The 55,379-nt window shown below is 70.3% G+C and carries 55 protein-coding genes, 1 tRNA gene and 1 pseudogene (2 of these 57 cut by a window edge); 20 read left to right on the top strand and 37 right to left on the bottom strand.

The window, feature by feature from the left end; translation table 11 throughout:
* Positions 1 to 445 carry the 5' portion of an ABATE domain-containing protein gene (locus CQ044_RS03755; protein WP_105686925.1) on the bottom strand. It extends 140 nt beyond the left edge of the window, so 445 of the gene's 585 nt are visible here — the first part of the coding sequence; it begins with the start codon at positions 443 to 445; its stop codon lies off the left edge, out of view.
* Between the two features lie 125 nt (positions 446 to 570).
* Here CQ044_RS03755 and CQ044_RS03750 point away from each other — a divergent pair, with 125 nt between their 5' ends.
* From CQ044_RS03750 to CQ044_RS03740, 3 genes are read left to right on the top strand one after another with little or no spacing between them, the layout of a single operon-like run.
* On the top strand, positions 571 to 1,017 hold the full coding sequence (locus tag CQ044_RS03750; protein WP_105686923.1) for a VOC family protein: 447 nt from the start codon (positions 571 to 573) through the stop codon (positions 1,015 to 1,017).
* 47 nt (positions 1,018 to 1,064) lie between these two features.
* On the top strand, positions 1,065 to 1,280 hold the full coding sequence (locus CQ044_RS03745) for a hypothetical protein (RefSeq protein WP_105686921.1): 216 nt from the start codon (positions 1,065 to 1,067) through the stop codon (positions 1,278 to 1,280).
* The gene (locus CQ044_RS03740; RefSeq protein ID WP_146116731.1) at positions 1,270 to 1,683 is read left to right on the top strand and encodes a hypothetical protein; all 414 of its coding nucleotides are present in this window, start codon (positions 1,270 to 1,272) and stop codon (positions 1,681 to 1,683) included. Before CQ044_RS03745 ends, CQ044_RS03740 begins: the two co-directional genes overlap by 11 nt.
* A gap of 143 nt (positions 1,684 to 1,826) precedes the next feature.
* On the opposite strand, the gene gltX is transcribed toward CQ044_RS03740, so the two are convergent.
* The 8 genes from gltX to CQ044_RS03700 all read right to left on the bottom strand — a co-directional run bounded on the left by gltX (position 1,827) and on the right by CQ044_RS03700 (position 11,524).
* The gene (gene gltX, locus CQ044_RS03735) at positions 1,827 to 3,332 is read right to left on the bottom strand and encodes a glutamate--tRNA ligase (protein WP_105686917.1); all 1,506 of its coding nucleotides are present in this window, start codon (positions 3,330 to 3,332) and stop codon (positions 1,827 to 1,829) included.
* A 122-nt stretch (positions 3,333 to 3,454) separates the two neighbouring features.
* Positions 3,455 to 4,231: a bifunctional 2-polyprenyl-6-hydroxyphenol methylase/3-demethylubiquinol 3-O-methyltransferase UbiG gene (locus CQ044_RS03730; RefSeq protein ID WP_105686915.1), complete on the bottom strand. Its 777-nt coding sequence runs from the start codon at positions 4,229 to 4,231 to the stop codon at positions 3,455 to 3,457.
* Positions 4,228 to 5,508 (bottom strand): MFS transporter, encoded by a 1,281-nt coding sequence (locus CQ044_RS03725; protein ID WP_181158172.1) that lies wholly within the window; start codon positions 5,506 to 5,508, stop codon positions 4,228 to 4,230. Before CQ044_RS03725 ends, CQ044_RS03730 begins: the two co-directional genes overlap by 4 nt.
* The gene (locus tag CQ044_RS03720; RefSeq protein WP_045273715.1) at positions 5,505 to 6,284 is read right to left on the bottom strand and encodes a fumarylacetoacetate hydrolase family protein; all 780 of its coding nucleotides are present in this window, start codon (positions 6,282 to 6,284) and stop codon (positions 5,505 to 5,507) included. The genes CQ044_RS03725 and CQ044_RS03720 overlap by 4 nt, the downstream gene beginning before the upstream one ends.
* 201 nt (positions 6,285 to 6,485) lie before the next feature.
* Positions 6,486 to 7,541 (bottom strand): phosphogluconate dehydrogenase (NAD(+)-dependent, decarboxylating), encoded by a 1,056-nt coding sequence (gene gnd / locus CQ044_RS03715; RefSeq protein ID WP_105686913.1) that lies wholly within the window; start codon positions 7,539 to 7,541, stop codon positions 6,486 to 6,488.
* A gap of 76 nt (positions 7,542 to 7,617) precedes the next feature.
* Positions 7,618 to 8,730, bottom strand: coding sequence for a branched-chain amino acid aminotransferase (locus tag CQ044_RS03710; protein ID WP_105686911.1), 1,113 nt, complete (start codon positions 8,728 to 8,730; stop codon positions 7,618 to 7,620).
* 50 nt (positions 8,731 to 8,780) lie between these two features.
* Positions 8,781 to 9,842: a 3-isopropylmalate dehydrogenase gene (locus tag CQ044_RS03705; protein WP_105686909.1), complete on the bottom strand. Its 1,062-nt coding sequence runs from the start codon at positions 9,840 to 9,842 to the stop codon at positions 8,781 to 8,783.
* A 146-nt stretch (positions 9,843 to 9,988) separates the two neighbouring features.
* Positions 9,989 to 11,524, bottom strand: coding sequence for an MFS transporter (locus tag CQ044_RS03700; RefSeq protein WP_105686907.1), 1,536 nt, complete (start codon positions 11,522 to 11,524; stop codon positions 9,989 to 9,991).
* A 68-nt stretch (positions 11,525 to 11,592) separates the two neighbouring features.
* On the opposite strand from CQ044_RS03700, the gene CQ044_RS03695 reads away from it, so the two are divergent.
* On the top strand, positions 11,593 to 12,150 hold the full coding sequence (locus tag CQ044_RS03695) for a TetR/AcrR family transcriptional regulator (RefSeq protein ID WP_105686905.1): 558 nt from the start codon (positions 11,593 to 11,595) through the stop codon (positions 12,148 to 12,150).
* Between the two features lie 154 nt (positions 12,151 to 12,304).
* Here the strand turns inward: CQ044_RS03695 and serA are convergent, their stop codons facing one another.
* From serA to CQ044_RS03680, 3 genes are all read right to left on the bottom strand, one after another.
* Positions 12,305 to 13,936, bottom strand: a complete 1,632-nt coding sequence (gene serA / locus CQ044_RS03690; RefSeq protein WP_235281829.1) for a phosphoglycerate dehydrogenase — start codon at positions 13,934 to 13,936, stop codon at positions 12,305 to 12,307.
* 123 nt (positions 13,937 to 14,059) lie between these two features.
* Positions 14,060 to 14,398 (bottom strand): hypothetical protein, encoded by a 339-nt coding sequence (locus tag CQ044_RS03685; protein WP_052680382.1) that lies wholly within the window; start codon positions 14,396 to 14,398, stop codon positions 14,060 to 14,062.
* Positions 14,395 to 14,928: a hypothetical protein gene (locus tag CQ044_RS03680; protein WP_105686903.1), complete on the bottom strand. Its 534-nt coding sequence runs from the start codon at positions 14,926 to 14,928 to the stop codon at positions 14,395 to 14,397. The genes CQ044_RS03685 and CQ044_RS03680 overlap by 4 nt, the downstream gene beginning before the upstream one ends.
* 84 nt (positions 14,929 to 15,012) lie before the next feature.
* On the opposite strand from CQ044_RS03680, the gene CQ044_RS03675 reads away from it, so the two are divergent.
* Entirely contained in the window at positions 15,013 to 16,017 is a 1,005-nt protein-coding gene (locus CQ044_RS03675; RefSeq protein ID WP_258133147.1) for a hypothetical protein, read from the top strand.
* Positions 16,018 to 16,104: 87 nt separating this feature from the next.
* Here the strand turns inward: CQ044_RS03675 and CQ044_RS03670 are convergent, their stop codons facing one another.
* From CQ044_RS03670 to CQ044_RS03640, 7 genes are all read right to left on the bottom strand, one after another.
* Positions 16,105 to 16,836 carry a copper homeostasis protein CutC gene (locus tag CQ044_RS03670; RefSeq protein WP_105686901.1) on the bottom strand — a complete coding sequence of 244 codons (732 nt, stop codon included), beginning with the start codon at positions 16,834 to 16,836 and terminating at the stop codon, positions 16,105 to 16,107.
* Positions 16,833 to 18,182 carry an alpha-L-fucosidase gene (locus CQ044_RS03665; RefSeq protein WP_105686899.1) on the bottom strand — a complete coding sequence of 450 codons (1,350 nt, stop codon included), beginning with the start codon at positions 18,180 to 18,182 and terminating at the stop codon, positions 16,833 to 16,835. Before CQ044_RS03665 ends, CQ044_RS03670 begins: the two co-directional genes overlap by 4 nt.
* The gene (locus tag CQ044_RS03660) at positions 18,179 to 19,729 is read right to left on the bottom strand and encodes a M81 family metallopeptidase (RefSeq protein WP_308736918.1); all 1,551 of its coding nucleotides are present in this window, start codon (positions 19,727 to 19,729) and stop codon (positions 18,179 to 18,181) included. Before CQ044_RS03660 ends, CQ044_RS03665 begins: the two co-directional genes overlap by 4 nt.
* Positions 19,730 to 19,813: 84 nt before the next feature.
* Entirely contained in the window at positions 19,814 to 20,788 is a 975-nt protein-coding gene (locus tag CQ044_RS03655) for an ROK family protein (RefSeq protein WP_105686895.1), read from the bottom strand.
* Complete coding sequence (locus CQ044_RS03650) at positions 20,785 to 21,708, bottom strand: carbohydrate ABC transporter permease (protein WP_258133146.1); 924 nt, start codon at positions 21,706 to 21,708, stop codon at positions 20,785 to 20,787. The genes CQ044_RS03655 and CQ044_RS03650 overlap by 4 nt, the downstream gene beginning before the upstream one ends.
* Entirely contained in the window at positions 21,698 to 22,642 is a 945-nt protein-coding gene (locus CQ044_RS03645; RefSeq protein ID WP_258133145.1) for a carbohydrate ABC transporter permease, read from the bottom strand. Before CQ044_RS03645 ends, CQ044_RS03650 begins: the two co-directional genes overlap by 11 nt.
* Before the next feature lie 64 nt (positions 22,643 to 22,706).
* Positions 22,707 to 23,966, bottom strand: coding sequence for an ABC transporter substrate-binding protein (locus CQ044_RS03640; protein ID WP_105686891.1), 1,260 nt, complete (start codon positions 23,964 to 23,966; stop codon positions 22,707 to 22,709).
* Between the two features lie 211 nt (positions 23,967 to 24,177).
* Here CQ044_RS03640 and CQ044_RS03635 point away from each other — a divergent pair, with 211 nt between their 5' ends.
* Complete coding sequence (locus CQ044_RS03635; protein ID WP_105686888.1) at positions 24,178 to 25,341, top strand: ROK family transcriptional regulator; 1,164 nt, start codon at positions 24,178 to 24,180, stop codon at positions 25,339 to 25,341.
* 21 nt (positions 25,342 to 25,362) lie between these two features.
* On the opposite strand, the gene CQ044_RS03630 is transcribed toward CQ044_RS03635, so the two are convergent.
* The 4 genes from CQ044_RS03630 to CQ044_RS03615 all read right to left on the bottom strand — a co-directional run bounded on the left by CQ044_RS03630 (position 25,363) and on the right by CQ044_RS03615 (position 29,508).
* A complete protein-coding gene (locus CQ044_RS03630; protein ID WP_258133152.1) occupies positions 25,363 to 26,670 on the bottom strand; it encodes an alpha-L-fucosidase in 1,308 nt (435 codons plus the stop codon).
* Positions 26,667 to 27,086 (bottom strand): RbsD/FucU family protein, encoded by a 420-nt coding sequence (locus tag CQ044_RS03625; protein ID WP_105686884.1) that lies wholly within the window; start codon positions 27,084 to 27,086, stop codon positions 26,667 to 26,669. Before CQ044_RS03625 ends, CQ044_RS03630 begins: the two co-directional genes overlap by 4 nt.
* Before the next feature lie 141 nt (positions 27,087 to 27,227).
* On the bottom strand, positions 27,228 to 28,208 hold the full coding sequence (locus CQ044_RS03620) for an aldo/keto reductase (RefSeq protein WP_105686882.1): 981 nt from the start codon (positions 28,206 to 28,208) through the stop codon (positions 27,228 to 27,230).
* Positions 28,201 to 29,508: an L-fuconate dehydratase gene (locus tag CQ044_RS03615; RefSeq protein ID WP_105686880.1), complete on the bottom strand. Its 1,308-nt coding sequence runs from the start codon at positions 29,506 to 29,508 to the stop codon at positions 28,201 to 28,203. Before CQ044_RS03615 ends, CQ044_RS03620 begins: the two co-directional genes overlap by 8 nt.
* A gap of 167 nt (positions 29,509 to 29,675) precedes the next feature.
* Between CQ044_RS03615 and CQ044_RS03610 the strand changes: the two genes are divergently transcribed.
* From CQ044_RS03610 to CQ044_RS03600, 3 genes are all read left to right on the top strand, one after another.
* Positions 29,676 to 30,536, top strand: coding sequence for a fumarylacetoacetate hydrolase family protein (locus CQ044_RS03610; RefSeq protein ID WP_105686879.1), 861 nt, complete (start codon positions 29,676 to 29,678; stop codon positions 30,534 to 30,536).
* Positions 30,533 to 31,303: an SDR family NAD(P)-dependent oxidoreductase gene (locus tag CQ044_RS03605; protein WP_105686877.1), complete on the top strand. Its 771-nt coding sequence runs from the start codon at positions 30,533 to 30,535 to the stop codon at positions 31,301 to 31,303. The genes CQ044_RS03610 and CQ044_RS03605 overlap by 4 nt, the downstream gene beginning before the upstream one ends.
* A gap of 198 nt (positions 31,304 to 31,501) precedes the next feature.
* A complete protein-coding gene (locus CQ044_RS03600) occupies positions 31,502 to 32,479 on the top strand; it encodes a DUF559 domain-containing protein (protein WP_146116730.1) in 978 nt (325 codons plus the stop codon).
* 186 nt (positions 32,480 to 32,665) lie between these two features.
* Here the strand turns inward: CQ044_RS03600 and CQ044_RS03595 are convergent, their stop codons facing one another.
* Positions 32,666 to 33,343: a FadR/GntR family transcriptional regulator gene (locus CQ044_RS03595; RefSeq protein ID WP_105686875.1), complete on the bottom strand. Its 678-nt coding sequence runs from the start codon at positions 33,341 to 33,343 to the stop codon at positions 32,666 to 32,668.
* Between the two features lie 75 nt (positions 33,344 to 33,418).
* On the opposite strand from CQ044_RS03595, the gene CQ044_RS03590 reads away from it, so the two are divergent.
* The 4 genes from CQ044_RS03590 to CQ044_RS03575 all read left to right on the top strand — a co-directional run bounded on the left by CQ044_RS03590 (position 33,419) and on the right by CQ044_RS03575 (position 38,252).
* Positions 33,419 to 34,288, top strand: coding sequence for an amidohydrolase (locus CQ044_RS03590; protein WP_105686873.1), 870 nt, complete (start codon positions 33,419 to 33,421; stop codon positions 34,286 to 34,288).
* 134 nt (positions 34,289 to 34,422) lie between these two features.
* Positions 34,423 to 35,475, top strand: a complete 1,053-nt coding sequence (locus CQ044_RS03585; protein ID WP_105686872.1) for an iron ABC transporter substrate-binding protein — start codon at positions 34,423 to 34,425, stop codon at positions 35,473 to 35,475.
* 126 nt (positions 35,476 to 35,601) lie between these two features.
* On the top strand, positions 35,602 to 37,131 hold the full coding sequence (locus CQ044_RS03580) for an iron ABC transporter permease (protein ID WP_258133144.1): 1,530 nt from the start codon (positions 35,602 to 35,604) through the stop codon (positions 37,129 to 37,131).
* The gene (locus CQ044_RS03575) at positions 37,128 to 38,252 is read left to right on the top strand and encodes an ABC transporter ATP-binding protein (protein WP_105686869.1); all 1,125 of its coding nucleotides are present in this window, start codon (positions 37,128 to 37,130) and stop codon (positions 38,250 to 38,252) included. The genes CQ044_RS03580 and CQ044_RS03575 overlap by 4 nt, the downstream gene beginning before the upstream one ends.
* A gap of 68 nt (positions 38,253 to 38,320) precedes the next feature.
* On the opposite strand, the pseudogene ilvC reads toward CQ044_RS03575, so the two are convergent.
* The 6 genes and pseudogenes from ilvC to CQ044_RS03545 form a co-directional block, all read right to left on the bottom strand.
* A pseudogene (gene ilvC, locus CQ044_RS03570) lies at positions 38,321 to 39,358 on the bottom strand (ketol-acid reductoisomerase); the annotation flags it as partial.
* Positions 39,359 to 39,427: 69 nt separating this feature from the next.
* Positions 39,428 to 39,937, bottom strand: coding sequence for an acetolactate synthase small subunit (gene ilvN / locus CQ044_RS03565; protein ID WP_045273739.1), 510 nt, complete (start codon positions 39,935 to 39,937; stop codon positions 39,428 to 39,430).
* A 3-nt stretch (positions 39,938 to 39,940) separates the two neighbouring features.
* Positions 39,941 to 41,743 (bottom strand): acetolactate synthase large subunit, encoded by a 1,803-nt coding sequence (locus CQ044_RS03560; RefSeq protein WP_105686867.1) that lies wholly within the window; start codon positions 41,741 to 41,743, stop codon positions 39,941 to 39,943.
* A gap of 421 nt (positions 41,744 to 42,164) precedes the next feature.
* Positions 42,165 to 42,956: a trehalose-phosphatase gene (gene otsB, locus CQ044_RS03555; RefSeq protein ID WP_105686865.1), complete on the bottom strand. Its 792-nt coding sequence runs from the start codon at positions 42,954 to 42,956 to the stop codon at positions 42,165 to 42,167.
* On the bottom strand, positions 42,953 to 44,371 hold the full coding sequence (locus tag CQ044_RS03550; RefSeq protein ID WP_105686863.1) for a trehalose-6-phosphate synthase: 1,419 nt from the start codon (positions 44,369 to 44,371) through the stop codon (positions 42,953 to 42,955). Before CQ044_RS03550 ends, otsB begins: the two co-directional genes overlap by 4 nt.
* Positions 44,372 to 44,444: 73 nt before the next feature.
* A complete protein-coding gene (locus CQ044_RS03545; protein ID WP_105686861.1) occupies positions 44,445 to 45,689 on the bottom strand; it encodes an MFS transporter in 1,245 nt (414 codons plus the stop codon).
* 179 nt (positions 45,690 to 45,868) lie between these two features.
* Here CQ044_RS03545 and CQ044_RS03540 point away from each other — a divergent pair, with 179 nt between their 5' ends.
* On the top strand, positions 45,869 to 46,153 hold the full coding sequence (locus CQ044_RS03540) for a hypothetical protein (protein WP_105686860.1): 285 nt from the start codon (positions 45,869 to 45,871) through the stop codon (positions 46,151 to 46,153).
* 42 nt (positions 46,154 to 46,195) lie between these two features.
* On the opposite strand, the gene CQ044_RS03535 is transcribed toward CQ044_RS03540, so the two are convergent.
* The 4 genes from CQ044_RS03535 to CQ044_RS03520 all read right to left on the bottom strand — a co-directional run bounded on the left by CQ044_RS03535 (position 46,196) and on the right by CQ044_RS03520 (position 49,407).
* Positions 46,196 to 46,642, bottom strand: a complete 447-nt coding sequence (locus CQ044_RS03535; RefSeq protein WP_105686858.1) for a GNAT family N-acetyltransferase — start codon at positions 46,640 to 46,642, stop codon at positions 46,196 to 46,198.
* A gap of 122 nt (positions 46,643 to 46,764) precedes the next feature.
* Positions 46,765 to 47,949, bottom strand: coding sequence for an acetyl-CoA C-acetyltransferase (locus CQ044_RS03530; protein WP_045273746.1), 1,185 nt, complete (start codon positions 47,947 to 47,949; stop codon positions 46,765 to 46,767).
* 2 nt (positions 47,950 to 47,951) lie between these two features.
* Positions 47,952 to 48,596: a 3-oxoacid CoA-transferase subunit B gene (locus tag CQ044_RS03525; RefSeq protein WP_181158171.1), complete on the bottom strand. Its 645-nt coding sequence runs from the start codon at positions 48,594 to 48,596 to the stop codon at positions 47,952 to 47,954.
* Position 48,597: 1 nt separating this feature from the next.
* Positions 48,598 to 49,407: a CoA transferase subunit A gene (locus CQ044_RS03520; protein ID WP_105686857.1), complete on the bottom strand. Its 810-nt coding sequence runs from the start codon at positions 49,405 to 49,407 to the stop codon at positions 48,598 to 48,600.
* 103 nt (positions 49,408 to 49,510) lie between these two features.
* Here CQ044_RS03520 and CQ044_RS03515 point away from each other — a divergent pair, with 103 nt between their 5' ends.
* The 4 genes from CQ044_RS03515 (at position 49,511) to CQ044_RS03500 (ending at position 52,523) form a co-directional block, all read left to right on the top strand.
* Positions 49,511 to 50,308 carry an IclR family transcriptional regulator gene (locus tag CQ044_RS03515; protein WP_105687001.1) on the top strand — a complete coding sequence of 266 codons (798 nt, stop codon included), beginning with the start codon at positions 49,511 to 49,513 and terminating at the stop codon, positions 50,306 to 50,308.
* Between the two features lie 181 nt (positions 50,309 to 50,489).
* Complete coding sequence (locus tag CQ044_RS03510) at positions 50,490 to 50,921, top strand: MarR family winged helix-turn-helix transcriptional regulator (protein ID WP_045273748.1); 432 nt, start codon at positions 50,490 to 50,492, stop codon at positions 50,919 to 50,921.
* Positions 50,918 to 52,147, top strand: a complete 1,230-nt coding sequence (locus CQ044_RS03505; RefSeq protein ID WP_045273749.1) for an MFS transporter — start codon at positions 50,918 to 50,920, stop codon at positions 52,145 to 52,147. Before CQ044_RS03510 ends, CQ044_RS03505 begins: the two co-directional genes overlap by 4 nt.
* 100 nt (positions 52,148 to 52,247) lie before the next feature.
* Positions 52,248 to 52,523, top strand: coding sequence for a hypothetical protein (locus CQ044_RS03500; RefSeq protein WP_105687000.1), 276 nt, complete (start codon positions 52,248 to 52,250; stop codon positions 52,521 to 52,523).
* Here the strand turns inward: CQ044_RS03500 and CQ044_RS03495 are convergent.
* The 3 genes from CQ044_RS03495 to CQ044_RS03485 form a co-directional block, all read right to left on the bottom strand.
* Positions 52,496 to 52,933: a DUF6855 family protein gene (locus CQ044_RS03495; protein ID WP_105686855.1), complete on the bottom strand. Its 438-nt coding sequence runs from the start codon at positions 52,931 to 52,933 to the stop codon at positions 52,496 to 52,498. The two genes, CQ044_RS03500 and CQ044_RS03495, sit on opposite strands and share 28 nt — an antisense overlap.
* A 270-nt stretch (positions 52,934 to 53,203) precedes the next feature.
* Positions 53,204 to 53,860 carry a hypothetical protein gene (locus CQ044_RS03490; protein WP_105686854.1) on the bottom strand — a complete coding sequence of 219 codons (657 nt, stop codon included), beginning with the start codon at positions 53,858 to 53,860 and terminating at the stop codon, positions 53,204 to 53,206.
* Between the two features lie 325 nt (positions 53,861 to 54,185).
* A tRNA-Lys gene (locus CQ044_RS03485) sits at positions 54,186 to 54,258 on the bottom strand.
* Between the two features lie 164 nt (positions 54,259 to 54,422).
* On the opposite strand from CQ044_RS03485, the gene CQ044_RS03480 reads away from it, so the two are divergent.
* Together CQ044_RS03480 and CQ044_RS03475 are read left to right on the top strand one after the other, a co-directional pair.
* Entirely contained in the window at positions 54,423 to 55,268 is an 846-nt protein-coding gene (locus CQ044_RS03480) for an inositol monophosphatase family protein (protein ID WP_105686853.1), read from the top strand.
* Positions 55,268 to 55,379: the start of a hypothetical protein gene (locus tag CQ044_RS03475; protein WP_105686851.1), read on the top strand. The gene runs 473 nt beyond the window's last position; the window shows 112 of its 585 coding nt (coding positions 1–112); its start codon is at positions 55,268 to 55,270; the stop codon falls past the right edge of the window. Before CQ044_RS03480 ends, CQ044_RS03475 begins: the two co-directional genes overlap by 1 nt.

The raw sequence follows: 55,379 nt of genomic DNA, 5'->3' as shown, positions 1-55,379 counted from the left end.
TGCACTCCGGACGCGCGCACTCCCGTAGCAGCGCACCATCGGCGGATCCGACGATCTCGACCGTCTCGCGCGCGAGCGTCGCGAGCCCCTGACGCACGGTGCCGACGCGGTTCACACGAACCCTCGCCTCCGTCGCGCCGTCGAGGCTCAGGCCGATCGGCATCTCGGCGGCGCGAGCGTTGACAAGCTCCCTCGCGGAAGCAGGCAGCTCCTCCCCCCGACGGCGAGCGCTCACGAGGTCGTAGATCGCCTCCCGCAGCGCGACGGCGTCCTCGAGGTCCGCCCCCCGCGAATCGGGCGCCGCGTCGACCAGCCCCGCCTCGATGAACCAGGCCTCGAGGGCGGCGTCGCTGTCCAGCTTCTCGGCGGGCCGATCGTTGCGGCGGGCGCGCAGGGTGCCGACGAAGTCGAGCGCGGGGGTCCCGCAGGGGAAGGCGTGAATCATGTAACCAGTCTGGCAGGTGATTCGGCACGGCGGAAGAGTTTGAATAACTTGCTTGACAGGTTATTCACCTTGTGGCAAGTTCATAACCAGTCAAACAAGTTACTTCTCGAAAGGCAGCAACACTCGTGGAACTCAATCTCGAGATCGTCGTCCTCCCCGTCGCCGACGTCGACCGCAGCAAGGACTTCTACACCGGCCTCGGTTTCCGACTCGACGCCGATTTCGCCACCGAGCGCGGCCTGCGTGTCGTGCAGGTGACGCCTCCAGGATCCGGAGCCGCCTCGATCATCTTCGGCGAGAAGCTGACCGATGCCGTGCCCGGTTCGGTGCGCGGCCTGCACCTGGTCACGCCTGACCTCGCGACCGCTCGCGCCGAGCTCATCGACGGCGGTGCCGCCGTGAGCGAGATCTGGCACGACGCCGACGGCGTCTTCCACTGGGCCGGCACCGCCAACCGGGTCGACGGCCCCAGCACGGCGCACCACAGCTACTCCTCCTACGTGTCCTTCGAGGATCCGGACGGCAACGAGTGGATCATCCAGCAGGTGGTCGACCGTCTGCCGGGACGCTGATCCGCCGCGCGACGAACACAACCCCGGAACGGACAGGAACCAGGAACATGGACACGACAGATACGACACCCGTCATCCTCGAGCTGCTGCGTGCAGCGGCCAAGGCGCACGGTGTGCACGAGGAGCAGGACCTCGGCGGCGTCTACGACGAGCACTGGCCGGAGTGGTACGCCGCGCACATCACCGCGCAGCTCGACGAGCGCGGGCTCCGTCTCGTGCGGGTCGCTGATCTCGCGGACGGCGGTGCGCACGATGCTTCGTGATGCCCTGGGCCGCCGGCACCCCCGCCGCAAGGACGTGGCGGCCGTGACCGCCTATGAGCAAGCGCCCCGGCCTGCGCACGGCAGCGTGGTCACGGTCGCCGAGGTCGAGGCGTTCTCCGCCCTCACCGCATCCCAGGTCGATCTGCTGTTCGAGCGGTTCCAGGAGCGCCGCGGAGGCAGGACCGCGCCGCGTCGGAGCCCCTCCACCCCTCCGCGGAGCGCCGCGCGGCAGACGTTCGCATGGTTCGGCCTGTCGGCGCTGGCCACCGTGGTCGCCTACGGCATCGCACTCGGTGTGGACGGCTTGAGCATGTCCTCCCCCAGCGCGGGCTCTGCGGCCGATCCCGCGGTCATCTCGGCCCCCAATGACGCGTGGGAGTACGGCCTCGGCCTCGACGAATGACGAGGTCCGTGGCCACCACGGTCCCGTTTCGGGGCGGGATCCAACGTTTTGGGGCGCGCTATGCCGGGAAATCCGGGCATAGCGCGCCCCAAAACGAGTGGGTGCGCCCCAAAATCGAGGCGGGCACACCCGGAAAACCAGCGTCAGCCGAGGAACTCCGCCAGCGCGCGCAGGCGGCGCAGGGTCTCGTCCTTGCCGAGCAGCTCCATCGACTCGAACAGCGGCGGGGACACCCGGCGGCCGGTCAGGGCGACGCGCGGCGGGCCGTAGGCGACACGGGGCTTCAGGCCCAGACCGTCGACGAGGGCGGCCGCGAGGGCGTCCTGGATCGCCTCGGTCGTGAACGACTCGAGCGGCTCGAGCGCGGCGGCGGACGCGTTCAGCACGTCGGCGGCGTTCGCCGGGAGGCCCTTGAGCGCGTCCTCGTCGTACGACACGTGGTCGGAGAAGAGGAAGCCGAGCAGGCCCGGCACCTCGCCGAGCAGCTGCACGCGCTCCTGCACGAGCGGCGCGGCGCGGAACGCGAGCACGATCTGCTCGTGCGTCGGCTCACCCTCGAACACGTCGGCGGCGGCGAGGTACGGCAGGATCCGCTCGGCGAAGTCCTTCGCCTCGAGCATGCGGATGTGGTCGCCGTTGATCGACTCGGCCTTCTTCTGATCGAAGCGCGCCGGGTTCGGGTTCACGTTCACGATGTCGAACGCGGCGGTGAACTCCTCGAGCGAGAAGACATCGCGGTCGGGACCGATCGACCAGCCGAGCAGGGCGAGGTAGTTCAGCAGCCCCTCGTGGATGAAGCCGCGGTCGCGGTGCAGGAATAGGTCGGCCTGCGGGTCGCGCTTGGAGAGCTTCTTGTTGCCGGTCTCCCCCAGCACGAGCGGCATGTGCGCGAAGCGCGGGACGAAGGTCGTCACGCCGGCGTCGATGAGCGCGCCGTAGAGCGCGAGCTGACGCGCGGTGGACGGCATGAGGTCCTCGCCGCGCAGCACGTGCGTGATGCCCATGAGCGCGTCGTCGACCGGGTTCACGAGCGTGTACAGCGGGGCGCCGTTCGGGCGCACGACCACGAAGTCGGGGAAGGATCCGCCGGGGAACGTCACCTCGCCGCGGATGAGGTCGACGTACGTGAGATCCTCGTCCGGCACGCGCAGGCGCAGCGCCGGCTGCCGGCCCTCGGCGCGGAACGCGGCGCGCTGCTCGTCGGTGAGGCCGCGGTCGAAGTTGTCGTAGCCGAGCTGCTTCGCGCGGCCGTTCGCCTCGTTGCGGGCGTCGATCTCCTCCGCCGTCGAGTAGCTCTCGTACACGGCGCCGGACTCGACGAGCTTGGCGATCACGCCCTGGTAGATGTCACCGCGCTGCGACTGGCGGTACGGCTCATGCGGGCCGCCGACCTCGACGCCCTCGTCCCAGTCGATCTTGAGCCAGGTCAGCGCGTCGACGAGCTGGCGGAAGCTCTCCTCGCTGTCGCGCGCGGCGTCGGTGTCCTCGATGCGGAAGACGAGCTTGCCGCCGGTGTGCCGGGCGTAAGCCCAGTTGTACAGCGCGGTGCGGACCATGCCGACGTGCGGCAGGCCGGTCGGCGAAGGGCAGAACCGGACGCGGACGTCGGATCCGGTAGCGGTCGTGGTGCGGGGATCGGGAGTAGCCATAGCCCTTCGATTCTAGTTGCGCACGGCGCGTCTCCCGAGCAGGATCCGGGGCCGGAGGCGATGCGAATCGACTCGAGGCATGCGCCTGCCAGACGGTCAGAACGTGACCGCCCGTCGTCGCCTCAGGTCCGGCGCATCACCGCGACCGCGGCGACGTGCTCGAGAGCCAGTACGCCGTCCGGCGCGCGTTCGACGATCAGGGCGTCGAACGCGCTCCGGAAGCGGACACGATCAGGTGCGTCGAGCCCGAGATAGTAGGCGCCCGCACCGGCCACGCCGCCTTCGACCGACGCCCACAGGGCTGTCGCCGGTGCGTTCCAGATCCACTGCTCCTCGACCACGTCGGGAGCCCGCCAACCGGCGTCCTGCAGCATCCGTGCGAAGCCGCCCGCCGTGCGCTCGAAGTCCTTGTCCTCCGGGAGTCGCCCGCCCGCCGCGGCCTGCAGCCTGGCGCGCTCGCACACCTCCGCCCAGAGCCACGACGGCGACCGGATCCAGATCGTCGCCGCGGCCGCGTCCCTCGTGACGCGGCGCAGCTCCGCAGCCGCGGCACGCGGGTCCGGCACGTGATTCAGGACGAAGTTGGCCACGACGGCGTCGAACGCCCCGTCCGCGTCCGGCAGCTCGGGCAGCGCTCCTTCGGTGATCCGGACCTCGGGGTGACGCTTCCGCGCGACCGCCCTCATGCTCTCCTCCGGCTCCCGCGCGTCGACGATCCAGCCGTCCGCGGCGAACGTCGCGGCAAGGTCTCCCGTGCCCGCGCCGACGTCGAGCAGGGTGCGGCCGGCACCCGCCCCCAGGAGCTCGCGGAGAGTCGCGCCCGTGCCGGCGCAGAGCTCCGCGTAGGACGCGGCGTAGGCCTCGCCGACTCCGCTCCAGGAGTTCGGGCGAGGACTCATCGCTTCCCGAGGGGCGAGAGCACGACGATCGCGGCGACCACGATGAGGGCCGCGATGGCGAGGCCCGCGTAGGAGAACGACTGCAGGATCACGCCGGCCAGCACCGCGCCGCCCGCTGCGCTCAGGCTCATCAGCGAGTCGCTGCGGCCCTGGCGGCGCGTGCGCAGCTCGGGCGCGGACGCCTCGGTGAGCAGCGCGGCGCCCGCGACCGTCGCAGCGCTCCAGCCGAGCCCCAGCAGGATGAGCGCGACCATCACGCCCCAGGTGGTCTCCCCCACGATCATCGCGAAGCACAGGGACGCGACGAGCAGCGCCTGTCCGAGCAGCACCGTGCGCAGCCGGCCCCAGCGGTCGGCGAGGATGCCGAACACCGGCGACAGTCCGTACATCCCGGCCACGTGCATCGCGATCGTCACGCCGACGAGCACCGTCACGTCGAGCTCCATCGACATGCCGTCCATGCCGCCCATCGCCCCGCCGGCCATCGTCCCGCCGGCCATGGCCATGTGCGACAGGTGCACCGGGGTCATCGCCATGACCGAGGCCATCGTCACGTGCGAGCCCGCGATCGCGAAGATCGCGTAGCGGGCGGCGACCGGGCGGTCGACGCGCTCGATGCCTGCGGCGAAGGATCCCGTCTCCGGTAGTGTGCGCGAGGTGAGGAGCGGATCCGGCCGGAGCGCGATCAGATACAGCGCGAACGCCGCGATCTGCGCCACGAGCGAGAACAGGTAGGAGCCGGTGTGCGGCGGCATTCCGATCGCCCGGCCGAGCTGTTCGCCGGGGCCCAGCAGCAGCGGCCCCGCGACCCCGCCGATCGTGGTCGCCCACACGACGACCGACAGATCCCGCCCTCGATGCTGCGGCTGAGCGAGGTCGGTCGCCGCGAACCGGGACTGCAGGTTCCCGGCATTACCCATGCCGATCATGATGATGCCGACCAGCAGCAGCGGGAACACCCGGATCGCGGCCGCCCCGATCACTACGACGATGCCGACCAGGGCGAGCAGGTTGCCCGCAGTGAGCGCGAGGCGGCGCCCGCGGAGCCCGGCGAGGCGGGCGAGCGGGATCGCCGCGAGGGCGGCGCCGAGCGTCACCGACGCCGTGGCGAGGCCCGAGAGCGCGTCGCTGCCGGAGATGTCCGCCGCGAGCAGCGCTCCCAGCGAGACGGTCGCGCCGAACGCGATCCCGCCAAGGACCTGACCGAGCGAGAGGATGCCGACCGTACGGCGCTGGATCCTACTGCGATCCAGTTCGGTCAGAATCGCCGCGGTCACGAGGCGGGCAGGGCGTCGCGCACGGCGTTGCGCAGCGTCCCGATTCCAGAGATCTCGACCTCGACGGCGTCGCCCGCGGCGAAGGCGCCGACGCCGGCCGGGGTGCCGGTCATGATCACGTCGCCCGGGAGCAGGGTGAAGACGGCCGAGGCGTACGCGATGATGTCGGCGACCGAGTGGATCATGTCGGTGAGCGGGGCGTGCTGGCGCACCTCGCCGTTCACGCGGGTGGTCAGCTCCGCCGCGTCGAGATCGAAATCGGTCTCGATCCAGGGACCGAGCGGGCAGAACGTGTCGAAGCCCTTCGCGCGCGACCACTGGCCGTCCTTGCGCTGCAGGTCGCGGGCGGTCACGTCGTTGCCGACCGTGTATCCGAAGACGTACTGGTGCGCGTTCTCCGCGGCGACGTTCTTGGCGATGCGCCCGATCACGACGACCAATTCGCCCTCGTGCTCGGTGCGGTCGGAGAGCGAGACAGGGCGGACGATCGTGTCGCCGGGGCCGATCACCGCGGTGTTCGGCTTGAGGAACAGCAGCGGCTCGGCCGGCGCTTCGCCGCCCATCTCGGCCGCGTGGTCGTGGTAGTTCTTGCCGACGCAGACCACCTTCGAGCGCGGGATCACGGGGGCGAGCAGCGCGGCGTCCACGAGCGGCACCCGCTCCCCCGTCGTCTCATACCCCGCGAACATCGGGTCGCCGGCCAGCACGACCAGCTCGCCCTCGTCGAGGATCCCGTACTTGATGCCGTCGTTGTGGCTGAACCGAGCGATCTTCACGGATTCAGCCTATCCAGCACCGCCCCTCGACGGGCGACAACGGCGAGCGGATCCGTGGGTCCCCCGCTTGCATGTCCCACTTTCGGCGGTGAAACCGCCCCCGAACCCGCCGAAAACGGGACACGCGGGCACCCAAAGTGGGACACGGTCCGTCAAACGCGGACCATGTCCCACTGCGGGTTGTTGCGGGATCCGGAAGGGTCAGGCGTGGTCGGCCTTGTTGCCGCCGGCCTCGAGGACGTCGCCCGCCGGGAGCTCCTTGTGCCCGCCGAACTGCAGGCGCATCGCGGAGAGCACCTGGTTGGCGAACAGATCCTCGTCGCGAGACGCGAAGCGCTCGAACAGGGAGGCGGCCAGCACCGGCACCGGAACACCGACGTCGACGGCGGCCTTGACCGTCCAGCGGCCCTCACCGGAATCGGAGACGCGCCCCGCGAGTCCCTGCAGCGTGGGGTTCCCCTGCAGCGCGGCCGCGGTCAGGTCGAGCAGCCAGGACGAGATGACGGATCCGCGGCGCCACAGCTCGGCGACCTTCGGGGTGTCGATGTCGAACTGGTAGTACTCCGGCTCCTCGAGCGGCGCCACCTCCGCCGAGTGCTCCGCCTCGCGGATTCCCGCGTCGGCGTTCTCGAGGAGGTTCAGTCCCTCGGCGAGCGCGGCCATGACGCCGTACTCGATGCCGTTGTGCACCATCTTCACGAAGTGCCCGGCGCCCGACGGCCCGCAGTGCAGGAAGCCGAGCTCTTCGGGAGCGAGCTCGCCGGTGCGGCCCGGGGTGCGCTCGACGTCGCCGACGCCCGGGGCGATCGTCTGCAGGATCGGCGTGATCGTGGCGAACGCCTCATCCGGGCCGCCCACCATGAGGCAGTACCCGCGCTCGAGCCCGAAGACGCCGCCGCTGGTGCCGACATCGACGTAGTTCAGGCCCTTCTCGCGCAGCGCCTTGGCGCGACGCACGTCGTCGCGGTAGTTCGAGTTGCCGCCGTCGATGATGATGTCGCCGGGCTGCAGCACCTCGCTGAGCTCGTCGACGACCCGTCCGGTGAGACCGGCCGGGATCATGAGCCAGATGACCCTCGGGCCCTCGAGCTTCGCGGCGAGGTCGGCGTAGTCGGTCGCGCCGATCGCCCCCTCAGCCACGAGTGTGGCGACGGCATCCGGGTTGACGTCGTAGACGACGCACTCGTGCCCTCCGCGCATCAGGCGGCGCACGATGTTCGCGCCCATCCGTCCGAGTCCGACCATGGCCAGCTTCATAGCAGGGGTCCTCTCCTGTCAGAGATCGCGATTCGTGCGCCGCCTCCGCGTCAGAGGCGACGGGTGTCGTCGGGGGTCAGCCGTCCAGGCGGACGAGCCAGCCGCGCGTGTCCTCGCGACGGCCGTACTGGATGTCGGTGAGCTCGTCGCGCAGCGACATCGCGAGCTCCGTCGACGCCGGGCCCGAGTGCACGATCTCGAAGTCGTCGGCCTTGAGGGATCCGATCGGCACGACGACCGCGGCGGTGCCGCACGCGAACGCGCCCACGATCTCGCCCGACGCGGCGCCGTCGCGCCACTCCTGGATCGAGAGCTTGCGCTGCTCGACCTCGAGCCCGCGGTCCTTCGCGAGCTGCAGGATCGAGGCGAGCGTGATGCCCTCGAGGATCGAGTCGCTGGCCGGGGTGATCAGCTTGTTGTCGCGGGTGACGAGCACGAGGTTCATGCCGCCGAGCTCCTCGATGTAGTCCCCGTCGAGGAACAGGACCTGCTGGCAGCCCTTCTTGTACGCCTCCTCCTGCGGAAGCAGGCTCGAGGCGTAGTTGCCGCCCGTCTTCGCCGCGCCCGTTCCGCCGTGGCCGGCGCGGGCGTAGTCGCGGGACAGCCAGATGTTCACCGGCTGCACACCGCCGGGGAAGTACGCCCCGGCCGGGCTCGCGATGAGGTAGTAGGCCACCTTCTTCGCCGCGCGCACACCGAGGAACGCCTCCTTGGCGAACATGAACGGGCGGAGGTACAGGCTCTCCTCGGGGTTGCTGGGCACCCACGAAGAGTCGACGGCGACGAGCTGCTTGAGCGACTCGATGAACAGCTCGGTCGGCAGCTCGGGCAGCGCCAGGCGCCGCGCGGAGCGCTGCAGCCGGGCGGCGTTGCGGTCGGGTCGGAAGGTCCAGACGGATCCGTCGGCGTGACGGTAGGCCTTGAGGCCCTCGAAGATCTCCTGCGAGTAGTGCAGCACGGCGGCCGCCGGGTCGAGCTCGATCGGCCCATAGGGCGAGACGCGAGGACGGTGCCAGCCGCCCTTGTCCGACCAGCACAGGTCGACCATGTGGTCGGTGAAGTGCTGCCCGAAGCCGGGCGCGGCGAGGATCTCCTCGCGGTCGGCCTCGGAGCGCGCGTCCTCATTGCGGGTGACGCGCCAGATGAGTCCGGCGGGTGACGGGGCCTGAAGGGGGAGTTCGATGGTCATGAGTGCGTCCTGACAGGTCGAAGGGTGCGGCGTCGTGCGCTGACTTCAGATTACGCCTGGAGTCGGGCGATGATCGCCGCGCCGGTCTGTTCGGTGGTGCGGGCGCCGTCCCTCGCGGCGATGTCCTCCTCGACCGCGCGGTGCACGCGGGCGGCCTCGTCGCTCAGCCCCAGGTGATCCAGGAGCAGGGCGACCGAGAGGATCGCTGCGGTGGGGTCGGCCTTCTGCTGACCCGCGATGTCGGGTGCCGAGCCGTGCACCGGCTCGAACATCGACGGGAACGCGCCATCGGGGTTGATGTTGCCCGAGGCGGCGAGGCCGATGCCACCGGTGACGGCGCCGGCCAGATCCGTGAGGATGTCCCCGAAGAGGTTGTCGGTGACGATCACGTCGAAGCGCGAAGGGTGGGTGACCAGGAAGATCGTGGCCGCATCGACGTGCAGGTAGTCTACGGCCACGTCGGGGTGCTCCCGCGCCACCTCGTCGACGACGCGCTTCCAGATCGCACCGGCGTGCACGAGCACGTTGGTCTTGTGCACGAGGGTGAGCTTCTTGCGGCGCTTCTCGGCCAGGTCGAACGCGTAGCGCACCACGCGCTCGACGCCGAACGCGGTGTTCACGCTGGTCTCGTTCGCGACTTCGTGCGGCGTGCCCTTGCGGATCGCTCCGCCGTTGCCGACGTACGGCCCCTCGGTGCCCTCGCGGACGACGACGAAGTCGATCTCCCCCGGGTCGGCCAGAGGGCCGGCTGCGCCCGGGTAGAGCCGGGACGGGCGCAGGTTCACGTAGTGATCGAGCTCGAAGCGGAGCTTGAGCAACAGGCCGCGCTCGATGTTCGCGTCCTTGAGGCGCGGATCCCCCGGCTGACCGCCGACGGCGCCCAGCAGGATCGCGTCGTGGGCGCGGATCGCGTCGAGGTCCTCGTCGGTCAGGGTCTCGCCCGTCTCCAGGAATCGTGCGGCGCCGAGCGAGAACCGGGTCTTCTCGAACGTCACGGGGCTCGACGCGGTGACGGCGTCGAGCACCTTCTCCGCCTCGGTGACGACCTCGGGACCGATGCCGTCACCCGGGATGACAGCCAGCTTCACGACACGGGACGACGATTCCGACACGGGCGCTCCTTGCGATTCGATGCGGGTGGAGGATCCCAGGGTATCGGGCGCTGGCGCCCCTCCCTGCGCGCATGTCACAACCGAGTCGTCCCTCTCAGCGGAGCCCAGGGGGTGCGCTGAGAGGGACGACTCGGTTGTGGTGGGCGTCAGCGGAGGCGACGGCCCAGGGTCAGCGCCGCGATCGCGCCCGCGGCGACCACGAGGACGCCGCCGATGAGCGAGGTCACCATGACCCCGGTGCCGAACGCGTCGGAGGCCGCCTGCTGCAGCGCCTGTCCGACGGCCGCGGGGAGCTGCTCCGCTGCGGAGAACGCTCCGGCGAGCGTCTCCTTCGCACGGTCGGCCAGTGCCTCCGGGACGCCCTCCGGGACGACCAGCGAGGTCCGGTAGAACGCCGTGATGATGCCGCCCAGGATCGTGGTGCCGAGCACCGCGCCGAGCTCGTAGGCCGTCTCGGACACGGCGCTGGCCGCGCCGGCCTTCTCCGGCGGAGCGGCGGCGAGGATCAGCTCGTTCGAGACCGTCTCGGCGGCGCCGATCCCGATGCCGAGCAGCACGAACGCGACGATCAGCGGCGCGACGCCGTGGGCGTGCGTGGTGAACGCCACGACGAGGTACCCGGCGAGCGAGAACACCAGCGCCGAGGGCACGAGGATCTCGGGGCGCACCCGACGCGCGATCGGCACGACGACAAGGCCCGAGACGATCATCACGGCCATCCCGGGGATGAGCGCGAGGCCGGCGTCGACCGGCTTGAGCCCGAGCACGAGCTGCAGGTGCTGCGAGACGTAGTACAGGAAGCCCACGAGGGCGACGACGCTCAGCAGGTTCACCAGGATCGCGCCGCTGAACATCCCGCGGCGGAAGAGCGCCATGTCGAGCATCGGGATCTCCGCGCGCAGCTGCCGGCGTACGAACAGCACGCCCAGACCCACCCCGAGCACGAACAGGATCACGACGAGTGGCGTGATGCCGTGCACCGCGAACTCCTTGATCGCGTAGACCACGGGCACCATGGTGCCCATCGACAGGAGGATGCTGATCGGATCGATCCGGCCGGGGTTCGGGTCGCGGCTCTCCGGCACCAGGATCGGCGCGAGGATCAGCAGCGGGATGAGCACCGGCACGGCGACGAGGAACACGGCACCCCAGGCGAAGTGCTCGAGCAGCAGGCCACCGACGATCGGTCCGAGGGCGGACCCGGCGGAGAACCCCGCCGCCCAGACCGCGATCGCCAGCCGTCGCTGCTCGCGGTTCTGGAACACCGAGCGCAGCAGCGAGAGCGTCGACGGCATGAGCATGGCGCCGAAGAATCCGAGGAGTGCGCGGGCCGCGATCAGCAGTGCCGCGGTCGGGGCGAACGCCGCGAGCGCGGAGACGAGCGCGAAGCCGGTGGCGCCGATCAGCAGCATCCTCCGCCGGCCGAAACGGTCGCCGAGCGTGCCCATCGTGACGAGGAGGCCCGCGAGCACGAGCGGGTAGACGTCGATGATCCACAGCTGCTCGACGCCGCTGGGACTCAGTGCCGTGGAGATCTCCGGCAGGGCGAAGGACAGCACGGTGTTGTCGACGGAGACGAGCAGCACAGGCAGCATGAGCACGACCAGCGCCGCCCAGCCGCGCGCACCGACGCGGGGGCCGTCTTCGGTCCCCGGCAGGGAGATCGACGCTGTTGCGGACATGTTGCACCTCTCGGATCCATCGGGAAAGGGACGGTTTACTTAACCGTCCGGATGGTATAGTAACAGATATGGCCAGACCTCCGCATGCCCGTGAGCGCGTTCTCGACGCCTATGAGGCGCTGCTCATCTCCGGCGGCGAGCGCACCGCGACCCTCGACGCCGTCGCGCGGGACGCCGGAGTCTCCAAGGGCGGCCTGCTCTATCACTTCGCCTCGAAGGACGACCTCGCGGCGGCGATGATCGCGCGGCTCGTCGCGCTCGCGACCGAGGACGTCGAGCGGATCCGCTCCGCACCCGAGGGACCCGTCGAGTACTACCTGCGCACCTCGGTCATGATGGACGACGCCCTCGACCGCGCGATCGTCGCCGCGTCCTGCCTGGCGCAGAGCGGCAGCAGGGCCGCGACCGAGGCCATGCACCGCATGCGCGAGGAGTCGGCCGAGGCGATCCGCCCGCACGTGCGCGACCAGGCGGCGCTCGACCTCGTGATGCTGCTCAGTGACGGGCTGTTCTTCAACAACGCCCTGGATTCGCACGGCCCTTCAGACGGCGCCGGTGCCGTCGTGCCCGCCGGGGCCGACCTCGACGCGCTGGTCGCCCTGGTGCTCCGGTCCGTCGCGCCCTGACCTCTCCCCCGCCCGCGGTCGTTGAGCGAGGACGCCACCTCCGGGGTCGTTGAGCGAGGACGCCGCAGGCGACCGAGACGAAACGCGGCACCCTCGTAAGGGCACCGCGTTTCGTCCCGCTTCGCTCAACGCCCCCGTGGGGCCGGGGCGATGGTCAGGCCTCGACGAGCTCGATCTGACGGAACAGGTCGGCGTCGATCGCCTCGCGCACCTCGTCGAGGAGCGTCTCGGGGATCGGCGAGTCGAGCGTGAGCACCGACAGGGCCTGGCCGCCGGCGGTCTCACGGGCGATCTGCATGCCTGCGATGTTGATGCCGGCGTCGCCGAAGCGCTGACCGTAGACCGCGACGATGCCGGGGCGGTCGGTGTACAGCATGACGACGTGGTGCTTCTCGATCGGCAGTTCGACCGCGTGGCCGTTGATCGCGACGAGCTTCTCGATCTGCTTGGGGCCGGTCAGGGTGCCGGACACGGAGACCTGGCTGCCGTCGGCGAGCGCGCCGCGCAGCGTGACCACGTTGCGGTACTCCTCGCTGACGTCATCCTGCACGAGGCGCACCGCGACGCCGCGCTGCTCGGCGAGCAGCGGCGCGTTCACGTACGACACGGTCTCGCTCACGATCGGGGTGAACACGCCCTTCAGGGCGGCCAGGCGCAGCACGCCGACGTCGTAGCCGTTGAGCTCGCCGTGCACCTCGACGTCGAGGCTCGTGAGCGGCGAGTGCGCGAGGCCGGAGAGGATCTGGCCGAGCTTCTCGGTGAGGGGGATGCCGGGGCGCACGTACGGGTCGATGACCCCGCCGGCGACGTTGACGGCGTCCGGGACCAGGTCGCCGCCGAGCGCGAGACGCACGGAGCGCGCGACCGAGACGCCGGCCTTCTCCTGCGCCTCGTCCGTCGACGCACCGAGGTGCGGGGTCACCACGACGTTCGGCTGCGCGGTGAGCGCGTGAGCGGCGCTGCCCTCGACGGGCGGCTCGGACGTGAAGACGTCGAGGCCGGCACCCGCGATCTCGCCGTTCTGCAGGGCGACGAGGAGCGCCTCCTCGTCGATGAGGCCGCCGCGGGCCACGTTGACGACGTACGCGGTCTTCTTCATCGCGCGGAACTGCTCCGCGCCGATCATGCCGGTGGTCTCCGGCGTCTTCGGCATGTGGATCGTGAGGAAGTCGCTCTCCGCGACGAGATCCTCGAGGCTCAGAAGCTGCACGCCGAGCTGCTGGGCGCGGGCGCTCGTGACATAGGGGTCGTAGGCGACGACGCGCATGTCGAATGCCGCCAGACGCGCTGCGACGAGCGCGCCGATCCGGCCGAGGCCGACGATGCCGACGGTCTTCTCGAAGAGCTCGGCGCCGGTGTAGGAGCTGCGCTTCCACGCCCCTGCCGACAGCGACGCGTGCGCGGCGGGGATGCGGCGGGCGAGGCTGAGGATGTGGCCGACCGTGAGCTCGGCGGCGGAGACGATGTTGGACGTGGGCGCGTTCACGACCATGACGCCCGCGGCCGTCGAGGCCTTGATGTCGACGTTGTCCAGGCCCACACCGGCGCGGGCGACGACCTTCAGCACGGGCGCGTGCGAGAGCGCCTCGGCGTCGATCCTGGTCGCCGAGCGGATCAGCACGGCGTCGGCGTCGGCGAGAGCGGCGAACAGCGCCTCCCGGTCGGTGCCGTCCACCGAGCGGACGTCGAAATCGGGGCCGAGTGCGTCCACCGTGGCCGGAGACAGCGTCTCGGCGAGCAGGACGACGGGCTTGCGGGCGGACGTGTTCACGGCGTTCTCAGGCACAGAGATCCTTCGGGACAGGAGGGAGGGGGCCGATGCGCCGCACCGTCGGGGCGCGATAGTGCCCACACTCTACCCGAGACGACAGAGCCGCCAGGACCGTGTGACGGCCAGAGACAGTCGCGGTCAGTGCGCGCCGGAGAGCGTGTAGCCGACCACGTCGAGCCAGAACACGGCTACCAGACCCAGGCCTGCGAGCAGCACGAGCGCCACCGTGCCGAGCCCGCGCCGCCTGGTCACGGCGATCGCGACGACGTAGATGACGGCAGGGAGGATGATCGCGAGGATCAGCGCCACCCAGGTCGTCGCCCCGACGGCGAGGCCGACGAGCGGGATCATGTACCCGATCGCGTTCCAGATCGCGTAGGCGTAGAGCAGGCCGAACACGCCCAGCAGCGTGTAGAAGATCCAGCGGGGACGCCGCGGATCCGCCTGCGGTGCGGTCGTCATCGACTCGGCGCTCATGCTCCCACCGTCCCGAACATCACGAAGGGCCACGGCACCAGCAGCGCGGCGCCGGCGATCAGCGCCACGATCCGGATCCAGGTCGCGCTGCCGCGGGTCAGCACCCACGCGGCGACGAACCACAGGATCGGGGCGAGGGCGGCGAGCCACATCCAGGGGAAGTAGATCCAGTCGCCGAGCAGGAGGGATGCGCGCGGACGCAGCCGGAAGCCGCCCACGATCCAGCCCACGGCGAAGAGCAGGTACACGCCGCCGATGATGCCGTAGAAGACGAGCGCGGCGTTGCCGATCCCGGCGGGCTCGTCGTCGGCGTCCGCCTCGACCTCTGCCGAGGGCGTCGTCCCGGCCGTCGCGACGCGCTCTGCGGCGGGGGTCTCGGCCGTGCCCTGCGCAGCCCGTGCCACCTCGGGAGCGGGATCCGCGGATGTCCGGGCATCCGGCGCCGCGGGAGGCTCGTTCTTCGCGGAAGCGTCCGGCGCATCGGGCTCGTCGCCCTCCCAGCGCAGCGCGTCGTCCGGATCGGTCGTCATGTGTCCAGCGTAGCGACCGATATCCCCGGATCCGCGGGCCCTCGCCGCTAGGCTCGGGTCCAGCACCAGGCGGAAAGGACCACCGTGCCCGAGAACAGCAGCCACAAACCCGCCCGAGCGGCGGCCAGCAAGCCCGCATCGACCGCGTCGAAGGCCGCGGCCGGCGCCGACGGCCCCGCGGATCCTCCCGCCGGCTGGACTCCCACCCCCGAGGCCAAGGCCACCGCGACCCGGTTCCGCTGGGTCGCGGCCGTGCTCTGGGCGGTCGCGATCGCCGCGGAGGCCGTAGGCATCTTCTGGTTGCTGCGTCAGCGCCAGTACGTCGGCGAGGACGGCAAACTCGTCCGCAACCCCGACACCGGCCTGCTGGAGCAGCAGGGCGCGACCGCGACGTTCCCGCAGTGGGCGTTCATCACGCTCATCGCGCTCTTCGTCGTGATCGCCGCACTTTCGATCACGGGATCCTTCCTGTGGAAGAAGGCGAACCGCCTGGATCCGGCCCGCCGCTCCGACACCGTGCGCTTCTTCGTGCAGAACCAGCTGGGCGCGATCATCGCGATCATCGCGTTCGTGCCGCTCATCATCATGGTGTTCCTGAACAAGGACATGAGCAAGGGCCAGAAGACCACGGCAGGCATCATCGGCATCGTGCTGGCGGCGCTCGCCGTCGTGCTCGGCATCGACTTCAAGCCCTCCTCCGTCGAGCAGTACACCGCCGATCAGTCGACGGTCATCCAGCTGCTCGGGCAGGACAAGGTGGTCTGGGTCGACGGCGGAACCGTCTACCACGTGTGCGAGCAGGTCTCGGCGATCCAGACCGGAAGCGACAAGCGCACCGGCACGACCGCCCAGGCCGTCGAGGCCGGGAAGACCCGCCTGACGCTCGAGTTCGCGTCCGAGCTCCGCAAGTGCGGGCTGGCGGTTCCGGAGAACTCCCCCGCCATCGCCGACGCTCTGCGCGCCATCCGCGACGGCAAGACCGACACGACGCTGCCCGCCCCGGTGTGGGCCGACGGCGCCAACGCGCCCGCTCCGATCCCGGACGCCCCGTCCTCCGGCACCGAGCCGGCGCCGACCAGCACCCCGTGACCCCGCTCCGCTGAGCAGCGGCGAGCAGACGAGCGCGACGTCCTCCTCAGGGCGTCGCGCTCGTCTCGTTCGGGGCCGATACTCGGGTCAGCTCCGGCGTCGCACCGCGGCGTCCGCGCGGCGCACGATGTCGCCATCGGTCACGTCGTAGCCGGTGCTCCCGCCGCCGGGCCCGCTGGGCGCGGAATCCCCCGAGGGGTGCCGTGCGGAGAGGTGGATCGCATCGACGCCGCACGTGGTCAGCGCGGGGATGTCCTCGACCCGCACCCCGCCGCCGGCCATGATCTCGAGCCGTCCCGCCGATGCCGCGACCAGAGCACGCAGGGCGTCGACGCCGTCGATGCTGCGCACGGCGCCTCCGCTCGTCAGCACACGGCTCACCCCGGACTCGAGGAGATCGCCGACGAGGGCCGCGGGCTCTGGCACCGTGTCGATCGCCCGGTGGAACACGAGCTCCGCGGCTCCCGCCGCGTCCCTCCAGCGCTCGAGAGCGCGGAGGTCCACCGCACCGTCCGCGGTCAGCGCGCCGACCACGACCGCTCCCGCGCCACGGCGGACGACGTCGGAGACATCGGCGGCGACGAGGTCGATCTCCTCGGCGCTGTACACGAACCCGCCGACGCGGGGCCGGACGAGCACGGCGACGCGCTCCGGATCACCGGCCACGGCGAGCACGGCGTCGACCGTCGCTCCCGAGGGCGTGAGGCCCCCGGTCGCCGCCAGCGCCTGGCAGAGCTCGACGCGATCCGCCCCGCCCTCGAACGCGGTCCGTGCACCGGAGGGCCCGTCGACGGCGATCTCGAGCGCGATGCGCGTCACGGCGCGACCGTGAGGGTGGCGACGGGCTCGGCGCGCAGCCCCGCGGGGATGCGCACGATCCGGGTGCCGTCTCCCGACGCCTCCGACTCCACCGCGGAGCCGTCCGTCCAGCGCGCCACACCGTCGGCCAGTTCGGCGGGAAGACCGAACTCACCCGTGCTCGGATCGAGGGCGTGCACGTGCACCCCGGCGGCCGACTGCGTGTAGCGGCGCGGCGCCCCGATCTCCTCGCCGAAACGCACCCAGGGACGCGTCCCGTGGATCGCGTCGCCGTTCCGGCGCATCCAGGCGCCGAGATCGCGCATCGTCCGGCGCTGCAGCTCGGGGATCCGTCCCGCCGCGTCCGGGCCCACATTGATGAGCAGGTTCCCGTTCTTGGAGACCACGTCGACGAGCATCCGGATCAGATCCGGCCCGGACAACGTCTGGCGCTCGTCCTCCGCCTCGTTGTATCCGAACGAGTAGCCGAGGCCGCGCGTGGACTCCCACGGGGCATCCAGGATCCCGGGGATGTGCGTGTACTCCCGCGTGAGGAAGCCGTGGTACGGCACGCCCCAGCGGTCGTTCACGACGCCGTTCGGCACGCGGTCGAAGTAGCGGCGCAGCAGTGCGGCGACCGCGAAGTCGTCATCGCCCTTGCCGCCGTCGGGCCACTCGATGTCGTTCCAGAGCACGTCGGGCGAGAACCGCTCGACGAGTTCGTCGAGCTGTGCCGCGGCAAAGCGCGAGAAATGCTCGTCGTTGCGGCGGTAGCGGAACAGATCGGTGTCCGACTCGATCGCCGGGAAGTCGCTCGCGTGCCAGTCCAGCGCTCCGGAGAAGTACACGCCGAACCGCGCCCCGGCACGCCGCGTGGCGTCGTGGAGCTCCGCGACGAGGTCGCGCCGGGGCCCGCGGGCCACCGCGTTGAAGCCGGTCGTGCCGGTGCCCCACAGGCAGAAGCCCTCGTGGTGCTTGGTCGTCGGGATCACGTAGCGGGCTCCGGCATCCACGAGCTCGCCCACGAAGGCGTCGGCGTCGAAGGACGACGCGTCCCAGAGGTCGGCGAGGTCCTCGTACGAGGTGCCGGGTCCGTAGAGCTCCTGGTGCCGCTGCCACGTCGGGCTGCCGGCGATCCGCACGGTGTTGCCGTACCACTCCGCGTACTGGTGCCAGGCGTACGCGTCCTCGGTCGGGATGTTCACGCCCTCGCCGTGCTGCACGGCCCAGGCGGGTACCGAGTAAAGGCCCCAGTGCACGAAGAAGCCGAGCTTGGCGTCGCGGTACCAGTCCGGCACGCCAGCGGCGGGGTATGCGGGTGCGGCGGATCCGAAGTCGGGTCCGGTGCGCGTCTCGAAGTTCATCATGCGGGCAGCTCCTCTCCGCGACGGCTCACATGCGCGGTGAGCGCGGGGACGCCGTCGGTGTCGAACGGGAAGACGCCGGGCGCGAGCCGGTGGTGGCCCAGACGCAGCAGATCCTGGTCCACGCCACCCGGGGTGAGCGCGAGCGTCCAGTCGGCGGCGAGGTCGTAGAGCTCGGGCTCGAGGTAGCCGATCTTGACGATCACGATGTCGGCGGTCTCGGGATCCAGTCCCAGCATGCGGAAGTCGTCGAGGTGGTGGAAGGGCTTGCGGCGCTCGGTGACGATCGCGTGCACGCTGCCGGAGCGGATCACGACCTGGGTGCCGGCGTCGGAGTCGCCCTTGGTGATCGAGAACACCTCGCCCGAGAGCGGCACAGGGCCGCGGGGTCCGGGATCCACCCGTCCGCCGACCTCGAGGGTCACGGTCGCGCCGACGCCGGCGGCCACCGTCTGCGCCACCGCCGCGGCGTCGAACACGGAGGCGTGCACGACGACGCGTCCAGGCTCCGCGAGCTCGGGCCGCGCGAGCAGCTCGCCGAGCGTCCAGGAGACATCTCCCGCCCCGCCCGCCGTGGGGTTGTCGCCGGAGTCGGAGAGGACGTACGGGCGGGCGGCTTCCGGAGCGAGCGCCCGATCGAGCGCCTCGCCGAGGGTCGCGGTCGGACCCACGAACACGAAGTCGGCACGCGCGTCCCAGTACTGCCGGGCCAGGCGCTCGGCCTCCCGCGCGATGACCGCGCGGTCGTCGCCGATCACCATCACGATCGCCATGTTGCGCGGCTCGTCGGCCCAGGCGTAGCCGACCCAGATCGCCGCGTCCACGACGCCGTCGAGCTCCTCGACATCCGGCACCTGCGCGTAGATGCCGCGTGCCGGCTCCAGCCGGGTGCTCGTCTTCTCCCCCGGCAGCAGCACGGGCACGGGCACCCACGCCTTGTAGGGACGACGGCGCAGCGGATCGGATCCGTGCGGACCGCGCAGGCGCGCGAGCAGGTTCCACACCGCGCGCTCCTTGGTGTTCATCCAGTCCTCGTGCGGCGCCATCCTGTAGCAGGTGAGCAGATCCAGCGCGTCGCGCAGCACCTCCGACACGTTGCCGTGCAGGTCCATCGAGGTCGACACGAGCACATCCTCGCCGAGTTCGGCGCGGACGGCGGCCGCGAGGTCGCCCTCCGCATCCTGCATTCCGACGACGCTCATGGCGCCGTGGATGTCGAAGAAGAACCCGTCGAACGGACCGCCGGCGGCGATCTCGGCGCGGATGCCGCGCACGATCGCCTCCTTCATCCGGAGAAAGGTGGCCGGCGCCACTGCTCCGCCCGGCAGCGAGCGGCCGTGATGGATCGGGACCCACTCCGCCGCCTCGCGCAGTTCGCGGCCCTCGTCGAGGAACGGGTAGTAGCCGAGGAGGTCGGCGCCCTCGCGGATCGTGAAGGCCTCGTCGCCGGAGATGTGCGGCGAGAACGTGCTGGACTCGATCGAGATCCCGGCGATGCCGATCCGGGGGCGGGCGAGCCCCCGATCCTCGACGGCCGGGAGCGGCCCCATCCAGACCGTGTCGGCCTCGGGGCGGATGTTCGGGGTGGGCGCTGTCATGACGGCTTTCGTTCCTTCTCAGGCAGTGCGGGCGGTTCAGACGGTGGCGGGAACGGAATCGGCGAGTCGCGCGGCCGCGAGCGCCGCAGCTCCTCGGGCGACGGCGTCGGCCGAGATCTCGGCGGGCACGATGCGGAGCGCGAACCCCGAGACCGGGGCATCGGTGCGCAGCGTATCGAGGATGCCGGGCTCGAGCAGGTCCCATGCCTCGCGTACTCCTCCGCCGATCACGACCATGCCGAGATCCAGCAGGGAGGACGCGACCGAGGCGGCGAGAGCCGTCGCACGCGCGGCGTCCGTGAAGACGGCCAGCGCCGCGGTCTCCCCCGCCCTGGCGCGATCCGCGATCTCCGGGGCGGAGGCGTCGGATCCGGTGGCGGCGCGGTAGCGGCGCGCGATCGAGGTGCCGGAGGCGAGCGTCTCCAGATGCCCGGTCTGCCCGCAGGTGCACACCAGGTCGCTGAAGCCGGGCGTGTGGCCGATCTCCCCCGCCGCGCCGTGCACGCCGTGGTGCACCGCGCCGTCGAGGGCGATCGCGCCCCCGACGCCGGTGCCGAGCATGATGCCGAGCACGTCGCTCTCCCCGCGGGCCGCGCCCCAGCGCAGCTCGCCGAGCAGGAAGGCGTTCACGTCGTTCTCGACCCACACCGGCGCGTCGAGGCGGACCTCGAGCTCGCCGGCGAGCGGGAACCCGCTCCAATCGGTGAACGTGGCCGAGGCGGCGACGACGACACCGCGCTCCTGGTCGATCACGCCGGCGGCGCCGACGCCCGCGCCGGCCAGGGACGCGTCCAGCGCGCCGCACAGCCGGAGGACGAGGTCGGCGGCGGCGTCCGCCATCGCGGGGCCGCCCTCCGCGGCGGGCGCCGGCACGACGCCCTTCGCCAGGACCGCGCCGGTCTCGTCGGTCAGCACGGCGGAGATCTTCGTCCCGCCGATGTCGATGCCCGCGATCACGGGCGCACTCGTCTCCCGGTGCTGCACGGCACCGGATCCTGCGTCGTGAGTCATCGTCCGCCGAGCCCCGCCATCGCGATGCCCTTGACCAGGTGCTTCTGCAGCACGATCACGAGGACCGTCGTCGGCACCATCGAGATGATCGCCGCCGCCATCTGGAGATCCCAGCGCGTGCCGGTGAGGCCGGAGAAGGTCGCAAGACCCACCGGGAGGGTGCCGTGCGCGTTGTAGTCGACCGTCACGATCAGCGGCCACAGGTAGCTGTTCCAGAACGACAGGAAGGTGAAGACGGAGAGCACCGCCACCGCGGACTTCGCGAGCGGCAGGATGATCTGCAGGAAGGAGCGCAGGGGGCCTGCGCCGTCAACGCGGGCCGCCTCCTCGAGCTCGTACGGGATCCCGCGGAAGAACTGGCGCATGAGGAACGTGCCGAACGCGGTGAACGCGAACGGGAAGATCAGCGCCTGGTAGGTGTCCACCCAGTTCAGCCACTGCATGACCTGGAACATCGGGATGACCAGCACCTCGGCGGGCACCATCAGGGTCGCGAGGAACAGCACGAACACCGCGTCCCTGCCGCGCCAGCGCAGCCGGCCGAAGGCGTAGCCCGCGGTCGTCGAGACGATCAGCACGACCAGCGTTCCAGCGATCGCCACGAAGAACGAGTTGCCGATGTACGTGAGGAACGGGCCGTACGCGAACACGTCGGCGAAGTTCGACCAGCGCACCTCGGAGCCGACCAGCTTCGGCGGCATCGAGAACATCTCGTTGTTGGGCTTGAGGGCCGAGAAGAACGAGTAGATCAGCGGCGAGACGAACACGAGCGCCGCGAGGTAGACGAAGACGTGGGCGATGATGAGGCGGGTCCGCTCGGCCGCGGACAGCGGCGCCTTCGAGCGCTTGCCGCGATCCTCGGCCGCGACCTCGACATCGGCGGACTCGACGAGGGCCGCCTGCTGCAGATCAGTGCTCATAGTGCACCCACTTCTTCTGCGCCCCGAACTGCAGCGCGGTGATGATGATGATGAGCGCGAACAGGATCCATGCGCCGGCGGCGGCGATGCCGAGGTCCTGGAACTTGAAGCCCTGGTTGTAGATGAACTGGACCAGAGGCTGTGTCGCGTTGCCCGGCCCGCCTCCGGTGAGCAGCTGAGGCTGCGCGAACACCTGCAACGACGTGATCATGGTCATGATCGTCGCGAAGAAGATCGACGGCGAGATCATCGGGACGACGACGCTCCACTGCATCCGGAAGCCGGAGGCCCCGTCGATCCGCGCCGCCTCGATGACCGACTCCGGGAGCTGCTCGAGGGCGGCGGAGAAGATGAGCATGTTGTAGCCCAGTCCCTGCCAGACGCTCATGATGATGACCATCGCCATGGCCCAGAACGGGTCGGCGAGGAAGTTCGGCAGCTTGATGCCGAACCAGCCCTGCGCGATGCCGTTGAAGAGGCCCTGCGGCTGCAGCATCATCTTCCAGACCAGGACGCTCGCGACCATCGGCGTGACGACGGGGATGAAGAACAGCACGCGCAGCGCACCGCGGCCGCGGATCCGCGGCCCGAGGGACATCGCCAGGATCAGGGAGCAGACGATGCTGAGCGGCACGTAGACGATCGTGAAGACGGCGGTGTTGCGCATCGCCGGCCAGAAGTCCGGGCTCGACGTGAACAGCTTGATGTAGTTGTCGATGCCGTTGAACGACTTGTCGCCGAACGTGGGCCAGTTGTAGAAGCTCATCACGATGGAGAGCACGACCGGCACGACGGTGAACACGGCGAGGCCGATCAGGGCGGGGCTCGCGAAGCCGAGCGCCTGACGGCCCTCCGCACGCATGAGGGATCCGCGTCGGGGCGGAGCACCGCGTCGGCTCTGCGACGCGCGGCGGCGGGATGCGGCGATGGTCACCGTTCCTCCTTCTTCCAGAATGGTGTCCCGGTCCGGCGGACGGATCCGCCGGACCGGGAGAGGATCACTTGCCGAACTGCTGCTGGGCGCTCTTGAGCACGTCGGCCATGGGGGTCTGGCCGTTGTAGACGCTCACCAGCTGCGGCTGGACGTAGGTGCCGACCTTCGACCAGTTGTCGGTGACGTACTGACCCTGCACGTTCGCGAAAGCGGCCTTGAAGACCTCCTCGACCTGCGCACGGTACTTGGGGTCGATCGACTCGAAGTACAGCGGCTGGCTCTCGGTGCGCGCCGGGTAGCTGCGGCCGGAGGAGGCGATGTAGTCCTGGGAGTCCTTGCTGAGCAGGGATCCGAGCACTTTGAGCGCGGCGTCCTTGTTCTTGCAGGTCTTGGAGATGCCGTAGCCCGAACCGAGGATGAGGCTCAGCGAGTCCTTGCCCTCACCGGGCAGCGGCGCCATGCCGGCGGTGAAGCCGGCCTCGTTCTTCAGGTAGCTGACGGCGTTCCAGGTTCCGTCGACCGCCATCGCGGCGTTGCCGTTGGAGTACTGGTCCTCGCCCCAGCCGCCGTCGGAGGCGCTGGCGACGGGGAGGGCGACCTTCTGGTCGGTGACGAGACCGGCGTACCAGGTCGCGGCGTCCTGGAACTTCTTGTCCGTGAGCTGCAGCTTGCCGTCCTGCGTGGCCGGCTGGACGCCCGCCTTCGCGATCGGCAGCGCCTGCCACTGGAAGTCGCCCATGCCGACGGCGAAGCCCTGCTTGCCGTCGCGGGTGGCCGCCTTGGCGGTCTTCTCGAAGTCGTCGAAGGTCCAGCCCGGCTTCGGGTCGGCGGCGCCGGCGGCCTTGAGCTGGTCGGCGTTGTAGTAGACGAGCATCGTGGCGGTGTCGAAGGGAAGACCGTACAGGTCGCCCTTGTTCTTCAGGATCTCGGTGGTGCCCGAGGCGAAGTCGCCCTCCTTGAGGCCCGCGGTCTTCAGGTCGTCCGCGGTGAGCTTCTGGAAGCCGGAGGTGTAGCCGGACAGCATTCCGCTGTTCATGCCCGTGACGCACGCCATGTTGCCCGAGGCCATGTTCGTGGTCAGCTTGGTGAAGAAGTCGTTCCACGGCGCGGTGCGCAGCTCGATCTTCAGGTCGGGGTTCTGCTTCTTGGCGACGTCGATCTGCGCCTGGAGCGCCTTGGTGTCGTCGGCGGATCCCGCCCACATGTCCACCACGACGGTCTTGTCGTCGGCGCCGGCGCTGCTGCTCGAACCGCCGCAGCCGGTCAGCACGAGCGCGGCGCCCACCGTGAACGCCGCCACGGGGACGAGGTGAGTCTTCTTCATTGAAATGCCTCCTCAGGCACGAACAGATCCTGGCTTCGTTTGAGTTCAAACGAAGTAATTCGGGGTTATGCCTTCATCCTGCCAGAGGCCTGCGTGAAACTCCAGCCGAACATCGGATGTCTGGCCCGGATCGTGAGAATTCCGTGATGAATCGGGACGCGTCGCGACATGACCACTAGAGTGATCTTCATTCGATCTCGAAGGAAGTGACATGGCGCATTCGGCTGACCGGTCCCCCGACCGCCGCGAACCCTCGGCGTCCGGTGACCACGCCCGGCAGATCGTCGAGCTGGTGACGCGCGGCGAGGCGCTGTCCCGCTCGGATCTCGCCCGCCTGCTCGGCATCGCGCCCTCCACCGTGTCCTTGCGTGTGCAGGAGCTGGTGGACGCCGGAATCCTGCGGGAGAACGGCCAGGCGCAGTCTTCCGGCGGGCGGCGCGCCCGGCGGCTGTCGCTCGGCGGCACGCAGCATCGCGTGCTCGCCGCGGAACTCGGCGGCGAGCACGCGCGTCTCGGGCTGCTGGACCTCGGCGGGCACCTCGACCGGACGGCGACGATTCCGATCACGATCGCGGACGGCCCGGAGGCGACGCTCACGCTCGTCGAAGCAGGTCTGCGCGAGCTCGCCGAAGGCGCAGACATCCGAGCTGTGGGCATCGCGCTCCCCGGACCCGTCAACTTCGAGACCGGCAGCGTGGATCAGCCCTCTCGCATGCCCGGCTGGCCCGGATTCCGCGTCGGCGAGGCCCTGACCGCCCGCTTCGGCGTCCCGGCCGTCGTCGACAACGACGCGAACCTCATGGCCCTCGGCGAGCACCACCGCAGTCTCACGCGCGACCAGCACAGCATCACGGTCAAGGCGGGGACCGCGATCGGCAGCGGCATCATCGTGGCGGGCTCCGTGCACCGCGGAGCCACCGCCGCGGCCGGGGACATCACGCACACGCGCGTCGCGGAGGCCGCGGACATCCCGTGCTCCTGCGGCAACCACGGCTGCCTGGAGACCATCGCGAGCGGCGCGGGACTCGTCCGCCAGATGCGCGAGCGCGGCGTTCCCGTCGCGGTCGCCGCCGATGTGCTGGAGCTCGCGCGCAATGGCGATCCGATCGCGACCACGCTGGTGCGCACGGCCGGCACGCACCTCGGTCAGGTGCTGTCCGGCGTCGTCAACTTCTTCAACCCGCACGCCGTGTTCCTCACGGGAAGCATGAGCGCGAGCGAGCCCTTCCTCGCCGCGGTGCGCAGTCGCGTGTACGAGGCGTGCCATCCGCTCGCCACGCAGACGCTGCGGATCGAGTCCGCGCGGACCGGTCCGGATGCGGCGCTGTACGGCGCCGCGCGCCTGGCGATGGAGCTGGTCGACCCCGTCGCCTGACGCGACGCCGGAAGCGGTGGGTCAGGCGCCGGGAGCGAGCGTCAGCTCGATGACCGGGATCAGCACGTCGGGGCGCCGCACAGGCAGGTGCACCGTGAGCGTGCCCTCGGACTCCCCCGCCGGCGTCATCAGCATCGCCTCCTGGGCCGGATCCGTCACCGAGGTCTTCAGCCAGGATCCGTCGTTCAGCAGCCGCGCATAGGTGACCCGGTCCGCGAGCCCCTCGAGGTGCACGTAGCCGAGCGGCCAGGAGAACAGGTGCAGGTAGAGACGGTCGCCGCGCCGGGTGTAGACGCCCTCGCGGGGAGCGGCGAAGGAGGCGTGTCCTGCGCCGACGATCGCATCGCGGTGCAGTCGCATCCACTCGCCCAGATCGGCGAGCACTGCTTCGTCGCGGGGAGCGATGCTCCCCCGTCCGTCCGGTCCGATGTTGAGCAGCATGTTGCCGTCCATCGACACGGAGTCGGCGAGCATCTGCCCGAGCAGCACGGCCGACTTCTGGTCGTGGTTGTCGCGGTGGTAGCCCCAGGATCCGTTGATCGTCTGGCACGCCTCCCAGACCTGCGGCACGCCGTCCACGACGATCGGCGCGGTCGGCTGGTACTGCTCCGGTGTCACGAAGTCGGCCGGGATCCCGAGTCGGTCGTTCACGAGCATCTGCGGCTGCAGCTCGCGGCAGAGGGCCAGGAGCGCCTCCGCATCCCAGTCGGCCGGCCCCTTGCCGGCCCAGCCGTCCTTCGCCTCGGGGTAGGTGAAGTCGAAGAACAGGTAGTCGATGTCGCCGTACTGCGTGAGCAGTTCGCGCACCTGTCCGTGCAGATACGCGCGGTACCGATCCATGTCCCGTTCGCGGTTGCGCTCGTGCTCGATCGCGTCGTCGCGGCGCGGGTGGTTCGCGTCGACCGTGAAGTCCGGATGATGCCAGTCGATGAGCGAGTGGTAGAGACCGACGCGCAATCCCTCGGCGCGCAGGGCGTCGACGTACTCGCGGACGAGATCCCGTCCGCACGCCGTGACGGAGGTGTAGTCGGTGAGGGCAGAATCCCAGAGGCAGAACCCGTCGTGGTGCTTCGTGGTGAGCACGACGTAGCCCATCCCCGTCGCCTTCACACGGCGCGCGAGCGCGGCCGCGTCGAAGAGGTCGGGGTCGAAGTGGTCGAAGTAGGCCCGGTACTCCTCGGCCGTGAGGCGCTCGTAGTTCTGCACCCACTCGTGCCGGGCGGCCCCGCTGTACAGGCCGAAGTGCACGAACATCCCGAATCGGGCCTCGTCGAACCACTGCTGTCGCATCTCTGCCTCTTCTCGATCCTCGGGTGGGTGCCCGCTCAGGCGGACGGGTGTCCGACGACGCCCTTGCGCAGCAGCGCGTTGCCGTACTTACGGGTCTCCCCCGTGCGCACCATCAGGTAGGCGCCTTTCGCGACGTCGTAGTACGCGAAGCGCTCCACGAAGCGCGTGGTCTCCTCGTCGGTGCCGGCGGCGGCCATGAGTTCCCGCTGCACATCCAGCACGGTCGCGTCGGCCGACTCCATGAGGTCCATGCCGGGGGCGTCGTCGAGGGGCAGCACCGAGCAGATGGCCGCGACCACCGCGGGTGTCGTCGTGCCGGGCAGATCGACGACGCGCGCACCGAGCGCCCACGCCGGGAAGTGCGCATCCGCCACGACGACCGCGTCCGAGTGCCCCATCCGGTCGAGGTGCAGCAGCAGCTCACCCGTCAGCAGCGGATCGATTCCTTCGAGCATGTCGTTCCCTTCGTCCTTGCCCTGTCGTGCGTGCCTGTCGTGCGTGCCCTGTCGATCTCGTTCCCGTCGCGATATCCGCCGCCTTCCCGGCTCCTTTTCGACATCTTCTGCGACGGGAGCGGAGGAAGCCGGGGCCCGGAGTCAGGCCGGGATGAGCGCCTCCGCCGCGAGCTCGCGCCAGAGATCCGCCGGAATGTCGAGCGCGGCGAACTCCGCGTTCTGACGGAGCTGCTCCGGACGGCTCCCGCCGACCACGACCGAGGTCACGACCGGGGACTGCAGCGGGTACTGTATCGCGGCCGCCGGCAGCGGCACATCGTGCGCACGGCAGACGTCGGCGATCCGGGTCAGGCGCTGCCAGAGCTCCTCCGGCAGCGCTCCGTATTCGTAGCGGCCATCGCGGCGCGGCTCGCTCTGCGCGAGCAGGCCGGAGTTGAACACCGACGCGGCGACGATGCCGGTGCCGCGCTCGGCGCACGCCGGGATGACGTCGGCGGCCGCCGGCTGCTCGAGCAGGGTGTAGCGCCCCGCGACCATGATCGTGTCGAGGTCGGCCGAGCGCACCGCGGTGGTAAGGGCTTCTGCAGTCATGGATCCGATGCCGATCCGCCCCACCTGCCCTTCCGCGCGCAGCGACTCGAGCGCGGGGAATGCCTCGGCGAGCGCCAGATCCAGGTCGTGCCGCTCCGGGTCGTGCAGGTACAGGATGTCGATGCGCTCGATGCCGAGGCGCTCGCGCGACTCGTCCAGGCTGGCATGGATCCCCGCCTCCGAGAAGTCCCACACCCGCTGCAGGTCGTCCGGGACGAAGAAGTCGTTCGCTGTGTCGAGCCCGCCCGCGACGTGGTCGGGGTTCGGACGCAGGAGCCGCCCCGCCTTGGTGGAGAGCACGTACTCATCCCGCGGCTTGGTCCGCAGGAACGCCCCGAGCCGGCGCTCCGAGAGCCCGAGCCCGTAGTGCGGCGCGGTGTCGTACAGGCGGATCCCGCTCTCCCAGGCGGCGTCCAGCACGGCCCAGGCGTCGTCGTCGGTGAGCGCGCGGAACAGGTTGCCGACGTTCGCGGCGCCGTAGCCCAGGGCCGGGATCGCGGGCCGGGCGGCGGTGTCGACGGACTCAGACATGCGCGCCCGCCTCGCGGTGCTCGCCGGTCCAGGTGAATTCGGTGCGGCTGGCCGCCTTCATCTCCATGCCGTTGCCGGGTGCGGTCGGCGCCGTGTAGGAGCCGCCGCGGATGTCGGTCGGCACCACGAAGTGCTCGTGCAGATGATCCACGTACTCGATCATGCGCCCTTCGCGGCTGCCGGAGACGGCGACGAAGTCGAACATGGACAGGTGCTGCACGGCCTCGCAGAGGCCCACGCCGCCGGCGTGCGGGCACACCGGGACGCCGAACTTCGCGGCGAGCAGAAGGTTCGCGATGTTCTCGTTCACGCCCGCCACGCGCACCGCGTCGATCTGCATGACCTGGATCGCCTCGGCCTGCAACAGCTGCTTGAAGATCATCCGGTTCTGCGCGTGCTCACCGGTCGCGACGCGGATCGGCGCGACGCCGCGGGCGATCTCGGCATGCCCGAGCACGTCGTCGGGGCTGGTCGGCTCCTCGATCCAGGCGGGGTGGAACTCGGCGAGCGCGTTCACCCAGGCGATCGCCTCGGACACCTCCCAGCGCTGGTTCGCGTCGATCGCGATCGGGAAGTCGGGACCGCACACCTCGCGGGCCTTGCGGAACCGGCGGATGTCGTCGTCGAGATCGGCGCCGACCTTGAGCTTGATCTGCGTGAAGCCGTCGGCCATCGCCTCCCGGGCGAGGCGCTCGAGCTTCTCGTCCGAGTAGCCCAGCCACCCGGGGCTCGTGGTGTAGCCCGGGTAGCCGGTCGCGAGCAGCTGCTGCTCGCGCTCGGCGCGACCCGCCTCGGCGTCGCGCAGGATCGCCAGCGCCTCCTCGCGGGTGAGGGCGTTGGTGAGGTAGCGGAAATCGACGAGGTCGACGATCTCCTCGGGCGTCATCCTGGAGAGCAGCTGCCAGAGCGGAAGCCCGGCGCGCTTGGCCTTGATGTCCCACAGGGCGTTGATCACGGCGCCGATCGCCATGTGCATGACGCCCTTCTCCGGACCGAGCCAGCGCAGCTGCGAATCGCCGATGATCTCCCGGAACGTGCCGCCCATGTCGTCGAGCAGCGGCTCCAGCTCACGGCCGACGAGGTGCCCGGCGAGCGCGTCGATGCCCGCGACCTGCACGTCGTTGCCGCGACCGATCGTGAACACGAACGCGTGTCCCTCGATGCCGTCCGCCGCGTCGGTGCGCACGATCACGTACGCCGCGGAGTAGTCGGGGTCGGGGTTCATCGCGTCGGAGCCGTCGAGGCTGAGCGAGGTGGGGAATCGGATGTCGCTGGTCTCCAGCGCGACGATGCGGCTCACGGTTCTCCTGTTCTGGGGCTGATGTCGGGAGCTGCGGCACAGACGGCCGTCCATCCCTCGACAGTTGGAGTGTAAACATCGGATGTCTATACTGTCAACGCGGGATGCATCCGCGCACGTCGTTCCGGCGGCGGATCCGCCCATCCCCGTGAGAAGGCAGGAGAATCATGAAGTTCGCGCGTCTGGGCGACCCCGGATCCGAGATCCCGGTCGTCATCGCCGAAGACCGTACCTACGATCTTCGGTCCGTGACCTCCGATGTGAACGGCGACTTCCTCGCCGCAGACCCCGTGGGGCGCACGCGTGCCGCCCTCGACGCCGGCGCCCTGCCGGAGCTGGCCGACGCGGACGCGCGCCGCATCGGATCGCCGATCGCGCGCCCGAGCGCCGTGATCTGCGTGGGGCAGAACTACGCGGCGCACGCCCGTGAGTCCGGTGCGGAGCCGCCCACGGTCCCGATCCTTTTCCTGAAGACGCCGAACACGGTCGTCGGCCCGGACGACGCCGTGACGATCCCGCGCGGCAGCGAGAAGACCGACTGGGAGGTCGAGCTCGGCATCGTCATCGGATCCCGCGCCGCCTACCTCGACTCCCCCGCCGATTCCGCCGCGCACATCGCAGGCTACGTGGTCTGCAACGACGTCTCGGAGCGGGCGTTCCAGATGGAGGTCTCCGGCGGGCAGTGGTCGAAGGGCAAGGCCTCCTTCGGGTTCAACCCGACCGGCCCGTGGCTGGTCACGCCCGATGAGGTCGAGGTGCAGAACCTGCGCCTGCGCAGCTTCGTGAACGGCGAGCCGCGGCAGGACTCGAACACGAACGACATGATCTTCTCGGTCGCCGAGATCGTGCATCACATCTCGCAGTACATCACCCTCGAACCAGGGGACCTGATCCTCACGGGCACCCCGCAGGGCGTCGCGTTCGGCGGGAAGTTCCCGTACCTCCGCGCCGGGGACGTCGTGGAGATCGACATCGAGGGGTTGGGCGGCCAGCGTCAGGAGTTCAAGGCATGGGAGGCACAGGCATGACCCTTCGACAGGCTCAGGGACCGCAGCTAGATGGGCTCGTCGCGATCGTCACGGGCGGCGCATCCGGGATCGGCGCGGCGATCGCCGCGCAGCTGCACGAGCAGGGTGCGCAGGTCGCGGTGCTCGACCGCGACGTGGCCGGCGCGGATCCGCGCTTCGCCGCGTTCACCGCCGACGTGTCGGACCGCGCGAGCGTGGACGCCGCGGTCGCCGCGATCGGCGAGCGCTTCGGCCGCATCGACATCGTCGTGAACAACGCCGGGATCGGTGCGCAGGGCGACATCGCGGCGAACGACGACGACGAGTGGGCGCGCGTGCTCTCGATCAACGTGACCGGCATCGCCCGCGTCTCCGCCGCGGCGCTGCCGTGGCTGCGCGAGTCGCCCGCCGCGGCGATCTGCAACACCGCCTCGATCGCGTCGACCACTGGCCTGCCGCAGCGCGCGCTCTACTCCGCGTCGAAGGGCGCGGTCTCGGCGCTCACCAGGGCGATGGCCGCGGATCACCTCCGCGAGGGCATCCGGGTGAACGCCGTCAACCCCGGCACCGCCGACACCCCGTGGGTCGGCCGCCTGCTCGACTCCGCCGCCGACCCCGCCGCAGAGCGCGCCGCGCTCAACGCGCGCCAGCCCCACGGTCGCCTGGTGTCGCCGGACGAGGTCGCCGGCGCCGTGCTGTACCTCGTCAGCCCCGCGTCCGGATCCACCACCGGCACCTTCATCGAGGTCGACGGCGGCATGGCCCAGCTGCGCCTCCGGGCGGAATAGTCCCGCTCGGTTCCGGCCGGTTCCGGCCGGTCACGCTCGGCCCCTCCCCGCTCCCGTCGCAAACGAAGCCGCTATTTCGCATTCAGAGCGGCCTCTTCTGCGACGGGAGCGGGTGTTCGCCGGCGCCGCGCGAACGGCGCGCGACCGGGGCTGTGGATAACCGGCTCGTCGGCGCGCACATGCTGTCAGAGTGCCGGGATGAGAACTCCACGGAGGCTGCCCGAAGGGCTCGGCAGGGCCTTCCACGTGCGGGATGCCGTCGCGGCGGGTGTCGGAGCCGGACGATTGCGCCGATCCGACCTCGGACGCCCGTTCCACGGCATCCGCACCCAGCCCGGCGACGACGACCTCGACCCGGATGAGGACGAGGATCCCTTCGCCCGGCAGGCGCGCGAGCGGCTGAGCCGGATCCGTGCGTGCGCTCCGCGGCTGCGTGACGGGCAGTTCCTCTGCAAAGAATCCGCGGCGGCCCTCTGGCAAGCGCCGCTGCCGCTCGCCACGAAGGACGGGATCGCGATCCCCGGAGATCGGCTTCCCGTGCACATCGGCGTCTTCGGCACCGCGCCGCTCGTACGAGCCTCGGGAATCGTCGGACATCGCGCCCGTGCCGAGACGACCTCAACCCGCATGCTCGACGGGATCCCCGTCGCGTCTCCTGCCAGCACATGGGCGTCGCTCGGAACCCTGCCGCTCGTGGATCTCGTCGCCCTGGGCGACTACTTCTGCCGCGCCTGGCGCGACGGCCCTGGACGGCCCGACGCGGGTCGTCCCGCGCTGGCGACGCTCGATCAGTTCCGCCTCGCGATCGGGTCCGGGCGGCGCGTGGGAATCGTCCGGCTCCGCGAAGCCGTGGAACTCGTTCGCGAGGATTCCTGGTCTCCCCGGGAGTCCGCACTGCGCTGCCTCATCGTGTTCGCCGGGCTGCCGGAGCCCACGCTCAATCACGACGTCTACGACTCTCGCGGCCGCTTCCTGGGGTGCGTCGACCTCGCGTATCAGGAGCGGAGGATCGCGATCGAGTACCACGGGGTTCTGCATCGCTCACGGTACGCGCGGGACGTGGAGCGGATCGCTGCCCTCCGTGCCGCCGGGTGGACGGTGATCGAGGTCACCGCAGCCCTCTTCTCCAACCAGGGCGAACTACTGCGCCGGATCCGTCGCGCCCTCCTCGGCTGACCCGCCGCGCTCCCGTCGCGAAAACGGCCACTCCCGCCGCGCTCCCGTCGCGAAAGAAGTCGCTCTCGCGGGCTCAGAGCGGCACCATTCGCGACGGGAACATGCCAAGCCCGCCCACGGGACGAACGGATCCAGCCCACCCACGGGACGAACGGATCCAGCCCACCCACGGGAGGCGAGCCGGGCTCAGCCCTGGGTGGCCTGGCGCAGCCAGCGCTCCACGCCCGCGATGTGCGCCGTCGCGAGCGAGGTCGCGAGCGACGGGTCGTGCTGCGCGATCGCGTCGGCGATGGCGCGGTGCTCCGAGAGCGTGCGCTCCACGGCGCCCTGCTCCGTGAGACCCCGCCACACCCGCGCGCGGATGGTCTGGCTCGAGAGGCTGTCGATGAGGCTCGCGAGGTAGCCGTTGCCGGTCATCCGCACGATCTCCCGATGGAAGCGGATGTCGTGCGCGACGAGGTCGTCGATCGAGACGCCCGCATCGATCCCGTCGATCTCGGCCTGGAGTGCGGCGATCGCCTCGTCGTCTCCGTGCGAGGCGGCAAGGCCCGTGGCCTGCGATTCGAGCATGCGGCGCACCGCGAACAGCTCGAGCAGCGAGTCGTCGTCGTGCATGTCGACGACGAAGCTGATCGCCTCGAGAAGCAGGTGCGGCTCGAGGCTCGTCACATAGGTGCCGTCACCGCGGCGCACATCGAGGACCCGGATCACCTCGAGCGCCTTGACGGCCTCCCGCATCGAGTTGCGGCTCAGGCCGAGCCGTTCCGCGAGCTCCTTCTCCGGGGGCAACCGGTCGCCGGGGCCGAGCTCGCCCGACACGATCATCGCTTTGATCTTCTCGATCGCCTCGTCGGTGACTGCCATGGCGTCATCCTATGGGCTTCTGCGAACATCGGATGTCTGCGCCGCTCGCGCCCTGATCTGCGAAAGGATGTCACCATGCGCCTCCTCGATTCCCATCTGCATCTCTGGGATCCGTCCCGCCTCGACTACGAGTGGCTCGCCGGCGCACTGGCACAGCGTTTCGCCGCCGAAGAGCTCGAGCAAGCGGGCGTCGATGGCGCCGAACGCGCGGCGGCGATCTTCGTGCAGGCCGAGTGCGTCGAGTCGCAGTTCCTCGACGAGGTGCGCTGGGTGTCCGAGACCGCAGCACTCACGGGCGTCGTGGGCATCGTCGCGGGCGCACGTCTCGATCGCGGCGAGCGGACGATCGCGCACCTCGACGCGCTCGCCGACCTCGAAGGGGTCGTCGGGGTGCGGCACAACCTGCAGGGCGAACCCGACGGCACGGCACGCAGCGAGGCGTTCCGCACCGGTGCGGCGGTGCTGGCCGCGCGCGGGCTCCGCTTCGACGCCTGCGTGCGCGCCCGCCAGCTCTCCGACGTCTCCGATCTCGCGGCGGCGGTGCCCGCACTGCCGATCGTGCTCGACCACCTCGGTAAGCCCGCGATCGGCACGGCGGCGGATCCGCTCCGCCCTACCTCCGACTGGCTGAGCGATCTGAGCGACCTGGCGACGCATCCGCAGGTCTCCGTCAAGCTGTCCGGGCTGCCGGCGGAGGCCGGCGGGTTCTGGAGCCCGGCGCAGGTGATCCCCTTCCTCGATGCGGCCGCCGAGGCATTCGGATCCGAGCGGCTGCTGTGGGGCGGCGACTGGCCCGTCTCGGCCGTCGCGGGCGACCCGCAGGAGTATCGCCCCGAGAGCCGCAGCCTCTGGGCCCGGACGGTGGCGGAGTGGGCCGACGAGCGCGGCCTCGACGTCGACGCGATCCTCTGGGGCAACGCCGCCCGGTTCTACGGCGTGGCGTGAGCCGCGCCGGGCGCACCCTTCCGCGACGAGCCAGGTCCCGTTCACAGCAGGGTCATCAAGTTGTTGAGTGAGGCTTGCCTTACCTACTATGTGATTCGCGACTTCCGCGCCTCTCCCTCCACGAAGGACTCTCCGTGAACCGTTCCCTCCGACTGCTCTCCGCTGCCGCGGCGGCCTCCGCCGTCGCCCTCGCGCTCACCGCCTGCAGCGGCTCCTCGACGCCGACGTCGAGCACGGCCGGCGGCGACGACCTCGCCGGCCAGACCATCACGATCTACAACGCGCAGCACGAGGAGCTCACGAAGTCGTGGACCGACGCGTTCACGAAGGCGACCGGCATCAAGGTGCAGGTCCGCAACGGCGACGACACCGAGATGTCGCAGCAGCTCATCCAGGAGGGCGACCGCTCCCCCGCGGATGTGTTCCTCACCGAGAACTCGCCCTCGATGTCGGCGGTCGAGAAGGCCGGCTTGTTCGCCTCGCCGGGCGATGAGGCGCTGAAGAACGTCCCGACCGAATACCGTCCGTCCTCCGGCAAATGGGTCGGCATCGCCGCCCGCTCGACCGTGTTCGCCTACAACACGGCGAAGCTCACGGAGGCGCAGCTGCCGAAGTCCCTCATGGATCTCGCCGACCCGTCGTGGAAGGGCCGCTGGGCCGCCTCCCCGTCCGGCGCCGACTTCCAGGCCATCGTCTCCGCGCTCGTGCAGCTCAAGGGCGCCGACGCCGCCGAGGAATGGCTCAAGGCCATGAAGACGAACTCGGTCGCCTACAAGGGCAACTCCACCGCGATGAAGGCCGTGAACGCGGGCGAGATCGACGGTGCCGTGATCTACCACTACTACTGGTTCGGCGACCAGGCGCAGACGGGTGAGAACTCGAAGAACGTGCAGCTGCACTACTTCAAGAACCAGGATCCCGGCGCGTTCGTGTCCGTGTCCGGCGGCGGCGTGCTGAAGTCGAGCAAGCACCAGGCCGCGGCGCAGAAGTTCCTCGCGTTCGTCACCGGCGCCGAGGGCCAGAAGATCCTGCAGACCGGCACGTCGTTCGAGTACCCGGTCGGATCCGGCGTGGCCGCCAACCCGAAGCTCGTTCCCCTCAAGGACCTGCAGGCGCCGACCATCGACCCGGCTACGCTGAACTCCAAGCAGGTCACCGATCTGATGACCCAGGCGGGCCTGCTCTAAGGCGCAGAGATCACCACGACGACCACCTCCCGACGGGCGGCCGGAGCGCGACAGCTCCGGCCGCCCCGCGGCGTCTCCCGGAGCGGGCGGTCGTGGGTCGTCATCGCCGCCGGCGTCGCGGTCGCCGTGCTCTCGCTGCTGCCCTTGGTGTTCGTGGTCGCGACGGCGGCGCAGATCGGCTGGGCAGAATCGGCGGCGCTGATCTTCCGGCCGCGCGTCGGCGAACTGCTCACGAACACCGTGCTGCTGGTCGCGATCACCGTGCCGCTGTGCGCCGTGATCGGCGTCGGCGGCGCCTGGCTCGTCGAGCGCACCTCGCTCGCGGGCGCCGGCGCGTGGGGCGCGGTGCTCGCGATGCCCCTGGCGATCCCCGCGTTCGTGAACTCCTACGCCTGGGTCTCGGCGATCCCCTCGCTCGCCGGACTCGGATCCGGCGTGCTGCTCGCGACGCTGTCGTACTTCCCCCTCGTGTACCTGCCGGTGCGCGCAGCGCTGGCCCGGCTGGATCCCGCGCTCGAGCAGGCCGCCGCGAGCCTCGGCCGCGGTCCCGTGCGCGTGTTCTTCGGCACGGTGCTGCCGCAGCTGCGCCTCGCGCTGCTGGGCGGCGCGCTGCTCGTCGGACTCCACCTGCTGAGCGAGTACGGCGCATTCGCCCTGATCCGGTTCGACACCTTCACGACCGCGATCATGGACCAGTACCGGTCCACGTTCAACGGCTCCGCGGGCAGCATGCTCTCGGGCGTGCTGATGCTGCTGTGCTTCGCGCTGCTCCTGCTGGAGAGCCGCGCCCGCGGCCGGGCGCGCTACGCGCGGATCGGATCCGGCACCGCGGCGCCGCCCCGGCGGATCCGGCTGCGCGGATGGCAGGTCCCCGCGCAGGTCGGCCTGCTCGCACTCGGCATCGCCGCGCTCGGAGTGCCCGCGGTCGTGATCGGCGGATGGCTGGCCTACGGCGGCGGCGCGGTCTGGATGGCGCCCGATCTCCTGCCGACGCTGCTGCAGACCCTCGGCCTCGCCCTCGGCGGCGGCCTCGTCACCGTGATCGCGGCGTTCCCGCTCTCCTGGCTCGCCGTCCGGCATCCTGGACCGTTCAGCCGGCTGCTGGAGCGGACGAACTACATCACGAGCTCGATGCCGGGCATCGTGCTCGCCCTCGCGCTCGTGACCGTCTCGCTCTTCTTCGTGCCGGCGCTGTATCAGACCACCGCGCTGCTGCTCCTCGCCTACGCGCTGCTGTTCCTGCCCCGTGCCCTGGTGCCGCTGCAGGCGGGGATCGCCCAGGCGCCGCAGAGCCTGGAGGAGGCCGCGCAAGCCCTCGGGCGCCGCCCGTTGCGGGCCTTCTTCGGCGTGACCCTGCGCCTCGTGGCTCCCGCCACGGCCGCCGCCCTGGCGATGGTGTTCCTCGCCGTGGCCGGCGAGCTCACGGCGACCCTGCTGCTCTCGCCGATCGGCGTGCAGACGCTCGCCACACGGTTCTGGAGCCTGTCGAGCGAGATCGACTTCGCGGGCGCCGCGCCGTACGCGACGCTGCTGATCCTGCTCTCGGCACCGATGACCTACCTGCTGTTCCGGCAGTCCGCGGTGCTCTCCCGCGCGGACGCCTCCGCCGGCCCCGCCCCGGCGACATCCGCCCCCACGACCGCGGAGACCGCATGACCGCACACAACCTCGGATCCCTCGGCGCCGTACCCTCCCCCGGCACGGGCCCGCTGCCGACCGCGCACCTGCAGGTCGCCGGCGTCACCGCCTCGTACGGCGGTCACAGGGTGCTGCACGGGGTGGACCTCGCCGTGCAGAGCGGCGGCATCACCGCGGTCGTCGGCGCCTCGGGATCGGGCAAGACCACGCTGCTCCGGATCATCGCCGGCTTCGAGCGCCCCGATGAGGGCGAGGTCGTGCTCGGCTCCGCCACGGTCGCGGGTCCCGGCGCATGGGTGCCCGTGCACCGCCGTGACATCGGCTACGTCACCCAGGACGGCGGCCTCTTCCCGCACCTGACCGTCGCACGCAACATCTCCTTCGGCCTGGACGACCTCGGCCGCACGGAACGTGCGCGGCGGGTGGCCGAGCTGCTCGATCTCGTCTCGCTCCCGCACGACGTCGCGGAGCGCCGCCCCGATCAGCTCTCCGGAGGGCAGCAGCAGCGCGTCGCGATCGCGCGTGCGCTCGCCCGCGAACCAGAGCTGATGCTGCTGGACGAGCCGTTCTCCGCGCTCGACACCGGCCTGCGTGCCGCGACCCGCGAGGCGGTCGCACGAATCCTCACCGATGCCGGGACCACGACCATCCTGGTCACGCACGACCAGTCCGAAGCGCTGAGCTTCGCGGACCAGGTCGCCGTGATGCGCGACGGCCGCCTGGTGCAGACGGGGCACCCGTTCGTCGTCTACACACGCCCGGCGGATCGCGGGGTGGCGGAGTTCCTGGGCGAGGCGATCGTCCTGGACGCATGGCTGGACGGATCCCTCGCGTCCTGCGCGCTCGGCTACGTCCCGGTGCGCAACCCGCCGGCGCGAGGGCGCGTGCGGCTCATGCTGCGCCCGGAGCAGGTGCAGCTCGTCGCCGACTCGCCGATCCGTGCGACGGTCGAGGAAGGCGTGTACTTCGGATCCGAGACGTCGGCGCGGATCAGGCTCGAACCGCGCGCCGACGCGGATCCGCGCCTCGATCCGGAGCCTCCGCTGATCACGATCCGGCACGCCAACGCCGCGCTCACGCGTCCCGGGCAGCGCATCGCCCTGCGCGTGGTCGGCGAGGGCGTGGTCTTCCCGGCGTAGCGCCGCCGGGGTCGGGAACGAAGAACGGGCGCCCCCGAAGGGACGCCCGTTCTCACGTGGACCGCGGGTCAGCGTGCAGCGCTGCCCTCGACGTAGTCCTCGTCCTGCGACTTCCAGGCGAAGAGCGCACGCAGCTCCTTGCCGGTGGCCTCGATCGGGTGACCCTGCTCCTTCTCGCGAAGGGCGAGGAACTCGGTCGCGCCGTTGTCCTGGTCCTCGATGAACCGGGTGGCGAAGGCGCCAGACTGGATGTCCGCGAGGACCTCCTTCATGCGGTCCTTGACACCGGCGTCGATGATGCGCGGGCCCGAGACGTAGTCGCCGAACTCGGCGGTGTCGGAGATCGACCAGCGCTGCTTGGCGATGCCGCCCTCCCACATCAGGTCGACGATGAGCTTGAGCTCGTGCAGCACCTCGAAGTAGGCGATCTGCGGCTGGTAGCCCGCCTCGGTGAGGGTCTCGAAGCCGGCCTGCACGAGGTGGCTCATGCCACCGCAGAGGACGGCCTGCTCGCCGAACAGGTCGGTCTCGGTCTCCTCGGTGAAGGTCGTCTTGATGACGCCGGCGCGGGTGCCGCCGATCGCCTTCGCGTACGACAGCGCAGTCGCCCAGGCGGTGCCCGTGGCGTCGCGCTCGACGGCGATGATGTCGGGGATGCCACGGCCTGCGACGAACTCGCGGCGCACGGTGTGCCCGGGGGCCTTCGGCGCGATCAGGATCACGTCGACGCCCTCGGGCGCGTCGATGTAGCCGAAGCGGATGTTGAAGCCGTGCGCGAAGGCCAGGGTCTTGCCCGCGGCCAGGTTCGGCGCGATCGACTCGCTGTAGATGCCGCGCTGGTGCTGGTCCGGCGCGAGGATCATGATGAGGTCGGCCCACTGGGTGGCCTCGGCGACGGTCTTGACCGCGAAGCCGGCCTCGGACGCCTTGGCGATCGAGGCGGAGCCCTCCTTGAGGGCGATCGTGACCTCGACACCGCTGTCGCGCAGGTTCATCGCGTGCGCGTGGCCCTGCGAGCCGTAGCCGACGATCGCGACCTTCTTGTTCTGGATGATCGACAGGTCTGCGTCTGCGTCGTAGAAGATCTCGGTGCTCACTGTGTGTTTCTCCTTGTTGTGACTTCGTCTCGCTTCGCTCGCTCAGCAACCGGGCGAAGAAGCAGGGGTGGTTCTGTGTCAGCCGCGCAGCACGCGCTCGGTGATGCTCTTGCCGCCGCGGCCGATCGCGAGAAGGCCGGACTGCGCGATCTCCTTGATGCCGAACGGTTCGAGCGCCCGCAGCAGGGCGTCGACCTTGCCCTTGTCGCCGGTGACCTCGACCACCAGCGCCTCGGGCGCGTAGTCCACGACGGACGCACGGAAGAGGTTCACGACCTCCAGCACGTTCGAGCGGGAGTTGTTGTCCGTGCGCACCTTGATGAGCATGTGCTCGCGCTGCACGGATGCGTTCTGCTCGAGCTCGACGATCTTGATGACGTTGATCAGCTTGTTCAGCTGCTTGGTCACCTGCTCGAGCGGGAACTCCTCGACGTCGACGACGACCGTGATCCGGGAGATCCCCGGGACCTCGGTCACGCCCACGGCGAGCGACTCGATGTTGAAGCCGCGACGCGCGAACAGGCCGGCGACGCGGGTCAGGAGGCCAGGGGTGTCCTCCACCAGGAGGCTCAGCACATGCGTGGACATGGATCAGTCCTCCTCGTCGAAGGCGGGCGCGTGGTCGCGCGCGTACTGGATGTAGCTGTTGCTCACGCCCTGCGGCACCATCGGCCACACCATGGCATCGGCGCTGACGACGAAATCGATCACGACGGGGCGATCGTTCGTCTCGAGCGCGAGCTTGATGGCGGCGTCGATCTCCTCCTCCTTCTCCACCCGGATCGCGAGGCAGCCGTAGGCCTCGGCGAGCTTGACGAAGTCGGGGATCCGGATCGTGCCGTGACCGGTGTTCAGGTCGGTGTTCGAGTGCCGGCCCTCGTAGAACAGGGTCTGCCACTGGCGGACCATGCCGAGGGAGGAGTTGTTGATGATCGCGACCTTGATCGGGATGTCGTTGATGACGCAGGTCGCGAGCTCCTGGTTCGTCATCTGGAAGCAGCCGTCGCCGTCGATCGCCCACACCACGCGGTCGGGCTCCGCGACCTTGGCGCCCATGGCCGCAGGAACGGCGTATCCCATGGTGCCGGCGCCGCCGGAGTTCAGCCAGGAGTTGGGACGCTCGTACTTGATGAACTGCGCCGCCCACATCTGGTGCTGGCCGACGCCGGCCGCGTAGACCGCCTCGGGTCCGGTGAGCTCGCCGATCCGCTGGATCACGTGCTGCGGGGACATGAGGCCGTCCTCGGGCTGCGTGTAGCCGAGCGGGAACTCTGCGCGCAGTCCGTCGAGGTAGGCCCACCACTCCTCGATGTCGCCCTTGGCGCCGCCCAGGAGGCCGCGGAACGCCGCTTCCAGATCGGTGATGACCTCGCGGACGCCGCCCACGATCGGCACATCGGCCGTGCGGATCTTGGAGATCTCTGCGGGGTCGATGTCGACGTGCACGACCTTCGCGTCCGGAGCGAACAGTTCGGCTTTGCCGGTCACGCGGTCGTCGAAGCGGGTGCCGAGCGCAACCAGGAGGTCGGCCTCCTGCAGCGCCAGCACGGCCGGGACCGTGCCGTGCATGCCCGGCATGCCGACGTGCTGAGGGTGCGAGTCGGGGAAGGCGCCGCGGGCCATCAGCGTGGTGACCACGGGCGCGCCGGTGAGCTCGGCGAGCGTCAGCAGCTCGGCGGACGCGCGACCGCGGATGATGCCGCCGCCCACGTACAGCACCGGCTTCTTGGCCTCGGCGAGCAGCGTGGCCGCGGCCTGGATCTGCTTGCCGTGCGCCTTGGTCACGGGACGGTAGCCGGGCAGGTCGTACTTCGGCGGCCACACGAACGGAGCCGTGGCCTGCTGTGCATCCTTGGTGATGTCCACGAGCACCGGGCCCGGTCGGCCGGTGGAGGCGATCTCGAACGCCGCGGCGATCGCGCCGGGGATGTCCTCCGGCGTCTTCACCAGGATCGAGTGCTTGGTGATCGGCATCGTGATGCCGACGATGTCGGCCTCCTGGAACGCGTCCGTGCCCATCAGGCGGGAGAACACCTGGCCGGTGATCGCCACGATCGGGATCGAGTCCATGTAGGCGTCGGCGATCGCGGTGACGAGGTTCGTCGCACCGGGGCCGGAGGTGGCGATGGTCACGCCGACCCTGCCGGACGCGGTCGCGTAGCCCTCGGCGGCGTGGCCGCCGCCCTGCTCGTGGCGCACCAGGATGTGGCGCAGCTCGGTCGACGCCATCAGGGGGTCGTAGACCTCCATGATCGCGCCGCCGGGAATGCCGAAGACGTCGGTGACGCCGAGGAGCTCGAGGGAGCGCACGACGGCCTGGGCGCCGGTGAGAAGGGGCGCCGCCGCCGGACGGGCGGGCGGACGCGGGACGGCTGGAGCGGTATCAGCGGTCATGAAGGTTCCTTGCGATGGTGAACGATCGACGGAAGCGGCGGGACGATGCCCCGTCGCGGACGACTCTCCGACCCGGTCCGCGAGGGGCGGAGCGCAGGGGTCGGGAATGCTGGGCTGGAACGCCTCGGGTGCAGCGCGGAGAAGTCGGCTCTGATCCGCGACGGACGCCGTCGCGGCATGAGCCCGGCTCAGGCGTCTCGACGAGTGCATCGGGAGCACGAGCCGCGATATCGACCCGAATCAGATCACCATCGCGCCCGGCGGTCTGCGAGACCACCGGAGCTCTGCGTCCGATCCGGGATCCGGTTGTGCCTGCCCCGGTTCGAACGTGCATCAAGCCTAACCCATGATCGGCGTCGTGCCCGCCCGCGCGCACGACGGACCGACGATCGGATCCGTGCTGAGCGCGCATGGAAGCAGTCTATTGTGCGGCTGCTCTGGCGTCCGCCAGGGCATCCAGCAGCACGGCGAACGCCGCCGGATCCGCGACCCGCAGCGTCGCCGCGGTCTCGCCCGTGCCGATCCGCACACCCAGATCCGCACCGCCGAGTGTGCGCATGCCGTCCTCGTCGGTGACGTCGTCGCCGGCGAACAGCACGGCGGTGGCGCCGACGTGCGCGCGCAGCCGCGAGAGCGCGGCGTCCTTGCCCTCGTCCCGCCAGGAGTACTCGCGGAGGTGATGACCCGTGCGCCGTCGCCACGTGGGGATCCGCTCGGGCGCCCACTTCTCGACGCGCACGAAGGCCAGCTCCTCCTGCCCTGGTGCGGCGGTGCGGGTGTGCACACCGAACCCGAACGTCTTCGGCTCGTAGACGACGCCGTCGAGATCCGCGATCAGCGCGCGCAGCTCGTCGATGACCTCGGCGCGGTCGACCGGCTCGGTGGAGAGGTCGGTCTCCTCGCCCGTGTCGGGGAACCAGAACTGCGCGCCGTGGGATCCGGCGAGCAGGATCCGGGATCCGTCCTCGTGCTCGGTGATCTCGCGCAGGTCGTGCAGGCTCCGCCCCGACGCGTACGCCACGAACGTCTCCGGCAACGCGGCGAGGCGGTTCACGGCGACTGCGGCCGCGGGCAGCGCCCGCGCGGACATCGGGTCGGTCACATGCGGCGAGACCGTGCCGTCGAAGTCGAGCGCCACGAGCAGGCGCGGGGTGCCCGCGATCGCGGCGAGGGCGGGGTCGGTCTCTGCGGCGACGGTCCAGTCGCGGGTCATCGTGCGCTCCGTACGTTCTCGAGGGCCGCGAGGAAGTCCCGCGACCAGGCGTTGACATCGTTCTCCAGCACCCGCTTGCGCAGGGCCCGCATGCGTCGGGACTGCTCCCGCGGCGGCATCTCCACGGCTTGCATGATCGCGTCCTTGAGCCCCTCGATGTCATGCGGGTTCACGAGCACCGCCTGGCGCAGCTCATCGGCGGCGCCGGTGAACTCGCTGAGAACGAGCACGCCCCGGTGATCTCCGCGGGTGGCCACGTACTCCTTCGCGACGAGGTTCATGCCATCGCGGAGGGCCGTCACCAGCATCGCGTCGGCAGCCAGGTACAGGGCGACCATCTCCTCGCGCGGGAATCCCTGGTGCAGGTACCGGATCGCCGTGTGGTCCATGGTGTCGTGATCGCCGTTGATGCGGGCCACGGCCAGCTCGATCTCGTCCCGCAGCTGCACATAGGCGTCCACCCGCTCGCGGCTGGGGCTGGCGACCTGCACGAGCGTGACGTCCTCGACGGAGATCCTGCCCTCGTCCAGCAGCTCGCCGAACGCCTTGATGCGGTGCCGGATCCCCTTGGTGTAGTCGAGGCGATCGACCCCGAGCAGGATCTTCTTCGGGCTGCCGAGTCCCTCGCGGATCTCCGCGGCGCGGGCGCGCACGTCGGCGCGGGCGGCGAGCTCCGTGTACGGCGTCGTGTCGATCGAGATCGGGAAGGCCCGGGCGACCACCGTGCGCGGGCCGCCGTCGGGCACGGAGACCGTGGAGCCCTTGACGTCGAGCCGCAGCCGTCGGCGCACGGCGGTGAGGAAGTTCGTCGCGTCCTGCGCGCGCTGGAATCCGACGACATCGGCGCCGAGCAGGCCCTGCAGCACCTGATTCCGCCAGGGCAGCTGGGCGTACAGCCCGTGCGCCGGGAACGGGATGTGGTGGAAGTAGCCGATCGTGACATCGGGGCGGCGTTCGCGCAGCATGGCCGGCACGAGCTGGAGCTGGTAGTCGTGCACCCATACCGTGCCGCCCTCGGCGACCGCGCTCGCGGCACGCTCCGCGAAGCGGCGGTTCACGCGCACGTAGGCGTCCCACCACTCGCGGTGGTACTGCGGAGAGGAGATCACGTCGTGATAGAGCGGCCAGATCGTGTCGTTCGAGAAGCCCTCGTAGTACTCCTCGACGTCCTGCGTCGAGAGGGCCACCGGCAGCAGCCGGATGCCGTCCTCCGTGAAGGGCTTGAGATCGACGTCGGGCTGCCCTGCCCAGCCCACCCAGGCGCCGTCGACGGACTGCATCACGGGTTCGAGAGCGGCCACGAGCCCGCCGGGTGAGCGACGCCAGATCACCTCGCCGTCGGGGCCCGGCACGCGATCGACCGGAAGCCGGTTCGCGATGATCACGAACGAGGCGGTGGGTGTGGACGAAGTCATGGGAACGCTCCTCACGGCAGCGGGGATGCCTCCTCCAGGCTAGTCACACGGGGCGCGTCGGCGTCGTCCCGCGTCAGGACGCGGCGCGTCCGCCCCGTGCCAGCACCGCGTTCACGACTCCGGCGAGCAGCACCAGGGCCGCCGCGCACACGGGCAGCACGAGCGACGCCTGGGCTCCCGCGGCATCGGCGACCTGCCCGGCCGACACGGCGCCGATCGCCTGCCCGACCACCATCGCGGATCCGAGCATCGTCATGACCGTGGCCGACCGGTCCACGGGGCCGAAGGCGGCGCCCAGGCTGAACTGGGTGACCAGCGTCGGGCCGATCCCGCAGCCCATCACCGCGAGCGCGATGAGCATTCCGAGGGGCTCATGCACCCAGAGCAGTCCGAGGCTGCCACCGAAGAGGATACCCGCGAACAGCAGCCAGCGGGCGGGAAGGGTGAATCGCGCCGGCAGGAACGCGACGCCGAGGGCGAGGATCGCGGACCCGACGCCGAGCGCTCCGTAGAGCAGCCCCGCCTCTTCGGGACGGCCGTGCTCCGTCATGAACGCGGTGAGCGAGGTGAGCATCGCGCCGAAGAACACGCCCACGCCGAGCATGCCGAGCACCACGACGAGCAGCCGCGGCCGGAACAGCTCGGAGACCTGCGAGGTGGCTCGACCGTCGGCGCCGCGCTGCGAGGAGACGTGGGCGGCGGTGGGGTGCAGGGCGAAGGCGCCCACGAAGACCAGGATCAGGCCGGCAGCGATCACGAGCGGCATCCACGGAGCGATCGCGGTCGCCAGCACGCCCACGAGGAACGGGCCGAACACGAACACGGTCTCGTCGGCGGCGGACTCGTACGACATCGTCGACGACGTCGTACGCGCACGGCGGTCTGCGGGCACGCGCTCGGCGATGATCCTGACCAGCCGCGAGCGCGACATCGGGGAGACCTGCGGGGCCGTGGCTCCGATCGCGAACGCGCTCAGCAGCACGAACGGCTCGGCGGCCGAGGAGTACACGACCAGGGTGAACCCCACGAGTGCGACGGCGTTGGCGACCGCGACGACGGCGAGGACGATCCGCTGGCCGCGGCGATCGGCGGCGGCGCCCAGCAGCGGGCCGAAACACGCGGTCCCGATGCCGACGGCGGCGGACGTGAGCCCGCCGAGAGCGACCGACTCGCGGGCGGCGACGACGACGGTGAGCACGCCGACGACCATCATCGCGAACGGCAGCCTGGCGATGAAGGCGATGACGAAGTAGGGCAGCCCGACCCTGCGGAACAGGCTCGGGGCGGCGGGGATGGACGAGGTGCGCGAAGTGGTCATTGCGGAACAGGTCTCTGGCGTCGCCGCACGAGGGGGACGCAGTCAGGTGCCGCCGCTTTCCGCCGGAAGAGCCGGCGGCCGGTAATGCACAACGGTGATCGGCCCAGTGTACCGAGCGGCCGGGCTTTCCGGGCGGCGGATCCTGCGGGTCCCGAAGCGCGCTGGTTAGACTCGATCCCATGCGCAACTACCTCTTCGCGAGCGGCCTGTTCGGCGCGATCACCAGCGGGATCGCGCTGCTGCGCGGCACGCGCGACGCACCGATCACCTGGCGCGCCGTGCTGGCGTGGCTGAGCTGGGGCATCACGATCGTCCTCGCCGTCGGCGCGATCGTCGACTACCGCCGGGACGAGCGCGGCGAGTCCGTCGCCTACGACTCCCCCGTCGCACCCGTGCAGTACAAGCGCGCGAGGAAGGAGCTCAAAGCCGAGCTCAAGGCGCAGCGCAAGGCCGACAAGGCCTGACCCGGCAGCGCCCTACGACAGGCTCAGGGACCGGCGAGGCTGTCAGCCGAGATCGATCTGGTAGTGGATGAATCCGCTGCGCTCGGCGACCCGGTCGTAGAGCGCACGTGCGGTGGCATTGCCCTCCGCGGTCAGCCAGTAGACCTTGTCGCTGCCTGCGGCGCGGGCGGCGTCCGTCACATACGCGATCAGCGCGCGTCCGACACCGCCTCCGCGGACGGACGGATCCACGAAGAGGTCCTCGAGGTAGGTGTAGCCGGTCTTCGACCACGTCGCCGGATGCGCGAACCAGTGCACGATCCCGACCGCGCGGCCATCGTCGTCGCGGGCGATCGCCCCCTGGATGGCTCCCGCCGGATCCACGATCGTCGCGAAGGTCGACGCGGTGACGTCCTCAGCGAGGACCGACTCGTAGAACGTCAGGTACGCCTGCCAGAGCGGCAGCCAGTCGTCGCGGTCGGCCGCCGTCAGAGCCCGGATCGTCGTCATGCGCCGATCCTACGGGAGCGCCCGCACCCGCTCCCGTCGCGATCGATGCCGCTCTGAGCGAGTCTGAGCAGCATCAATCGTGACGGGAGCAGTGCTTGAAAGCGCAGCGCGCGAGATCCGCCTCAGCGCGTGAGGATGAGCGCCTCCCCCTGACCGCCACCGCCGCACAGCGCGACCACCGCGGTGCCGGACCCGCGACGCACCAGCTCGTGCGCCATGTGCACCGCCAGCCGGTTGCCGCTCGCGCCGATCGGGTGGCCGATCGCGATCCCGCCGCCGTGCACGTTGACGATCTCCGGATCCAGGCCGAGCGCGGCCTCGGAGCGCGCGACCACGGCCCCGAAGGCCTCGTTGATCTCGACAAGATCCAGATCCGCAGCGGTGATCCCCTGCTTGTCCAGCGCCCGCTGAATGGCGTTCGCCGGCTGCTCCTGGAGAGAGTTGTCGGGGCCGGCGGTCTGCCCGCTGGCGCCGACCGCGACGAGGACCGGCCAGCCCTTGGCCTCGGCGTTGGCGCGCGTGGTCACGACGACCGCCGAGGCGCCGTCCGAGATCTGCGAGGAGTTGCCGGCCGTGATGGAACCGCCCTCGGCGAACGCCGGGCGCAGACCCGCGAGCGTCTCGACGGTCGTCTCCGGCCTGATGCCCTCGTCCGACGTCAGGACCACCGGCTCGCCGCGCCGCTGGGGCACGCTGACAGGCACGATCTCGCCCTCGAACACACCCGCATCGCGAGCCGCGGCCGCGCGCTGGTGCGACCGCGCCGCGACCTCGTCCTGCGCCTCACGGGTGAGCCCGAAGCGCGGGTTGTGGCGCTCGGTCGACGCGCCCATGCTCTCCTTGTCATAGGCATCGGTGAGCCCGTCGTACGCCATGTGGTCGAGCACCTCGACGGATCCGTAGGTCCAGCCGTCGCGCGAACCCATCATCAGGTGCGGCGCCCGCGTCATCGACTCCATGCCGGCCGCGACCACCGTGAGGGCATCTCCGGTGCGGATCATCCGCGCGGCATCGATGATGGCGGTCAGCCCCGACAGGCACACCTTGTTGACGGAGTGCGATGGCACGTCCCATCCGATGCCCGCTCCGATCGCAGCCTGACGCGCGGCGTTCTGCCCTGAGCCGGCGGCCAGCACCTGCCCGACGATGACGGCGTCGATCTCCGCAGGGTCGACCCCGCCCTGCTCGAGCGCACCGCGGATCGCGAGGGATCCCAGCTGCGGCGCCGTGAAGGAGGCCAGCTGACCCTTCAGACGCCCCTGCGGCGTGCGCGCCGCCGCGACGATGACGATGTCGTCTGCACTCATGATCACTCCAGTCCTTCCGCGACCAGCAGCGTCGGCTGGGTCGCATCCTTCACATCCTGCACACTCACCCCTGGTGCGAGCTCCACGAGCCGCAGACCGTCGGGCGTGACGTCGATCACCGCCAGATCCGTGATGATCCGATGCACCACCGCGCGGCCCGTGAGCGGCAGCGAGCACTCGTCCACGATCTTCGCGGACCCGTCGCGGGCGACGTGCTCCATGAGCACGATCACGCATCCTGCCCCATGCACGAGGTCCATCGCGCCGCCCGGGCCTTTGACCATCTTCCCGGGGATCATCCAGTTCGCGAGATCACCGGTGGCGCTCACCTGCATCGCGCCGAGGATCGCGGCGTCGATCTTGCCGCCGCGGATCATGCCGAAGCTGAGCCCCGAGTCGAAGAAGGCCGCGCCGGGCAACGTGGTGACGGTCTCCTTGCCGGCGTTGATGAGGTCGGGGTCGACCGCGTCCTCGGCGGGATAGGGGCCGACGCCGAGGATGCCGTTCTCGGACTGCAGCACGAGGGTCACGCCATCCGGCACGTAGTTGGGCACGAGCGTGGGCAGCCCGATGCCGAGGTTCACGTAGGAGCCGTCGGACAGCTCGCGAGCGGCGCGCGCCGCCATCTCGTCGCGTGTGAGCGCCATGTCAGACCTCCCCGTTCCCGGAACCGGATCCGGTCCCTGAGCTCGTCGAAGGGCGCACGGTGCGCCGCTCGATGCGCTTCTCGATGTCGGATCCGACCTCGACCACACGGTGCACATACACACCCGGCAGGTGGACCTGATCCGGATCCAGCTCCCCCGGCTCGACGAGCCGCTCGACCTGGGCGATGCAGATGCGCCCTGCCATCGCGGCGAGGGGGTTGAAGTTGCGTGCGGCCTTGTTGAAGATCAGGTTGCCGTGCCGGTCGCCGAGCGCGGCGTGCACGAGCGCGAAGTCGGTGGTGATCGCTTCCTCGAGCACGAACTCGCGCGACTGCCCGTGCATCTCGAAGGTGCGCACGTCCTTGGCGGGCGACGCGATCGCGACGGACCCGTCCGCGGCGTAGCGCCGCGGCAGGCCGCCCTCCGCGACCTGGGTTCCGACGCCGGTCTGCGTGTAGAAGGCGGCGATGCCGGATCCGCCGGCGCGGAGCTTCTCGGCGAGCGTCCCCTGCGGCGTCAGTTCGAGCTCCAGCTCACCGGACAGGAACTGGCGCTCGAACTCCTTGTTCTCCCCCACGTAGGAGGAGGTCATCTTGCGGATCCGCTGAGCGCCGAGCAGCAGCCCGAGCCCCCAGTCGTCGACACCGCAGTTGTTGCTGACCACGCTGAGCCCGGACGTGCCCTGCGCGAGCAGCGCCTCGATCAGCGCGCTCGGGTTCCCGGAGAGCCCGAATCCGCCGACGGCGAGCGAGGCCCCGTCCGGGATGTCGGCCACCGCGTCCGCCGCGCAAGCCCATTTCTTGTCGATCACGCGCCACTCCTTCGTGTGGGATACGTTCCACTGTGCGCCCGGTCGACAGGGGGTTCAAGCCCGTGCTTGCGATGTGGGCATCGCCGTCGGTAGCGTCCACATCATGGAACAGCCTCCCTCGGCCAAACGCTCTGTCCCCGGAGCCCAGGCGATCGCGCGCGCCGCCGAGCTGCTCCGCCTCGTCACCGCCTCCCCCGACGGCGCCGCGCTCCAGCGGCTCGCCGCGACCTCGGGGCTCAGCCGTTCGACTGTGCACCGGCTGCTGTCGGCGCTGCGCGCGGAGGGCCTCGTCGATCAGGATCCGCAGACCGCTCTCTGGATGCCCGGCCCGGAGCTCTACCTCATGGGAACAGTGGCCGCGGCCCGCTATGACATCACCGAGCTCGCGCGCGACATCGTCCGCTCCCTGGCCGTGAAGACCGAGGAGAGTGCGTTCCTCTCGGTGCGCAGGGCGGACGAGACCGTATGCCTGCTGCGCGAGGAGGGGGCCTTCCCCATCCGCTCCTTCGTGCTCAGCGAGGGCGTGCGGTTCCCGCTCGGTGTCGCAAGCGCCGGGCTCGCGATCCTCTCGTTCCTGCCTGACCACGATGTGGATGCGTATCTCGCTCGCCACCCCGAACTCGGCGAGCGCTGGGGGCGCACGCACGCCCAGACTCCGCTGCGCCGACGTCTGGCGGAGACGAAGGCGCGGGGGTACGCCGTGAACCCCGGCCTGATCGTCGAGGGCAGCTGGGGCATGGGCGCCGCAGTGTTCGACCGCGACGGCCGTCCGGAGTGGGCGCTGAGCCTCACGGGTGTGGAGTTCCGGTTCGGCCCCGATCGCCTGCCCATGCTCGGGCGCACCCTGCTCGCGCACGCCCATCAGCTCTCCGCCCGGATCGCCGGCCGCGCCTCGCGCTGAGTGGAGGCACCCCGCCGAGTGGATCCTCCGCCCGCCGAGCCGCGCCTCCGCTCACCGGACCGCGGCACCAGCTCGCTCCCGTCGCACAGGTTATCGCTCTGCGCGGCGTTGAGCGGCATCTTTCGCGACGGGAGCACGCAGCGCCTTGCCGATTACATACCAACGGATATATACTTCTGGTATGAATCACGGAGAGATCCTGCAGTCGATCGTCTTCTCGACGCACGCGCTCACCCGGATCGCCGCACAGGAGGCCGGCAACGACGCTCCTGCGGCGCAGTGGCGGGCCCTGAGCCTTCTCGACGGCGACAACGGGCAGCGGGTCGGCGAGCTGGCGCGAGCCAGTCGCACGACGCAGCCCGGGATGACCCGGATGCTCGGCCAGCTCGAGCACGAGGGTCTCGTGCTGCGCTCCCCCGACCCCGAGGACTCCCGCGCCACGGTCGTCACGATCACGGCGGAGGGGCGCACCGCCCTGCACGCCTGGCGCGACGAGATCCAGCGGATCCTCGCTCCGCGATTCAGCGACCTCGACGACGCGGACTGGGAGCACCTCTCCCGCGCCGCCGAGATCCTGCACACGCATTCGCTTCTGGAAAGGACAGCACGTTGAATTCCACCGGTTCCTCGGTATCGATCTGGCGACAGCCCGCACAGGTCTGGGCGGTCGCCTTCGCCTGCGTCGTCGCGTTCATGGGCATCGGATTGGTCGACCCGATCCTCCCCGCGATCGCCGGATCGCTCAAGGCGACTCCGGTGCAGACCGAGCTGCTGTTCACCAGCTACCTGCTCGTCACCGGCGTGGCGATGCTGTTCACGAGCTGGATCTCCAGCCGCATCGGCGCCAAGGCCACCCTGCTCATCGGTCTCTCGCTCATCGTGGTGTTCGCCCTGTTGTGCGCACTGAGCGGCAGCGTCGACATGATCATCGGCTTCCGCGCCGGCTGGGGTCTCGGCAACGCGCTGTTCATCTCGACCGCGCTCGCGACCATCGTCGGAGCGGCGAGCGGCGGATCCAGTGCCGCCATCATCCTCTACGAGGCCGCCCTCGGCCTCGGTATCGCGATCGGCCCGCTGCTCGGCGGACTCCTCGGCGAGGTCGCCTGGCAGGGTCCGTTCTTCGGCGTCGTCGTACTCATGGCGATCGGCTTCATCGCCGTGCTGACGCTGCTCCGCGGCCCGTTCGAGAAGCGCGAGCCCGTGCCCTTCTCGGCGCCGTTCAAGGCGCTCGGACGTCCCGCGCTCGGCGTGCTGGCCATCGCTGCGCTGTTCTACAACATCGGCTTCTTCGTGCTGCTGGCGTTCTCCCCGTTCCCGCTCGGATTCAGCGCGATCGGGATCGGCCTGACGTTCTTCGGCTGGGGCATCGCGCTCGCGGTCACGAGCGTCTGGGTGGCGCCGATCCTGCTGCGCCGGATGCCGATCACTCGGATCATCCTGTTCGTGCTGCCGCTGCTGGCGATCGATCTGATCGTGGCCGGGATCCTGGTGGCGATCCCGATGGCGCTCGTGATCTGCATCATCGTCGGCGGTCTACTGCTCGGCATCATGAACACGGTGCTCACCGAGGCGGTCATGGAGGCGACGGATCTGCCCCGCTCTGTCGCTTCGTCGGCCTACTCCGCGGTGCGCTTCATCGGCGGCGCCGTGGCTCCTCCCCTCGCGGCGCTCCTGTCGCACCTCTGGGGCGACACCGTCCCGTACCTGTTCGCGGGGGTCTCGGTGCTGATCGCCGCGCTCGTGGTGCTGTTCGGCCGTCGCGCGCTCGCACACATCGATCGCGGCTCGCACGACGCCGCGGAGGATGCGGAGGCGATCCTCATCGGCGACGCCGCCTGAGGATCCGCACCCGACCCGAACGGGTGCCGCGAACGGCCCGTCCCGCACAACGGTGCGCGGGGCGGGCTTCGTCGTCGGCGGCGGGCTCTACGCTGGAGACATGCTGATCGGTCTCATGCGCCCCGTCGAGTCCAAGACCCACACCGTGCAGGCCGAGGAACTGGACGAGATCCAGGATCTGCTCGCCGCCGAGACCCCGGAGGGGTGGCAGGTCGCGTCCGCCCCGGTCGCGATGGCGAAGAAGGACACGATCCTCACCGCGGAGGGCACGATCGTGCGCCGCGACGGCGTGCAGGAGATCGAAGCCGACGACATGGCCGCGCTCGAGGCGAAGGTGCCGGACGGATATCAGCTGCTCTCGGTGCGGGTCGCCTGAACTCGCAGGGGCGCGCTCAGCGCGCGCACGCGGTTGTTCCGCGCGTTGTGCTCCAGTTCCACCAGACCGAGCTGCTCGAGCAGCGGCGGCAGGTACATGCCGAATCGCCCGCGATAGCCCTTGCGGAGGCCATACCAGCCGCCGACGGGATTGTCCTCGGCACGGCCGAACGACTCCACCGTTCCTTCGGCCGCCGGCTTCTGCTCGTCCGCGGCGCCCAGCGCGACCCAGTCGCCCTGGGCGACCAGCCAGGCGTGCAGATCCTCGATCGCCCTCGACTGATAGCGCAGCGTGGTCGAGCCCACCTGGCAGACGAGCTCGTCGCCGTCGCGGTACATCGTGTATTCGCTCGAGCCCGGCGCCGTGCGCAGCTGCCAGGGGTTCTCGGCAGTCCCATCCCCATCGGTCATGGCGCGAGTCTACTGAGCGCGGCAGGCGACGGCGAGGTCTCGGGCCGACCGCGATCCTCGTGCGGCGGCACCGGTCCTGCGTTCAGGGAACGGTGCGGCCGGGGGACAGTCCGGCCGCACCCGCCATCCCCCAATGGCGACACGGCTAGTGGGAAAGCGCCGTCGGGACTCTGGGATTCTCGACGGCGCGCTAGCCATGCACAGGTGAGACGCCGCGAAGCCCGATCGATGACGCGAACTCTCGCGTTTCTTCGACCGAGTTCTGGAGCGCTAGCTGCAGGCGATCGCGGGCAGCGAGGTTCCGATGTCGTCCGTCGACGCGCTTCCGTTCGCGGAGGTGCGCTGGAACGCCGTCCAGGTGTAACAGATCAGCACGTCGCCGCTCGTCGGAGCCGTGTAGAAGACCGTCCAGGTCTGGTTGGTGAAGTTGCTCCCGTTGCCGGCCGTGGTCAGCTGATGGACGTTGGTGCCTCCGGGATTGGCGCTCTTTCCCGTGGAGCCGACCGTGTATCCCGCCCAGGCCTGTGCTCCGCCGATGGCGAGGACCAGGTTGGCGGGCGAATCAGGCAGCGGGTTCGACCTGTTGGCCTGAGTCGTGAAGGTGATCGTGTACGTCTTTCCTGCGACCATCGTCACGGTGGCGCATTTGGTCAGCGTGTAGTTCGACGTCGTGCTCGCATCGCACCACTGCCACCACATCCCGTTCGACTCGGGCTGCGGATTTCCGCACGTGCCCGCCGAGAAGCTGCCGGTGTGACCGGTGCTCCATCCGGACCACCCCGGTACGGTGACGGCGCACGCGGCAGAGGCCGCCGCGTGCGGCAGCGCCGTGGCGGCGGCGATGACGGGCACCGCCCACGCGGCACCCTTGATGACCGTCCTGCGCTGGATACCTTCTCGTTCCGGCGCCTTGTTCTCGCTCTTCATGGGCACATGCCCTCCCCAGTTGTTCCCCAGTTCCCGCCCGTGACCGGGACGGGGCGAGAGTTCTCGCATGTACTGAGACGCGTCGAGTGTCGATTCATGACGCGCTTGTGGCGACAGGCGCTGAACGTCACCGGGCAAGAAGGCGCCGCACCCTCCTGAGCAAGAGCGGCGTGGACGGCCGAGCTCGATCACGCGCAGGAACGGCGGAGGATCGCGGGGGCATCCGCTTTCCGTGCACCCAGGTGTCACGCGGCCACGGAGACGCGGACGGATCGCGGAAGCAGAAAAGCCCTGATAGATGGCGAGATCTATCAGGGCTATTCAGTGCACCCCCTCGGACTTGAACCGAGAACCCACTGATTAAGAGTCAGTTGCTCTGCCGATTGAGCTAGAGGTGCGTGGCGGGCCAGTTCCCCGGCCGAGGAATCACATTACCAGCGGATCCGATGGAAGCGAAATCGACGCCGCGTCCGTGTGCATCCCTGGCGTGTCGTCCGCCCGGAGTGCGCGTTGGGCCGCGTTCGCCCCGGGTGCGGACGCTGACGCCGCATATCCTTGAGGCGTGACTGAGACCCGCGCCGACGCAGACTTCCAGAGCGACCTCGACCTCGCTCTCCGCCTTGCCGATGCCGCCGATGCGCAGTCGCTGCCGCGCTTCGACGCCGCCGACCTGAACGTGTCGCTCAAGGCCGACCGCTCCCACGTCACCGATGCGGACCTGGCGACCGAGCGCGCGCTCCGCGAGATCCTGCAGGCCGAGCGACCGGAGGACGGGATCCTCGGCGAGGAGTTCGGAACGTCGGGCGACGCCCACCGGCAGTGGGTCATCGACCCGATCGACGGCACCGCGAACTTCCTGCGCGGCGTGCCGATGTGGGGAACCATGATCAGCCTCGCCATCGACGGAGTGGCCAAGGTCGGCGTCGTCAGCATGCCCGCGCTCGGCCGGCGCTGGTGGGCTGCCCCCGGTCTCGGCGCCTGGGCGTCGACCGATGCCGAGCCGCGCGCGATCCGCGTTTCCGACGTCGCCAGCCTGGATGATGCGAGCGTGAGCTTCCAGAGCATCGCGCAGTGGGACGAGGCCGGACACCTCGACGCGCTCGTCGCCCTGAGCCGCCGGGTGTGGCGCGACCGCGCCTACGGTGACGTGTTCTCGTACATGATGCTCGCCGAGGGCCGTCTCGAGATGGTGGCCGAATTCGACGTCAAGGAGTACGACATCGCGGCGGCGTTCGCGATCGTCGCCGAGGCGGGCGGCACGGCGACCGCGTTCGACGGCACGCCCACGCTGGCAGGCCGCTCGGCGCTCGCCACCAACGGCGTGCTGCACTCCGCCTTCCTGGATCAGCTGCATGCGCCGGCCGCACAGCCCGACCCGGTCGGACAGCAGAGCCCGGCCGGCCCCTGATGCGCCTCCTCGCACGCGTGATCCTGCCGCTGGGGCTCGCCGTCGGCGTGCTCACCGCAGCCACGGCGTGCAGCGGGGGCGCTCCCTCCCCCGCCCCGAGCACGAAGCCCA

The sequence above is a fragment of the Microbacterium sp. MYb64 genome (assembly GCF_002979495.1).
GTDB lineage: Bacteria > Actinomycetota > Actinomycetes > Actinomycetales > Microbacteriaceae > Microbacterium > Microbacterium azadirachtae_A.
The sequence above is the reverse complement of the archived record's forward strand: the minus strand, read 5'-3'. Positions and strand labels throughout refer to the sequence as shown.

Excerpts from the sequence above, each read along its gene's own strand:
- CQ044_RS03495 (WP_105686855.1), bottom strand. The coding sequence starts at position 52,933 with ATGACCGATGGGGATGGGACTGCCGAGAACCCCTGGCAGCTGCGCACG.
- CQ044_RS03530 (WP_045273746.1), bottom strand. The coding sequence starts at position 47,949 with ATGAGTGCAGACGACATCGTCATCGTCGCGGCGGCGCGCACGCCGCAG.
- CQ044_RS03535 (WP_105686858.1), bottom strand. The coding sequence starts at position 46,642 with ATGACGACGATCCGGGCTCTGACGGCGGCCGACCGCGACGACTGGCTG.
- CQ044_RS03625 (WP_105686884.1), bottom strand. The coding sequence starts at position 27,086 with ATGCTCGAAGGAATCGATCCGCTGCTGACGGGTGAGCTGCTGCTGCAC.
- CQ044_RS03515 (WP_105687001.1), top strand. The coding sequence starts at position 49,511 with ATGGAACAGCCTCCCTCGGCCAAACGCTCTGTCCCCGGAGCCCAGGCG.
- CQ044_RS03745 (WP_105686921.1), top strand. The coding sequence starts at position 1,065 with ATGGACACGACAGATACGACACCCGTCATCCTCGAGCTGCTGCGTGCA.
- CQ044_RS03600 (WP_146116730.1), top strand. The coding sequence starts at position 31,502 with ATGAGAACTCCACGGAGGCTGCCCGAAGGGCTCGGCAGGGCCTTCCAC.
- CQ044_RS03545 (WP_105686861.1), bottom strand. The coding sequence starts at position 45,689 with ATGACCACTTCGCGCACCTCGTCCATCCCCGCCGCCCCGAGCCTGTTC.
- CQ044_RS03575 (WP_105686869.1), top strand. The coding sequence starts at position 37,128 with ATGACCGCACACAACCTCGGATCCCTCGGCGCCGTACCCTCCCCCGGC.
- CQ044_RS03540 (WP_105686860.1), top strand. The coding sequence starts at position 45,869 with ATGCGCAACTACCTCTTCGCGAGCGGCCTGTTCGGCGCGATCACCAGC.
- ilvN (WP_045273739.1), bottom strand. The coding sequence starts at position 39,937 with ATGTCCACGCATGTGCTGAGCCTCCTGGTGGAGGACACCCCTGGCCTC.
- CQ044_RS03685 (WP_052680382.1), bottom strand. The coding sequence starts at position 14,398 with ATGAGCGCCGAGTCGATGACGACCGCACCGCAGGCGGATCCGCGGCGT.
- CQ044_RS03710 (WP_105686911.1), bottom strand. The coding sequence starts at position 8,730 with ATGACCATCGAACTCCCCCTTCAGGCCCCGTCACCCGCCGGACTCATC.
- CQ044_RS03695 (WP_105686905.1), top strand. The coding sequence starts at position 11,593 with ATGGCCAGACCTCCGCATGCCCGTGAGCGCGTTCTCGACGCCTATGAG.
- CQ044_RS03490 (WP_105686854.1), bottom strand. The coding sequence starts at position 53,860 with ATGAAGAGCGAGAACAAGGCGCCGGAACGAGAAGGTATCCAGCGCAGG.
- CQ044_RS03550 (WP_105686863.1), bottom strand. The coding sequence starts at position 44,371 with ATGACTTCGTCCACACCCACCGCCTCGTTCGTGATCATCGCGAACCGG.
- CQ044_RS03660 (WP_308736918.1), bottom strand. The coding sequence starts at position 19,729 with ATGGGGCCGCTCCCGGCCGTCGAGGATCGGGGGCTCGCCCGCCCCCGG.
- otsB (WP_105686865.1), bottom strand. The coding sequence starts at position 42,956 with ATGACCCGCGACTGGACCGTCGCCGCAGAGACCGACCCCGCCCTCGCC.
- CQ044_RS03610 (WP_105686879.1), top strand. The coding sequence starts at position 29,676 with ATGAAGTTCGCGCGTCTGGGCGACCCCGGATCCGAGATCCCGGTCGTC.
- CQ044_RS03595 (WP_105686875.1), bottom strand. The coding sequence starts at position 33,343 with ATGGCAGTCACCGACGAGGCGATCGAGAAGATCAAAGCGATGATCGTG.
- CQ044_RS03730 (WP_105686915.1), bottom strand. The coding sequence starts at position 4,231 with ATGAGTCCTCGCCCGAACTCCTGGAGCGGAGTCGGCGAGGCCTACGCC.
- gnd (WP_105686913.1), bottom strand. The coding sequence starts at position 7,541 with ATGAAGCTGGCCATGGTCGGACTCGGACGGATGGGCGCGAACATCGTG.
- CQ044_RS03525 (WP_181158171.1), bottom strand. The coding sequence starts at position 48,596 with ATGGCGCTCACACGCGACGAGATGGCGGCGCGCGCCGCTCGCGAGCTG.
- CQ044_RS03680 (WP_105686903.1), bottom strand. The coding sequence starts at position 14,928 with ATGACGACCGATCCGGACGACGCGCTGCGCTGGGAGGGCGACGAGCCC.
- gltX (WP_105686917.1), bottom strand. The coding sequence starts at position 3,332 with ATGGCTACTCCCGATCCCCGCACCACGACCGCTACCGGATCCGACGTC.
- CQ044_RS03700 (WP_105686907.1), bottom strand. The coding sequence starts at position 11,524 with ATGTCCGCAACAGCGTCGATCTCCCTGCCGGGGACCGAAGACGGCCCC.
- CQ044_RS03635 (WP_105686888.1), top strand. The coding sequence starts at position 24,178 with ATGGCGCATTCGGCTGACCGGTCCCCCGACCGCCGCGAACCCTCGGCG.
- CQ044_RS03640 (WP_105686891.1), bottom strand. The coding sequence starts at position 23,966 with ATGAAGAAGACTCACCTCGTCCCCGTGGCGGCGTTCACGGTGGGCGCC.
- CQ044_RS03655 (WP_105686895.1), bottom strand. The coding sequence starts at position 20,788 with ATGACTCACGACGCAGGATCCGGTGCCGTGCAGCACCGGGAGACGAGT.
- CQ044_RS03510 (WP_045273748.1), top strand. The coding sequence starts at position 50,490 with ATGAATCACGGAGAGATCCTGCAGTCGATCGTCTTCTCGACGCACGCG.
- CQ044_RS03560 (WP_105686867.1), bottom strand. The coding sequence starts at position 41,743 with ATGACCGCTGATACCGCTCCAGCCGTCCCGCGTCCGCCCGCCCGTCCG.
- CQ044_RS03650 (WP_258133146.1), bottom strand. The coding sequence starts at position 21,708 with ATGAGCACTGATCTGCAGCAGGCGGCCCTCGTCGAGTCCGCCGATGTC.
- CQ044_RS03665 (WP_105686899.1), bottom strand. The coding sequence starts at position 18,182 with ATGATGAACTTCGAGACGCGCACCGGACCCGACTTCGGATCCGCCGCA.
- CQ044_RS03590 (WP_105686873.1), top strand. The coding sequence starts at position 33,419 with ATGCGCCTCCTCGATTCCCATCTGCATCTCTGGGATCCGTCCCGCCTC.
- CQ044_RS03620 (WP_105686882.1), bottom strand. The coding sequence starts at position 28,208 with ATGTCTGAGTCCGTCGACACCGCCGCCCGGCCCGCGATCCCGGCCCTG.
- CQ044_RS03740 (WP_146116731.1), top strand. The coding sequence starts at position 1,270 with ATGCTTCGTGATGCCCTGGGCCGCCGGCACCCCCGCCGCAAGGACGTG.
- CQ044_RS03500 (WP_105687000.1), top strand. The coding sequence starts at position 52,248 with ATGCTGATCGGTCTCATGCGCCCCGTCGAGTCCAAGACCCACACCGTG.
- CQ044_RS03605 (WP_105686877.1), top strand. The coding sequence starts at position 30,533 with ATGACCCTTCGACAGGCTCAGGGACCGCAGCTAGATGGGCTCGTCGCG.